The sequence below is a fragment of the Curtobacterium sp. NPDC089689 genome (genome assembly GCF_044749145.1).
Classification (GTDB): domain Bacteria; phylum Actinomycetota; class Actinomycetes; order Actinomycetales; family Microbacteriaceae; genus Curtobacterium.
Window position 1 is genome coordinate 292624 of the sequence record NZ_JBIVHJ010000001.1, and the last position, 55119, is coordinate 347742.

61 protein-coding genes and 1 riboswitch (1 of these 62 only partly in view) are annotated in these 55119 nt (G+C 70.7%); of the genes, 27 read left to right on the plus strand and 34 right to left on the minus strand.

The genetic code is table 11. From position 1 onward, the window contains the following. Positions 1-117: 117 nt before the first annotated feature. Positions 118-486, minus strand: coding sequence for a Sec-independent protein translocase TatB (locus ACIPYW_RS01345; protein ID WP_290132499.1), 369 nt, complete (start codon positions 484-486; stop codon positions 118-120). Between the two features lie 64 nt (positions 487-550). Here ACIPYW_RS01345 and ACIPYW_RS01350 point away from each other — a divergent pair, with 64 nt between their 5' ends. Then, positions 551-1183, plus strand: a complete 633-nt coding sequence (locus ACIPYW_RS01350; RefSeq protein ID WP_290132500.1) for an O-methyltransferase — start codon at positions 551-553, stop codon at positions 1181-1183. 50 nt (positions 1184-1233) lie between these two features. On the opposite strand, the gene ACIPYW_RS01355 is transcribed toward ACIPYW_RS01350, so the two are convergent. Beyond that, positions 1234-1971, minus strand: coding sequence for an AAA family ATPase (locus ACIPYW_RS01355; RefSeq protein ID WP_400410107.1), 738 nt, complete (start codon positions 1969-1971; stop codon positions 1234-1236). 170 nt (positions 1972-2141) lie between these two features. Then, on the minus strand, positions 2142-2312 hold the full coding sequence (locus tag ACIPYW_RS01360) for a DUF3117 domain-containing protein (protein ID WP_017887054.1): 171 nt from the start codon (positions 2310-2312) through the stop codon (positions 2142-2144). A 127-nt stretch (positions 2313-2439) separates the two neighbouring features. Between ACIPYW_RS01360 and ACIPYW_RS01365 the strand changes: the two genes are divergently transcribed. Beyond that, positions 2440-3594: an AI-2E family transporter gene (locus tag ACIPYW_RS01365; protein WP_400410109.1), complete on the plus strand. Its 1155-nt coding sequence runs from the start codon at positions 2440-2442 to the stop codon at positions 3592-3594. Positions 3595-3634: 40 nt separating this feature from the next. On the opposite strand, the gene ACIPYW_RS01370 is transcribed toward ACIPYW_RS01365, so the two are convergent. Continuing rightward, positions 3635-4891 carry a hypothetical protein gene (locus ACIPYW_RS01370; protein ID WP_400410111.1) on the minus strand — a complete coding sequence of 419 codons (1257 nt, stop codon included), beginning with the start codon at positions 4889-4891 and terminating at the stop codon, positions 3635-3637. Next, entirely contained in the window at positions 4876-5958 is a 1083-nt protein-coding gene (gene dapE / locus ACIPYW_RS01375; protein ID WP_400410113.1) for a succinyl-diaminopimelate desuccinylase, read from the minus strand. The genes ACIPYW_RS01370 and dapE overlap by 16 nt, the downstream gene beginning before the upstream one ends. A 210-nt stretch (positions 5959-6168) precedes the next feature. Here dapE and dapD point away from each other — a divergent pair, with 210 nt between their 5' ends. Both dapD and ACIPYW_RS01385 read left to right on the plus strand, forming a co-directional pair. Continuing rightward, on the plus strand, positions 6169-7134 hold the full coding sequence (gene dapD / locus ACIPYW_RS01380) for a 2,3,4,5-tetrahydropyridine-2,6-dicarboxylate N-succinyltransferase (RefSeq protein ID WP_400410115.1): 966 nt from the start codon (positions 6169-6171) through the stop codon (positions 7132-7134). A 9-nt stretch (positions 7135-7143) separates the two neighbouring features. Further along, positions 7144-7938 carry an alpha/beta hydrolase gene (locus ACIPYW_RS01385; protein ID WP_400410117.1) on the plus strand — a complete coding sequence of 265 codons (795 nt, stop codon included), beginning with the start codon at positions 7144-7146 and terminating at the stop codon, positions 7936-7938. Between the two features lie 300 nt (positions 7939-8238). On the opposite strand, the gene ACIPYW_RS01390 is transcribed toward ACIPYW_RS01385, so the two are convergent. From ACIPYW_RS01390 to typA, 7 genes are all read right to left on the minus strand, one after another. Further along, entirely contained in the window at positions 8239-9537 is a 1299-nt protein-coding gene (locus ACIPYW_RS01390; RefSeq protein ID WP_290134278.1) for a citrate synthase, read from the minus strand. A gap of 198 nt (positions 9538-9735) precedes the next feature. After that, positions 9736-10863, minus strand: a complete 1128-nt coding sequence (dapC, locus tag ACIPYW_RS01395; protein ID WP_400410119.1) for a succinyldiaminopimelate transaminase — start codon at positions 10861-10863, stop codon at positions 9736-9738. Positions 10864-10876: 13 nt separating this feature from the next. Next, positions 10877-11194 carry a ferredoxin gene (gene fdxA, locus ACIPYW_RS01400; protein WP_071292706.1) on the minus strand — a complete coding sequence of 106 codons (318 nt, stop codon included), beginning with the start codon at positions 11192-11194 and terminating at the stop codon, positions 10877-10879. 9 nt (positions 11195-11203) lie between these two features. Next, positions 11204-12436, minus strand: coding sequence for a PIG-L family deacetylase (locus tag ACIPYW_RS01405; protein WP_400410121.1), 1233 nt, complete (start codon positions 12434-12436; stop codon positions 11204-11206). A 24-nt stretch (positions 12437-12460) separates the two neighbouring features. Next, complete coding sequence (locus ACIPYW_RS01410; RefSeq protein WP_400410122.1) at positions 12461-13003, minus strand: hypothetical protein; 543 nt, start codon at positions 13001-13003, stop codon at positions 12461-12463. A gap of 70 nt (positions 13004-13073) precedes the next feature. After that, the gene (locus ACIPYW_RS01415; RefSeq protein WP_400410124.1) at positions 13074-14267 is read right to left on the minus strand and encodes an amidohydrolase; all 1194 of its coding nucleotides are present in this window, start codon (positions 14265-14267) and stop codon (positions 13074-13076) included. 128 nt (positions 14268-14395) lie between these two features. Then, the gene (gene typA / locus ACIPYW_RS01420) at positions 14396-16318 is read right to left on the minus strand and encodes a translational GTPase TypA (protein ID WP_290132515.1); all 1923 of its coding nucleotides are present in this window, start codon (positions 16316-16318) and stop codon (positions 14396-14398) included. Positions 16319-16443: 125 nt separating this feature from the next. Between typA and ACIPYW_RS01425 the strand changes: the two genes are divergently transcribed. From ACIPYW_RS01425 to ACIPYW_RS01435, 3 genes are all read left to right on the plus strand, one after another. After that, positions 16444-17193 carry a CPBP family intramembrane glutamic endopeptidase gene (locus ACIPYW_RS01425; RefSeq protein WP_400410127.1) on the plus strand — a complete coding sequence of 250 codons (750 nt, stop codon included), beginning with the start codon at positions 16444-16446 and terminating at the stop codon, positions 17191-17193. Between the two features lie 152 nt (positions 17194-17345). Continuing rightward, positions 17346-17825 (plus strand): peroxiredoxin, encoded by a 480-nt coding sequence (locus ACIPYW_RS01430; RefSeq protein WP_400410130.1) that lies wholly within the window; start codon positions 17346-17348, stop codon positions 17823-17825. Positions 17826-18082: 257 nt separating this feature from the next. Then, the gene (locus tag ACIPYW_RS01435; protein WP_400410132.1) at positions 18083-18622 is read left to right on the plus strand and encodes a PH domain-containing protein; all 540 of its coding nucleotides are present in this window, start codon (positions 18083-18085) and stop codon (positions 18620-18622) included. A gap of 81 nt (positions 18623-18703) precedes the next feature. Here the strand turns inward: ACIPYW_RS01435 and ACIPYW_RS01440 are convergent, their stop codons facing one another. Beyond that, a complete protein-coding gene (locus tag ACIPYW_RS01440; RefSeq protein WP_400410135.1) occupies positions 18704-20416 on the minus strand; it encodes an ABC transporter family substrate-binding protein in 1713 nt (570 codons plus the stop codon). A 261-nt stretch (positions 20417-20677) separates the two neighbouring features. On the opposite strand from ACIPYW_RS01440, the gene ACIPYW_RS01445 reads away from it, so the two are divergent. Genes ACIPYW_RS01445 through ACIPYW_RS01455 form a run of 3 tightly spaced genes read left to right on the plus strand, consistent with a single transcriptional unit; the run spans position 20678 to position 24737 of the window. Beyond that, entirely contained in the window at positions 20678-21658 is a 981-nt protein-coding gene (locus tag ACIPYW_RS01445) for an ABC transporter permease (protein ID WP_400410136.1), read from the plus strand. A gap of 3 nt (positions 21659-21661) precedes the next feature. Continuing rightward, entirely contained in the window at positions 21662-22600 is a 939-nt protein-coding gene (locus ACIPYW_RS01450; protein WP_400410138.1) for an ABC transporter permease, read from the plus strand. Further along, on the plus strand, positions 22593-24737 hold the full coding sequence (locus tag ACIPYW_RS01455; protein WP_400410141.1) for a dipeptide ABC transporter ATP-binding protein: 2145 nt from the start codon (positions 22593-22595) through the stop codon (positions 24735-24737). Before ACIPYW_RS01450 ends, ACIPYW_RS01455 begins: the two co-directional genes overlap by 8 nt. A 188-nt stretch (positions 24738-24925) precedes the next feature. On the opposite strand, the gene ACIPYW_RS01460 is transcribed toward ACIPYW_RS01455, so the two are convergent. The 8 genes from ACIPYW_RS01460 to gcvT form a co-directional block, all read right to left on the minus strand. Next, a complete protein-coding gene (locus ACIPYW_RS01460) occupies positions 24926-25417 on the minus strand; it encodes a PH domain-containing protein (RefSeq protein WP_400410144.1) in 492 nt (163 codons plus the stop codon). A gap of 62 nt (positions 25418-25479) precedes the next feature. Next, entirely contained in the window at positions 25480-27222 is a 1743-nt protein-coding gene (locus ACIPYW_RS01465; RefSeq protein WP_400410146.1) for a dipeptide ABC transporter ATP-binding protein, read from the minus strand. Continuing rightward, on the minus strand, positions 27219-28157 hold the full coding sequence (locus tag ACIPYW_RS01470; RefSeq protein WP_400410148.1) for an ABC transporter permease: 939 nt from the start codon (positions 28155-28157) through the stop codon (positions 27219-27221). The genes ACIPYW_RS01465 and ACIPYW_RS01470 overlap by 4 nt, the downstream gene beginning before the upstream one ends. After that, positions 28147-29076: an ABC transporter permease gene (locus ACIPYW_RS01475; RefSeq protein WP_400410150.1), complete on the minus strand. Its 930-nt coding sequence runs from the start codon at positions 29074-29076 to the stop codon at positions 28147-28149. The genes ACIPYW_RS01470 and ACIPYW_RS01475 overlap by 11 nt, the downstream gene beginning before the upstream one ends. 225 nt (positions 29077-29301) lie before the next feature. After that, entirely contained in the window at positions 29302-30912 is a 1611-nt protein-coding gene (locus ACIPYW_RS01480) for an ABC transporter substrate-binding protein (RefSeq protein WP_400410151.1), read from the minus strand. A gap of 385 nt (positions 30913-31297) precedes the next feature. Then, positions 31298-34240, minus strand: a complete 2943-nt coding sequence (gcvP, locus tag ACIPYW_RS01485) for an aminomethyl-transferring glycine dehydrogenase (protein WP_400410153.1) — start codon at positions 34238-34240, stop codon at positions 31298-31300. Next, positions 34237-34614 (minus strand): glycine cleavage system protein GcvH, encoded by a 378-nt coding sequence (gene gcvH, locus ACIPYW_RS01490; RefSeq protein WP_400410154.1) that lies wholly within the window; start codon positions 34612-34614, stop codon positions 34237-34239. Before gcvH ends, gcvP begins: the two co-directional genes overlap by 4 nt. 4 nt (positions 34615-34618) lie before the next feature. Continuing rightward, positions 34619-35734 carry a glycine cleavage system aminomethyltransferase GcvT gene (gcvT, locus tag ACIPYW_RS01495; RefSeq protein ID WP_400410156.1) on the minus strand — a complete coding sequence of 372 codons (1116 nt, stop codon included), beginning with the start codon at positions 35732-35734 and terminating at the stop codon, positions 34619-34621. Between the two features lie 170 nt (positions 35735-35904). Next, positions 35905-36004: riboswitch (glycine riboswitch) on the minus strand. Between the two features lie 105 nt (positions 36005-36109). Here gcvT and ACIPYW_RS01500 point away from each other — a divergent pair. Genes ACIPYW_RS01500 through ACIPYW_RS01510 form a run of 3 tightly spaced genes read left to right on the plus strand, consistent with a single transcriptional unit; the run spans position 36110 to position 37732 of the window. After that, complete coding sequence (locus ACIPYW_RS01500; protein WP_400410157.1) at positions 36110-36484, plus strand: BlaI/MecI/CopY family transcriptional regulator; 375 nt, start codon at positions 36110-36112, stop codon at positions 36482-36484. 12 nt (positions 36485-36496) lie between these two features. Then, on the plus strand, positions 36497-37237 hold the full coding sequence (locus ACIPYW_RS01505; protein ID WP_400410159.1) for a M56 family metallopeptidase: 741 nt from the start codon (positions 36497-36499) through the stop codon (positions 37235-37237). A gap of 12 nt (positions 37238-37249) precedes the next feature. After that, entirely contained in the window at positions 37250-37732 is a 483-nt protein-coding gene (locus ACIPYW_RS01510; RefSeq protein ID WP_400410161.1) for an FBP domain-containing protein, read from the plus strand. Positions 37733-37774: 42 nt separating this feature from the next. Here ACIPYW_RS01510 and ACIPYW_RS01515 read toward each other — a convergent pair whose 3' ends face one another. Genes ACIPYW_RS01515 through ACIPYW_RS01525 form a run of 3 tightly spaced genes read right to left on the minus strand, consistent with a single transcriptional unit; the run spans position 37775 to position 40450 of the window. Next, positions 37775-38611 carry an alpha/beta fold hydrolase gene (locus tag ACIPYW_RS01515; RefSeq protein ID WP_400410163.1) on the minus strand — a complete coding sequence of 279 codons (837 nt, stop codon included), beginning with the start codon at positions 38609-38611 and terminating at the stop codon, positions 37775-37777. A 40-nt stretch (positions 38612-38651) separates the two neighbouring features. Beyond that, complete coding sequence (locus tag ACIPYW_RS01520; RefSeq protein WP_400410165.1) at positions 38652-39365, minus strand: alpha/beta fold hydrolase; 714 nt, start codon at positions 39363-39365, stop codon at positions 38652-38654. Positions 39366-39403: 38 nt separating this feature from the next. After that, positions 39404-40450 carry a helix-turn-helix transcriptional regulator gene (locus ACIPYW_RS01525; RefSeq protein WP_400410167.1) on the minus strand — a complete coding sequence of 349 codons (1047 nt, stop codon included), beginning with the start codon at positions 40448-40450 and terminating at the stop codon, positions 39404-39406. Positions 40451-40573: 123 nt separating this feature from the next. Here ACIPYW_RS01525 and ACIPYW_RS01530 point away from each other — a divergent pair, with 123 nt between their 5' ends. Next, entirely contained in the window at positions 40574-40831 is a 258-nt protein-coding gene (locus ACIPYW_RS01530) for a hypothetical protein (RefSeq protein WP_400410169.1), read from the plus strand. Positions 40832-40894: 63 nt separating this feature from the next. Here the strand turns inward: ACIPYW_RS01530 and ACIPYW_RS01535 are convergent, their stop codons facing one another. Then, a complete protein-coding gene (locus ACIPYW_RS01535) occupies positions 40895-41770 on the minus strand; it encodes a LysR substrate-binding domain-containing protein (RefSeq protein ID WP_400410170.1) in 876 nt (291 codons plus the stop codon). 68 nt (positions 41771-41838) lie between these two features. Here ACIPYW_RS01535 and ACIPYW_RS01540 point away from each other — a divergent pair, with 68 nt between their 5' ends. The 3 genes from ACIPYW_RS01540 (at position 41839) to ACIPYW_RS01550 (ending at position 43123) form a co-directional block, all read left to right on the plus strand. Next, positions 41839-42345 carry a GNAT family N-acetyltransferase gene (locus ACIPYW_RS01540; RefSeq protein WP_400410171.1) on the plus strand — a complete coding sequence of 169 codons (507 nt, stop codon included), beginning with the start codon at positions 41839-41841 and terminating at the stop codon, positions 42343-42345. Between the two features lie 77 nt (positions 42346-42422). Further along, the gene (locus ACIPYW_RS01545; protein ID WP_400410172.1) at positions 42423-42878 is read left to right on the plus strand and encodes a GNAT family N-acetyltransferase; all 456 of its coding nucleotides are present in this window, start codon (positions 42423-42425) and stop codon (positions 42876-42878) included. A gap of 41 nt (positions 42879-42919) precedes the next feature. Then, positions 42920-43123, plus strand: coding sequence for a hypothetical protein (locus tag ACIPYW_RS01550; RefSeq protein WP_400410174.1), 204 nt, complete (start codon positions 42920-42922; stop codon positions 43121-43123). A gap of 176 nt (positions 43124-43299) precedes the next feature. Here ACIPYW_RS01550 and ACIPYW_RS01555 read toward each other — a convergent pair whose 3' ends face one another. Beyond that, positions 43300-44487, minus strand: coding sequence for a MalY/PatB family protein (locus ACIPYW_RS01555; RefSeq protein ID WP_400410176.1), 1188 nt, complete (start codon positions 44485-44487; stop codon positions 43300-43302). A gap of 111 nt (positions 44488-44598) precedes the next feature. On the opposite strand from ACIPYW_RS01555, the gene ACIPYW_RS01560 reads away from it, so the two are divergent. The 3 genes from ACIPYW_RS01560 to ACIPYW_RS01570 all read left to right on the plus strand — a co-directional run bounded on the left by ACIPYW_RS01560 (position 44599) and on the right by ACIPYW_RS01570 (position 46630). After that, positions 44599-45375, plus strand: a complete 777-nt coding sequence (locus ACIPYW_RS01560; RefSeq protein ID WP_290132544.1) for an isocitrate lyase/phosphoenolpyruvate mutase family protein — start codon at positions 44599-44601, stop codon at positions 45373-45375. Between the two features lie 80 nt (positions 45376-45455). Next, positions 45456-46064: an HD domain-containing protein gene (locus tag ACIPYW_RS01565; protein ID WP_400410178.1), complete on the plus strand. Its 609-nt coding sequence runs from the start codon at positions 45456-45458 to the stop codon at positions 46062-46064. A 263-nt stretch (positions 46065-46327) separates the two neighbouring features. Then, a complete protein-coding gene (locus ACIPYW_RS01570) occupies positions 46328-46630 on the plus strand; it encodes a hypothetical protein (RefSeq protein WP_400410180.1) in 303 nt (100 codons plus the stop codon). A gap of 60 nt (positions 46631-46690) precedes the next feature. Here the strand turns inward: ACIPYW_RS01570 and ACIPYW_RS01575 are convergent, their stop codons facing one another. Beyond that, entirely contained in the window at positions 46691-47029 is a 339-nt protein-coding gene (locus ACIPYW_RS01575) for a hypothetical protein (protein WP_400410182.1), read from the minus strand. A 156-nt stretch (positions 47030-47185) separates the two neighbouring features. Here ACIPYW_RS01575 and ACIPYW_RS01580 point away from each other — a divergent pair, with 156 nt between their 5' ends. From ACIPYW_RS01580 to ACIPYW_RS01590, 3 genes are all read left to right on the plus strand, one after another. After that, on the plus strand, positions 47186-47383 hold the full coding sequence (locus ACIPYW_RS01580) for a hypothetical protein (protein WP_058724911.1): 198 nt from the start codon (positions 47186-47188) through the stop codon (positions 47381-47383). A 62-nt stretch (positions 47384-47445) separates the two neighbouring features. Then, positions 47446-47910: a helix-turn-helix domain-containing protein gene (locus ACIPYW_RS01585; protein WP_400410184.1), complete on the plus strand. Its 465-nt coding sequence runs from the start codon at positions 47446-47448 to the stop codon at positions 47908-47910. Next, a complete protein-coding gene (locus ACIPYW_RS01590) occupies positions 47907-48278 on the plus strand; it encodes a HepT-like ribonuclease domain-containing protein (protein ID WP_400410186.1) in 372 nt (123 codons plus the stop codon). Before ACIPYW_RS01585 ends, ACIPYW_RS01590 begins: the two co-directional genes overlap by 4 nt. A gap of 16 nt (positions 48279-48294) precedes the next feature. Here the strand turns inward: ACIPYW_RS01590 and ACIPYW_RS01595 are convergent, their stop codons facing one another. The 3 genes from ACIPYW_RS01595 to ACIPYW_RS01605 are packed head-to-tail and all read right to left on the minus strand — an operon-like array spanning position 48295 to position 49603. Further along, positions 48295-48756 carry a phage tail protein gene (locus ACIPYW_RS01595; RefSeq protein WP_400410187.1) on the minus strand — a complete coding sequence of 154 codons (462 nt, stop codon included), beginning with the start codon at positions 48754-48756 and terminating at the stop codon, positions 48295-48297. A gap of 34 nt (positions 48757-48790) precedes the next feature. Further along, positions 48791-49210 (minus strand): NUDIX domain-containing protein, encoded by a 420-nt coding sequence (locus tag ACIPYW_RS01600; protein WP_400410189.1) that lies wholly within the window; start codon positions 49208-49210, stop codon positions 48791-48793. A 3-nt stretch (positions 49211-49213) separates the two neighbouring features. Beyond that, the gene (locus ACIPYW_RS01605) at positions 49214-49603 is read right to left on the minus strand and encodes a DUF2510 domain-containing protein (RefSeq protein ID WP_400410191.1); all 390 of its coding nucleotides are present in this window, start codon (positions 49601-49603) and stop codon (positions 49214-49216) included. A 74-nt stretch (positions 49604-49677) separates the two neighbouring features. Here ACIPYW_RS01605 and ACIPYW_RS01610 point away from each other — a divergent pair, with 74 nt between their 5' ends. Next, positions 49678-49983 carry a hypothetical protein gene (locus ACIPYW_RS01610; RefSeq protein ID WP_400410193.1) on the plus strand — a complete coding sequence of 102 codons (306 nt, stop codon included), beginning with the start codon at positions 49678-49680 and terminating at the stop codon, positions 49981-49983. A gap of 13 nt (positions 49984-49996) precedes the next feature. On the opposite strand, the gene ychF is transcribed toward ACIPYW_RS01610, so the two are convergent. Together ychF and ACIPYW_RS01620 are read right to left on the minus strand one after the other, a co-directional pair. Then, positions 49997-51070 carry a redox-regulated ATPase YchF gene (gene ychF, locus ACIPYW_RS01615; protein WP_290132556.1) on the minus strand — a complete coding sequence of 358 codons (1074 nt, stop codon included), beginning with the start codon at positions 51068-51070 and terminating at the stop codon, positions 49997-49999. Positions 51071-51238: 168 nt separating this feature from the next. Further along, entirely contained in the window at positions 51239-52474 is a 1236-nt protein-coding gene (locus ACIPYW_RS01620) for a multidrug effflux MFS transporter (RefSeq protein WP_400410195.1), read from the minus strand. A 45-nt stretch (positions 52475-52519) separates the two neighbouring features. On the opposite strand from ACIPYW_RS01620, the gene ACIPYW_RS01625 reads away from it, so the two are divergent. The 3 genes from ACIPYW_RS01625 (at position 52520) to ACIPYW_RS01635 (ending at position 54556) form a co-directional block, all read left to right on the plus strand. Beyond that, the gene (locus ACIPYW_RS01625; RefSeq protein WP_400410197.1) at positions 52520-52960 is read left to right on the plus strand and encodes a MarR family winged helix-turn-helix transcriptional regulator; all 441 of its coding nucleotides are present in this window, start codon (positions 52520-52522) and stop codon (positions 52958-52960) included. Between the two features lie 99 nt (positions 52961-53059). Next, positions 53060-53698, plus strand: coding sequence for an exonuclease domain-containing protein (locus tag ACIPYW_RS01630; protein ID WP_400410199.1), 639 nt, complete (start codon positions 53060-53062; stop codon positions 53696-53698). Positions 53699-53797: 99 nt separating this feature from the next. Beyond that, complete coding sequence (locus tag ACIPYW_RS01635; protein ID WP_400410201.1) at positions 53798-54556, plus strand: GntR family transcriptional regulator; 759 nt, start codon at positions 53798-53800, stop codon at positions 54554-54556. 19 nt (positions 54557-54575) lie between these two features. On the opposite strand, the gene ACIPYW_RS01640 is transcribed toward ACIPYW_RS01635, so the two are convergent. Next, complete coding sequence (locus tag ACIPYW_RS01640) at positions 54576-54983, minus strand: tautomerase family protein (RefSeq protein WP_400410203.1); 408 nt, start codon at positions 54981-54983, stop codon at positions 54576-54578. Positions 54984-55108: 125 nt separating this feature from the next. Next, on the minus strand, positions 55109-55119 hold the 3' end of the coding sequence (locus tag ACIPYW_RS01645) for a Gfo/Idh/MocA family protein (RefSeq protein WP_400410205.1). Its footprint extends 1195 nt past the window's final position; 11 of the gene's 1206 nt are visible here — the last part of the coding sequence; the start codon falls outside the window, past its right edge — the gene reads right to left on this strand; it ends in the stop codon at positions 55109-55111.

Consider the following 55119-nt stretch of genomic DNA (forward strand, 5'->3'; position numbering starts at 1 on the left):
CAGTCGGGAGCCCCCCGGTTTGCCGGGCGCCTTTGGGGCCCCCCCCCCCCCGCGGGGGGGGGGGGGGGGGGCCCGGGGGCCCCCGCGCCTCCAGTCCGTCATGGGGCGTCACGGGCGCTACGTCGCTTCGTCGTCGAACGGCGCGGCCTCGCCCGCGGCGAGCGGCACCACGGGTGCCGTCGCCCGCACCTTCGACGCGGTGACCTGCGCGGTCTCGACCGCGGCCACACTGCCCCCGCTGTCGAGGAGGGCGTCGCGGATGATGCGCCGCGGGTCGTACTGCCGCGGGTCGAGCTTCTGCCACTCGATGTCGTCGAACTCCGGGCCCATCTCGTCGCGCATCCGCTCCTTCGCGGTGTCGGCGAACCGGCGGACGGCCTTGACGAACTCGGCGAGCTTCGCGGCGTACGTGGGCAAGCGTTGCGGCCCGACGATCAGGACACCGATGATCCCGATGACCAGGAACTTCTCGAAGCCGTCGAACACGGTACGAGCGTAACCCGTCCTCCCCGCGCATCACCCGTAGAGTTGTCAACCGAACGGAGTGTGCGTGTCAGAGAAAGAGTCGAACTGGAAGTTCGCCGAGGACATCGTCGCCGAGCCCGAGACGATCGCCCGTGCGCGTGAACACTCGTTGGAGCTCGGGGTCGAAGCGATCTCCCCTGCCATCGGCGCGCAGGTCAGCGTGATCGCCGCGGCCTCGCGGGCGACGAGCATGATCGAGATCGGCACCGGACTCGGCGTCTCCGGGCTGTACCTGCTCGCCGGCGCGCCCGAGGCCACACTCACCACGATCGACGTCGAGGTGGACCACCAGCAGGCCGCGCGTGACGCGTTCATCGCGGCCGGCACCGCCCCCGCGCGCATCCGGCTCATCCCCGGCCGGGCGAACCAGGTGCTCCCGCGGATGAACGAGGCGTCCTACGACGTCGTGCTCGTCGACGCCGACCCGGAGCACGTGATCGAGTACGTCGAGCACGGGCTGCGGCTCGCGCGGCTCGGCGGGACCGTGCTCGTGCCGCACGCGCTGTGGCGGGGACGTGTCGCGGACCCCGTGAAGCGGGACCGTGCGACGACCGACTTCCGGCTGCTGCTGACCGAGGTGTCGACCTCGGGTGCGGTGCGGAGTGCCCTGTCGCCCGCGGGCGACGGGTTGCTGCAGCTGACGAAGCTGACGGCGTAGCGGCGCGTCTGCGTCGCTGGGCGGCTCTGCAATCGGGCGCCCGGGTCCGGTCAGTCGTCGTCGCTGAGGTGGCGCAGGTAGCGCTCCGGCGACTCGAGGAACGACCGCTGGTGCCGCACCAGGTCGAGGTCCTCCCACGCCGTCCGGCGGAGGCCCCACTCCCCCACCTCGTGGATGGTCGCTCCCGGGAACGCCGCCAGCACCGGTGAGTGCGTCGAGAGGATCACCTGGCCGACGCCGCTCTCGACGATCGACTGCAACAGCCCGATGAGCGCGAGGCACCCGGAGAACGACAGCGCCGACTCGGGCTCGTCGAGGATCCACAGCCCGGGCCACCGCGCACGGTCGATCACGAAGTCCAGGAAGGACTCGCCGTGGCTGCGCTCGTGGAACACCGGCTCGGGGCGGCTGAGGTTCGGGTGTTCCTCGAGGTAGGTGAAGAAGCCGTGCATGGTCTCGGCACGCAGGAAGAACCCGCCCCGCGGTGCACCGAAGTCGCGACGGAGGCGGATGTGCTCGCACAGCGTCGACTCGGACGGGCGGGTCGAGTGCTGCGACCCGGTCCCACCGCCCTCCGGCCCCATGCCGAACTGGAGCGCGATCGCTTCGACGATCGTGGACTTGCCGACGCCGTTGTCGCCGACGAACACGGTCACGGGGTCGAGGTCGAGCCCCTCGTCGAGCAGCTGCCGGACGGGCGGGAGCGTCGCGGGCCAGACGTCACGGGGCATCGGGTCCGGGTCGTTGAACTCCTCGACCCGGGTGATCGGCATGTGGGACCTGCGCACGGGACCATCCTGCCCGGTACCACCGACGGGACGCGGAGCCGTCGGCTGCCGTCGGTCTCGTGCGCGCGGGGATGCGGAGCCGTCGGTCGGCGCCGCCCGCGTCCGCGCCGGGACGCGACGAAGCCCGGAGCGTACGCGCTCCGGGCTTCGTCGTTCAGTGCTTCGACGGACTAGGCCGAGACGACCTCGGCGAGTGCGTCGTGGAGTTCCTTGGCCTCGGCATCGTTGACCGAGACGACCAGGCGGCCTCCACCCTCGAGCGGAACCCGCACGATGATGAGTCGACCCTCCTTAACAGCCTCCATCGGCCCGTCACCGGTCCTCGGCTTCATGGCTGCCATCAGATGTCCCCTTTCGTGCAGTACATGCCTGCCCATTATCCCGTATCGGAGGGGCAACTGCGAAACCGCCCAGGTTGGGGGTCGTGAAACGCGACGTTCTCGCGGTTCTGCTCTCTAACCTATGCGGATGCCGAACATCCGCTCCATGCTCCGCGGAAGCGACCCCGCGCCCACCGACGACGCGGTGCCCGCGGGCATGCGGATCGCGGCGGCGTTCTCGTGGCGTCTGCTCGTCGTCGGCGCGGCCCTGGCCGTGCTGGTCCTGCTCGTGATCCTCCTGCAGGACATCATCGTGCCGTTCCTCATCGCGCTGCTGCTGTGCGCCCTGCTCGTGCCGATGTCGTCGTTGCTCCGCCGTCACCGCTGGCCGAAGTGGGTCGCGATCCTCACCAGCCTGGTGTCCGTCGTCGTGGCGATCGGCGGCCTCGGCCTCATCGTGACGGCGCAGATCCGCTACGACCTTCCCTCGCTCGAGAAGCGCTTGCACGCGAGCATCTCCTCGCTGCAGTCACTGCTCGCCTCGGAGCCGTTCGGCATCACGGCGACGCAGGTCAACAAGTGGATCTCGGACGGCGCGGACTACCTGCAGTCGCACGCATCGTCGATCTTCTCCGGGTTCCTCGCGGCGGGCTCGGGCGCGATCCACGTCTTCGAGGGTCTGTTCATCATCATCTTCACGACCCTGTTCGTGCTCATCGACGGGCCCCGCATCTGGCAGTGGGTCGTCCGCATCTTCCCCCGTCGTGCGCGAGCTCGGCTCGACGTCGCGGGGCACGCCGGATGGAAGACCCTCACGAGCTTCATCCGCGTGCAGCTCGTCGTGGCGGTCACGGACGCGCTCGGCGTCGTCATCGGCGCGCTCATCCTCCAGATCCCGCTGGCGATCCCGATCGGCGTCATCGTGTTCTTCGGCGCGTTCGTCCCCGTCGTCGGAGCGATCGTCGCGGGCATCGTCGCGGTGGTGATCGCCCTCGTGTTCAACGGATGGGTGCCGGCGCTCATCATGCTCGGCATCATCGTCCTCGTGCAGCAGCTCGAGAGCCACGTCCTGCACCCGTTCCTCACCGGCAGCGCCGTCAAGGTGCATCCGCTCGGTGTGGTCCTCGGTGTCACGGCCGGCACGACGATCGCGGGCGTCGTCGGGGCGTTCTTCGCGGTGCCGTTCATCGCCACCGTCAACGCGATGGTGAACGCCGCCGCGGCGTGGCGCCCGGAGGACGGTGTGCCGCTCTCCGACATCGAGCGCGAAGAGCGGCACGAGACGGCTCCGGAAGCGGACTAGGTCCGGCCGCTCCGCGTCGAGCACCGCCGGACGGCACCGATCACGGCGGCGTCCAGTCGTAGCCGTCCACCCACCAGTTCGCGTACAGCCACACCCACTGCAGCACGAGGGCGACGACGACCAGCACGGTCCGGTACACCCGGGACCGCGGCAGCGCCACGACCGCGAGCAGCGGCGCGATCGGCATGAGGATGCGCCAGGTGCTCGACTGCGGGAAGAACACCGCGAGGAGGTAGACGACGTACGCCACGACCCACAGACGCAGCTCGAGCCCCACCCGACGTGCCGCGGGCGCCCACACGAGGAACGCGATCCCGGCGAGACCGAGCGGGATCGCGAGCGCTGCCGGCCAGCCGCCGGGGTACCGCAGCCACCACGAGAACCCCTCGACCCAGGGCGAGAACGGCAGGAGTTCCCCCCAGCCGACGTACGACGACCGCCAGGCGAGCTCGGTGTCGGTGTAGGCCTTCGGCATCCCGGTGACGGCCCAGGCGATCGCCGGCCACGCCAGCCCGACGAGCCCGGACACGACGGCGACCACGAGCGGGGGCAGACCGGTGCGGAGCGTGGGTCGAGCGCCCTCGCGGACCCAGACGGGACGGAACCACCACACGGCCAGGAACAGCGCGAGGAAGAACGCGAACGCCAGCCCCGTCGGCCGCGTCATGCCGAGCAGGAGCACCACCGGCAGCATCGTCCACCAGCGACGGTCCACCGCGAGCAGCAGTGCGACGAAGAGGAGGAACAGCCCCATCGACTCGGCGTAGGCGACCTGGAACATCACCGAGGTCGGCGCGACGCAGAGCAGCACCGTGGCGAACGTCGCCCGCGGCGCATCGAGGAAGCGTCCGACGAGCCGCCGGAAGACCAGCGCGGCGCCGAGGCCCGCCACGAGGGACACCGAGACCGCCACGGCCTCGAACGACGCCCCCGTGAGCAGCATGAGACCGCGCACCAGGAACGGGTAGGCGGGCATGAACGCCCACGCGTTCTCGGTGACGTGTCCGGCGGCGTCCACCGGCAGCGCCGACGGGTACCCACCGGTGGCGATGACGCGGTACCAGGCACCGTCCCAGATCGCGGCGAACGACAGGTACGACGGGTGGTCGGACGTGAAGGAGTTCGCCGACTGCACGGCCGCGAAGCCCTGCATCACCACGCCCGTCACGATGCGTGCGAGGACGTAGACGACGGTGATCCGGGCCCACCACGGCACCGCTCGGTAGCGGGCTCGCCACCGGACGGCTGCGTCGGACCGGGAGCGGAGGGTCCCGCCGGTGGTCAGGCGGTCAGCCACCGACGGAGGCCGTCCTCGACCGACGTGATCTGCGCGAGCGGCACCTGCTCGTCGTCGTGGTGCGCGAAGACGGGCTCGCCCGGGCCGTAGTTGACCGCGGGCACGCCGAGCGCCGAGAAGCGCGCGACGTCCGTCCAGCCGTACTTCGGCCGGGGCGCCGGGCCGCCGACCGCTGCGACGAACTCCTGCGCGAGCGGCGCGTCGAGTCCAGGGCGTGCTCCGGCGGCGAGGTCGACGATCTGCACGTCGTACCCGTCGAAGAGTTCGCGGATGTGCGCGACGGCCTCGTCCGCACTGCGTGAGGGCGCGAACCGGTAGTTCACGTGGACCATGGCCTCGTCCGGGATGACGTTGCCGGCGATCCCGCCGGAGATGCCCACCGCGTTCAGCCCCTCGCGGTAGTCGAGTCCGTCGACCGTCACCGTACGCGGCTCGTACGCCGCAAGCGTCGCGAGGATCGGCGCCGTCTTGTGGATCGCGTTGTCGCCGATCCAGCTCCGGGCACTGTGCGACCGCTTGCCGAACGTACGGATCTCGGCACGGAGGTTGCCGTTGCACCCGCCCTCGATCTGCGCACCGGACGGTTCGCCGAGGATCGCGAAGTCACCGGCCAGGAGCTCCGGTCGGGTCCGCGCGAGTCGGCCGAGACCGTTCAGCGAGTCGCTGACCTCTTCGTGGTCGTAGAAGACCCAGGTCACGTCGTTGGTCGGCTCGGCGAGGTCGTACGCGAGCTTGAGCTGCACGGCGACGCCGGCCTTCATGTCCACCGTGCCGCGACCCCAGAGGATCTCGGTGCCGTCCTCCGTCGTGCGGAACTCGGTCGGCAGGTTGTCGTTCAGCGGCACGGTGTCGATGTGCCCGGCGATGACGACGCGGCGGTCGCGGCCGAGGTTCGTCCGCGCCACGATCGCGTCGCCGTCCCGGACGACGTCGAGGTGCGGCAGCGGCGCGAGCGCCGCCTCGACGGCGTCGGCGAGCGCGCCCTCGTTGCCCGACACCGACTCGATGTCGCAGATGGCGCGCGTGATGTCGATGGACGAGGCGGTGAGGTCGAGCTGCTCCGGCATGCGGGCAGCCTACCGGCCGACCCTTGCCGGTCGCCGCCGAGCCGACCGTCTGTGGACTGGAGCGGGCTGCCCACAGGGGGCGTGCCTCCAGGCCGGTGCGACGGCGCGGATCCCGTTCCGCGCGTGCCGGACGGGAGGCCCGTGGCGCGTTCTCCACAGGCCGTCCGGCCGGACGGTGGTCGCCGCTCGCACCTCGCTACCCTTGTCCACGTGACCGACACGACCGCCTCCGCCCGCCCGACCACCGCCTGGGGCCACGGCCTCGCGACGATCGCCGCCGACGGGACGACGCTCGACACCTGGTACCCGCAGACGCACCTCGGCGCGCGGCCGTCCGACGCCGCCTTCCCCGAAGAACTGCTGGCGCACGTCGGCGACGACCCGCGTCGCGCCGTCCGGATCGAGGCGGTCACCACCGAGGTCACGATCGACGCGGCCCCGACGAGCACCCCGGACGCCTACCTCCGGCTGCACCTGCTCAGTCACCTGCACGTCCGCCCGAACGAGGTCAACCTCGACGGTGTCTTCGTGCACCTGCCGATCGTCGCGTGGACGAACGCCGGCCCCGTCTCCCCCGCCGACCTCACGCGCCTGCGTCCGTCCCTCCAGCGGGCGGGCATCGCGGTGCACGCGATCGACAAGTTCCCGCGCCTGGTCGACTACGTCGTGCCCGACCGTGTGCGCATCGGCGACGCGAACCGGGTCCGTCTCGGCGCGCACCTCGCCCCCGGCACCACGGTCATGCACGAGGGCTTCGTGAACTTCAACGCCGGCACCCTCGGCGACGCGATGATCGAGGGGCGCGTGTCCCAGGGCGTCGTCGTCGGCGACGGCACCGACATCGGTGGCGGAGCCTCCATCATGGGCACGCTCTCCGGCGGCGGGACACACCGGGTGTCGCTCGGCGCACGGGCGCTCCTCGGCGCCAACGCGGGCCTCGGGATATCCCTCGGCGACGACTCCGTGGTCGAGGCCGGACTCTACGTGACCGCGGGCACCAAGGTCGTCCTCGTCGGTGCCGCCCCGAACCCGGACGGCACCCCGAAGACCGTCAAGGCCGCGGAACTCTCGGGCACCCCGAACGTGCTGTTCCGCCGCAACTCGGTCACCGGTGCGGTCGAGGCCCTCCAGCGGCAGGGCCAGGGCATCCAGCTGAACACCGCCCTGCACGCGTAGCCGGACCACGTGGGGGCGACGATCGAGGGCCCGCACGGTCCGGTCCCGGTCCGGCGCTACGGGAAAGGGTCTGCGGTCACCCTCGTGTGGCTGCACGGCGGCGGGTTCTTCCGCGGCGACCTCGACCTCCCCGAGTCACACGCGGTGGCGACGACCCTGGCGGACCGCGGGATCGACGTGGTCACGGTCGACTACCGTCTCGCACCGTTGCCGGGCCTGCCGTTCGTCGGGCGCCGTGGGCCCCGCGGCCGGCAGCGTCACCCGGTCGCCGCTGACGACGTCCGCGCGGTGCTGACGGCCTTCCGGAGCCCGGACGAACGACCGCTGCTCCTCGGCGGAGCGAGCGCCGGAGCGTGCCTCGCCGCGGCGGTCACGCGATCCCTCCCGAAGGCGATCCGCCCCGACGGGGTGTTCCTGGCCTACGGCTTCTTCCACGCAGTGACCCCGCGCGACCCCGCCGTCACCCGCTCCGTCCGGGGCCGTCGTCGCGTGACCCACCACCCCGCGCTGCTGGACCGGGCGAACCGCAACCTCGTCGGACGCCGGGCGCCGACGGACACCGCGTTCCCGGGCGGCCACGACCTGTCGGACTTCCCACGTGCCCTGATGGTGGATGCCGAGCACGACGCGATGCGTCCGTCCGGGGATCGGTTCGCGACGGAACTGCGGACCGCCGGTGTCGACGTCGAACGACACGTGCTGCCGGGTGCACGACACGCATTCCTCAACCGTCCGGGCACGCCGGAGTCGGACACCGCCCTCGACCTCGTGACCGCCTGGGCGCTGGCGCAGCCCACCCGCTAGCCGCGGGTCACGGCGCCGCGCATCCGGCGTGTCCGCCGCGTCCGCACAACCAAAGACGGAACGAACCGCGCGCGTCCGCGGTTCGACTCGTCTTGAGTTGTGCGCCGAGACCCGGCACCACACGAGGTACACGGCGCCCGCGCCGCCGGCCTGGAGGCGCGTGGCGGGCCCACACCGCGCCTCCCGTCCGACGCGTCCGCACAACCAAAGACACGCCGCACCACGTGCTTCCGTGGTTCGACCTGTCTTTGGTTGTGCGCGGCCTATCTGCGCCGCGCAGCCGCGCCGACGCCCCGCGGCTCAGCGCGCCGGCAGGTCCCGCTCGGGGTACCCCACGTACAGCTGCTGTGGACGCCCGATCTTGTTCAGCGGGTCGTTGTTGAGCTCCCGCCACTGGGCGATCCAGCCCGGAAGCCGCCCGATCGCGAACAGGACCGTGAACATCCGCGGCGGGAAGCCCATCGCCTTGTAGATGATGCCCGTGTAGAAGTCGACGTTCGGGTAGAGCTTGCGGCTGACGAAGTACTCGTCCTCGAGGGCGATGCCCTCGAGCTCCATCGCGATGTCGAGCAGGTCGTCCTGCACGCCGAGCGCCTCGAGCACCTCGTGCGCGGACTCCTTCACGAGCTTGGCGCGCGGGTCGTAGTTCTTGTAGACGCGGTGCCCGAAGCCCATGAGCTTCACCCCGCGCTCCTTGTTCTTCACCCGCTCGACGAAGCGCGACACCGGCTCGCCGGAGTCCTTGATCTGCTGGAGCATCTCGAGCACGGCCTCGTTCGCTCCGCCGTGCAGCGGACCGTAGAGCGCGTTGATGCCCGCGGAGATCGACGCGAACATGTTCGCCTTCGTGGAGCCGACGAGCCGCACGGTCGCGGTGGAGGCGTTCTGCTCGTGGTCCTCGTGCAGGATGAGCAGCCGCTCGAGCGCCTTGGAGAGCACCGGGTTCGGCTCGTACGTCTCGGCCATGGTGCCGAAGTTCAGCCGGAGGAAGTTGTCGACGAACGACAGCGAGTTGTCCGGGTACAGGAACGCCTGCCCGATCGACTTCTTGTGCGCGTAGGCGGCGATCACCGGGAGCTTCGCGAGCAGCCGCACGGTCTGCAGCTCGACCTTCTCCGGGTCGTCGACGCTCATGTCGTCCTCGTAGTAGGTCGACAGGGCGCTGACGGCGCTCGACAGGACCGACATCGGGTGCGCCGAGTGCGGGAGGGCGTCGAAGAGGCGACGGAGGTCCTCGTGCAGCAGCGTGTGGCGGCGGATGCGGGCGTCGAACGACTCGAGCTCGGCGGCCGTCGGCAGCTCGCCGTAGATGAGGAGCCAGGCGACCTCGAGGAAGGTGCAGTTCGACGCGACCTGGTCGATCGGGTAGCCGCGGTAGCGCAGGATCCCCTGGTCGCCGTCGATGTACGTGATCGCGCTCTTCGTCGAGCCGGTGTTCACGAAGCCGTAGTCGAGGGTGTTCATCCCCGTCTGCTTCTTGAAGGTCGAGATGTCCACCGTGGACGCGCCGTCGACGCTCGGCAGGATCGGGAACTCCGCCGAGCCGCCCGGGAACGTCAGCGTCGCGGTCTCGGTCTGCTGCTCCGCAGCCGGGCTCACGGGGACGGGCGTGGTGGGCGGTGTGGCCGTCTTCTGAGCGTCGTTGGCAGTGTCAGTCACGGTGACAGCCTAATCGCGCCCACTGTCGGTCGTGCACACCCAGGTGCTCCGGGATTGGTGGGAACCACGGATTGCGCTGGTAGCGCACTGCGTGGTGGCGACTGCCGGGAGGCGCGACACCCGCCCGACGGGCACCGCTCAGTCCGCGTCCACCCGGCTGGTGCGCCGCGCACTCGCGAGCCGCTGCGCGGCCGCGGCGATGCGCTCGTCGGTCGCGGTGAGGGCCACGCGGACGTGCTCGGCCCCGGCGGGACCGTAGAACGTCCCGGGGGCGACGAGGATCCCGCGGTCGGCGAGCCACGCGACGGTGTCGAGCGCGGGCTCACCGCGGGTCGCCCAGAGGTAGAGTCCGGCCTCGCTGTGGTCGATGCGGAAGCCGGCGCCGTCGAGTGCCCGTCGGAGCATGTTCCGGCGCGCCCGGTACCGCGTCTTCTGCTGCTGCACGTGCGTCTCGTCCTCGAGCGCGACGATCATCGCCTGCTGCACCGGCAGCGGCGGCATCATCCCGGTGTGCTTGCGGACCGCGAGGACCTCGGCGAGCAACTCGGCGTCGCCGGCCACGAACGCGGCGCGGTACCCGGCGAGGTTCGACTGCTTCGAGAGCGAGTACACGCTGAGGACGCCCGAGACCGAGTCGCCCACGACGCGCGGGTCGAGGATGGTCGGTGTCGGCGCGGTGTCGTACGGCGGTTCCCACCCGAGCTCGGCGTAGCACTCGTCGCCGACGACCACGGCGCCGAGTTCGCGGGCACGCTCGACCGCGGTGCGCAGCTGCTCGATCGACAGCACGCGACCGTCGGGGTTCCCCGGGGAGTTCAGCCACACGAGCCTCGTCGTCGCCGGCCACGCAGCGGGGTCGTCCGAGGCGAGTGCGGTCGCGCCGACGAGGGCAGCACCGAGCTCGTACGTGGGGTAGGCGGCCTCCGGGAAGACGACCGTGTCACCGCGGCCGATGCCGAGCCAGAGCGCGAGTCCGGCGATGAACTCCTTCGAGCCGATCGTCGGGAGGACCTGCTCGGCCGTGAGCGTCACGCCCTGCCGGCGGCCGTACCAGTCGGCGATCGCCTCGCGCAGGGCCGGGGTGCCGGCGACCTGCGGGTAGGCGTGCGCGTCGGTGGCCTCGGCGAGGGCGCGGCGGACGAGCTCGGGCGTGGGGTCGACGGGCGAGCCGACGCTGAGGTCGACGATGCCGCCCTCGACGGCTGCTGCGCGCTGCTTGAACGGGACGAGCTGGTCCCAGGGGAAGTCGGGGAGGTCGAGCGCCACGGGCGGGTCCGGGTCAGCCGCGCGGGGGCTCGGCGAGGACGACCGGGTGGTCCTTGTGGATCACTCCGACCTTCGCGGCGCCGCCGGGCGAGCCCACCTCTTCGAAGAACTCGACGTTGGCCTTGTAGTAGTCGGCCCACTCCTCGGGGAGGTCGTCCTCGTAGTAGATCGCCTCCACCGGGCAGACCGGCTCGCAGGCTCCGCAGTCGACGCACTCGTCGGGGTGGATGTACAGCGAGCGGTCGCCCTCGTAGATGCAGTCGACCGGGCACTCGTCGATGCAGGCGCGGTCCTTGACGTCCACACAGGGCTGAGCGATCACGTACGTCACGGGTCGATCCTACTCGCGGCCCCGGGCGGATCCGGACAGGCCGCCAGCCGACCCCGACGCGCCGGGGGCGGACTCCGCGGGCACGGCGGCCGCGCGCCCCGGACGACGGGTGTCGCCGAAGTCCGGCCAGACGAGCACGACGAACGCGACGGCCGTCGGCGCGATCATCCACGTGTAGCCCGCGGCGTTCGCGAGCACGAGCTGGAGCAGGAAGGTCGTCGCGAGCGCGATGCCGAGCCAGACGGCCACGACGAGCACCCGCGAGCGGTACAGCAGCCGGATGCCCGCGAGCAGCCCGACCACGACGAGCGTCGGCAGGAAGATGCCGATCGGGAACGTGCCGATCGTCTGCTGGTGGGTGACGGAGCCGAGGCCACCCGCGACGAGTCCGAGCACGAACGACACGACGACCGCAGTGGCCTTGCCCTGCGGCGAGAACTCGGCGAAGGTCTGCGGTGCCGGCGGGACCGGGTCGGCGTCGTGGCGGAAGGCCTCGACGGCGAGGGCGTGCTGCCGTTCGCCGTGCGGCATCATCCACGAGAGCGCGATCGGGTCACTCGGGTCGACCGGGTCCACCGTCAGCTGCGACCGGTACTGCTCGAGCGCCGCGCGGACCTTCGCCCGCACCGGCAGGACGTCGACGGTCAGGTCGACCTGTCCGGACTCGGCCGGGACGATCATCGAGAAGGGGACCTCCTCGGCGCGCGCCGCGTACCGGGCCGCGTGGTGCACCCGCACGTGGTCGGGGTGCCCGTAGCCGCCGTCGTCCGCGTAGCTCACGACGGCGTCCGCCATCGTCGACCGGATCGCGGCACGGACGTCGTCCACGACCTCGCCGAGGTCGGCCATCGTGAGCGAGTCCGCCGGGGCGTCGTCGGCGGCCGTCGCGCGTCCGTCCGGCCCCCACTGCATCCCCGAGTCGGCGTACCGACGCTCGGGCAGGTCGGTCGGGCGCGCTCCTGCTCCCCCGAGCCAGAGGTGCGCCGGGCCACCGAGTGCGGCCAGCGCCGCGTCGATCTCTCCCTCGCGGTGGGCGGCGACACGGGGGCCGTCGCCCTCGAGCGGCGCGAGCTCGGCGGTCAGCATCGCGCCCCGCTCGCCGCGGGTCGCCGTGAGGACGGTGACCTCGGCGCCGAGCTCGAGCAGGGTGGCGATCGTCCCGCCCGACACGAGGGTCTCGTCGTCGGGGTGGGCGTGCACGAACAGGACGCGCTCTGGGCGGGTGACGGGAGCCTCGGACATCGGTGCCCAGCGTACGGGACGGCCCTACCGCGGGGTCACGATGTACGTCGCGGTGACCCCGGCGTCGGTCTTCGCGAACGTCAGGACGACGCGGTACCCGTCGCTCCGGAACAGGCCGAACGCGCTCGTCGAGTCCGCCCGCTTCACCGACTCGGTGTACCCGGCACCGGTCAGGGCGTCGGCCGCGGCCTGGAACTCGTCGACCGACCCGACCCGGACCTGTGCGACCCAGCCGGAACCGTCCGGGCCCGATCCACCGCCGAGCACCGTGCCGTCGACGAGCGGCACGTCCTTCGTCGGGAAGCCGTCAGGCAGCTGCCCGTCCGAGGTGACCTTCGCACCCTTGAGCGCCGTGTCGAGCGCACCGTCGATGCCGCCCGCGACCGACGCCATGCCGTCCTGGATCGCCTTGCCGTCGATCCCCTGGACCGCGTTCGACACGTCCGAGGCGACCGACGAGCCGAGGTCGGTGGCCTGTCGGACGGTGTCGGAGGAGCAGCCGCTCAGCCCTGCCAGGGCGATGCCGGCGGCGACGGCGGCGATCAGGGTGCGGGTCGGGGTGCGCATGCGCAGCACCCTAGAGCGTCTGCCGGGAGGCGCGGCGCACGTTCGCTGTGAAGCTCCCGTCCGACGACGCTCAGGCCAGGTACGCGCGCGCCGCGGCCACGGCCGCGTCCACGCCGACGGGGATCGACGTCTCGGCCTGCGGCGCGTAGAACGGCGAGTGGTTGCTCGGGATCTCCCGCCCGGTGCGGAAGAGCTCCGGGTCCGTGATGCCGGTGAACCAGTACACGATCGGCACGCCCGCGGCGGTGGCGAGCTGTCCGACGTCCTCCGACGCCATCGCCAGACCCGACTCGAGGTCGATGGCGTTCGGCACGGCCTCGCGGACGGCGGCGAGGACCTTCGCGGCCTGCTCCGGGTCGTTCACGAGGACATCGGCACCCGGTGCACGGTCGATCGTCGGCTCGGGCAGCCCACCCGCCTCGCTCTCGGCGCGGACGATCCGCTCGATCGACGCGATGATCCGGCCGCGGGTCTCCTCGTTGCGGGCGCGGGTGGAGATCTCGATCACCGCATGGTCGGGGATGATGTTCGCGCGCGTCCCCGCGTGGAACGAGCCGACCGTGACCACGCCGGCGTCGCTCGGGGCGACCTCCCGCGACACGACGGTCTGCAGCCGGACCACGGCCGAGGCCGCGGTGACGACCGGGTCGAGGGAGGCCTGCGGCGCGGAGCCGTGGGCACCGCGGCCGTTGAAGGTCACCGTCAGCCGGTCGCTCGACGCCATGACCGGGCCGGAGCCCACGGCGACGGTGCCGACCGGGGCGGGCGCGGAGTGCTGCCCGAGGACGACGTCGGGCGCCGGGAAGCGCTCGACGAGGCCGTCGTCGATCATCGCGCGGGCGCCGGAGATGACCTCCTCCGCCGGCTGGAACACGCCGACGACGGTGCCGTGCCACTCGTCCGTGGTCGACACGAGCCGCTCGAGCGTACCGAGGAGCCAGGTCACGTGGATGTCGTGCCCGCAGGCGTGCATGGTCGCGACCGTGGCGCCGGACTCGTCCTGCCCGGTGTGCTCGCTCGCGTACGACAGGCCGGTGCGCTCCTGCACGGGCAGTCCGTCCATGTCGGCGCGGAGCCAGATCGTCGGACCCTCGCCGTTGTGCAGCACGGCGACGACGCCCGTGCCGCCGACGCCCGTCGTGACCTCGACGCCGGACAGCTCCGCGAGCCGCTCGGCGATCACCCCCGCGGTCCGGTGCTCCTGGAAGCCGAGCTCCGGGTGTGCGTGGAGGTCCTGGTAGATGGCAAGCAGATCGAACGTCACGCAGACCACCGTACAACCGCGCCGTGACACGACCGCGGCCCGGCCACCTCGACGAGGTGACCGGGCCGTCGGACGGAGGGCGTGCCTCCCGGCTGCTGCCGTGTCCTGCTGCTCAGGCGTCCTGCTGCTCAGGCGTCCTGGCGCTTGAGGCGGGCGTACGCACGCTGGCGCGCCTGCGCGTCCAGCTCCACCTTGCGGATGCGGACCGCGTCGGGGGTGACCTCGACGCACTCGTCCTCGCGCGCGAACTCGAGGCACTCCTCGAGCGACAGCTGCCGCGACGGGGTCATCGACTCGAAGGTGTCGGCCGTCGACGAACGCATGTTCGTCAGCTTCTTCTCCTTCGTGATGTTCACGTCCATGTCGTCGGCGCGCGAGTTCTCGCCGATGACCATGCCCTCGTAGACCTCCTCCGTCGGGTTGACGAAGAACGTCATCCGCTCCTGGAGGTTCGTGATGGCGAACGGCGTGACGACACCGGAGCGGTCGGACACGATCGAGCCGTTGATGCGGGTCTGGATCGAACCGGCCCACTCGCCGTAGCCGTGCGAGATCGCGTTGGCGATGCCGGTGCCGCGGGTCTCGGTGAGGAACGACGTGCGGAAGCCGATCAGGCCGCGCGACGGCACGATGAACTCCATGCGGATCCACCCGGTGCCGTGGTTCACCATGTTCTCCATGCGGCCCTTGCGGGCGGCCATGAGCTGGGTGATGGCGCCGAGGTGCTCCTCCGGCGTGTCGATCGTCATGTGCTCGTACGGCTCGAGGAGCTTGCCGTTCTCGTCACGCTTGGTGACGACCTGCGGCTTGCCGACCGTGAGCTCGTAGCCCTCGCGCCGCATCTGCTCGACGAGGATCGCCAGCGCGAGCTCGCCGCGGCCCTGGACCTCCCACGCGTCGGGGCGGCCGATGTCCTGGACCTTGAGCGAGACGTTGCCGACGAGCTCGCGGTCGAGGCGGTCCTTGACCATGCGGGCGGTGAGCTTGTGGCCCTTGACCTTGCCGACGAGCGGGCTGGTGTTCGTGCCGATCGTCATCGAGATCGCCGGGTCGTCGACCGTGATGGTCGGCAGCGGACGGACGTCCTCGGGGTCGGTCAGGGTCTCACCGATGGTGATGTCCTCGAAACCGGCGACGGCGACGATGTCCCCGGGGCCCGCCGACTCGGCCGGGTAGCGGTCGAGCGCCTTCGTGATGAGGAGCTCGGTGATGCGGGCGTTGACGACGCTGCCGTCGTGCTTCACCCAGGCCACGGTCTGGCCCTTCTTCATCGTGCCGTGGAAGATGCGGAGCAGCGCGAGGCGACCGAGGAACGGCGACGCGTCGAGGTTCGTGACGTGCGCCTGCAGCGGGTGCTCGTCGTCGTACGTCGGGGCCGGCACGTGCTGGAGGATCGCTTCGAACAGCGGCTCGAGGTCCTCGTTGTCCGGCAGGCTGCCGTCCTCCGGCTTGTTGCGCGACGCGGCACCGGCGCGACCCGAGGCGTACACCACGGGGACGTCGAGGATGGCGTCGAGGTCGAGGTCGTCGACCTCGTCCGAGAGGTCGGAGGCCAGGCCGAGCAGCAGGTCCTGCGACTCGGAGACGACCTCGTCGATGCGGGAGTCCGGGCGGTCCGTCTTGTTGACGAGCAGGATCACCGGGAGCTTCGCGGCGAGGGCCTTGCGGAGCACGAAGCGGGTCTGGGGCAGCGGACCCTCGGACGCGTCGACGAGCAGCACGACACCGTCGACCATGGAGAGGCCGCGCTCGACCTCACCGCCGAAGTCGGCGTGGCCGGGGGTGTCGATCACGTTGATCGTGATGCGACCGCCCGGGTTGAACTCCTCGGCGTGCTTCCCGTTGTAGAGCACCGAGGTGTTCTTCGCGAGGATGGTGATGCCCTTCTCGCGCTCGAGGTCGTTCGAGTCCATCATCCGGTCCTCGCCCTCGAAGTGGGCGTCGAACGAGTTGGTCTGCGTGAGCATCGCGTCGACGAGGGTGGTCTTGCCGTGGTCGACGTGTGCCACGATGGCGACGTTGCGCAGGTCGGACCGGGTGGCGAGCGCCATACAGGACATCCTTCAAGTGTTCGGAGAAGATCGGGCAGCCGGTCGTCGTGGACACATGGCACCCGTGGGCAGAACGCCCGACACGCCAGTCTACCGGTAGTTCGCAACCAGCAGGAGTACAGACCATGAGCCGACGGCGAACGTGGACCGAGATCACGATCGTCCTGCTGCTGTCGCTCGGCGGCAGCGCGCTGTACTCGATCCTCCAGATCATCGACGACCTGTCCCAGACGACGCCGCTCGGGCAGCAGTCCACCGCGCTCAACCAGTCGACGACGACCGTGCAGTACGTGGACCTCGCGCGCCAGCTCGTCGGCATCGCCGTGGACCTCGCCCCGGTCGCGCTCGTCTGCTACCTCCTCTGGAGCACCACGCGCCCGCACCTGTCCCGGCTCGGCATCGACCGGTTCCGGATGCGCCCGGACCTCGGCGGCGCCGCCCTCATCGCGCTGTGCATCGGTGTCCCCGGGCTCGCGCTGTACTTCACGGGCCGGGCGCTCGGGTTCACGGTGAACGTCGACCCCGCGGCACTCGACTCCTACTGGTGGACGATCCCGGTCCTGCTGCTCTCGGCGGTCCGGTCGGGACTGCAGGAGGAGGTCATCGTCATCGGCTACCTCTACGAGCGGCTCGGCGGCCTCGGGTGGGGCCGGTGGCAGGTCATCCTCTCCACCGCGGTCCTCCGCGGGAGCTACCACCTCTACCAGGGCTTCGGCGCCTTCGTCGGGAACGCCGTGATGGGCATCGTGTTCGGGTGGATCTACACGAAGTGGGGCCGGCTCCTCCCGCTCGTGATCACGCACTGCCTGCTCGACGCCGTCGTGTTCGTCGGCTACCCGTGGGTGGCGGCCGCGTTCCCCCAGCTGTTCCGGTGACCGGGCGCCGGGCGGGCCGTCGCACCGGGTGACTACCCCCGTTCGAGCGTCAGCGTTCCTACCGACACCGCCCACCCCGTCCATGAGGATCCCACAGGGAACCCACAGCCCCACGGTCACCGGTCGGGGCGTCGCGGCCCTACCGTGAGCACATGAGCATCCCCGAGGTCGGCGAACCCGCACCGGCGTTCAGCCTGGCCGGCACCGTCGTCCGCGACGGCACGCGCACGGACGGCGTCTACGACCTGTCCGCGCAGATCGGCCGCACCGTGGTGCTCGCGTTCTACCCGGGCGACGCCACCCCGGTGTGCAGTGCGCAGTTGTGCAGCTACCAGGAGGAGCTCGACGACTTCGACGACCTCGGCGCGGTCGTGTGGGGCATCAGCCCGCAGGCGCTCGACTCGCACGAGGCCTTCGCCCGCGGCTCCTCGCTGACCTTCCCGCTCCTCAGCGACCCGTCCGGCTCGGTCGTCCGGTCCTACGGCATCCGCGCGCCCGGGATCGGCCTCCGACGATCGGTGTTCGTCATCGGACCGGACGGCATCGTGCGCTGGCGGCACATCGGCCTCGTCGGCCTGCGGTTCCCGAAGGCCGAGGTCATCCGCGAGCAGATCGAGCAACTCGTCTCGTGACGGCGTGTCGATCCCCGGAATCTCCCAGCCTGGGGTATTGACACCCGAACGGGGGTCCGGGGACCATTGGTGGAACGAGAGGTCCACGTAGGACTTGCCTCCCCGGAGAATCGGGTCATCCGGAGATACGCGCCGGTGTGTCACACCCGCTCCCCGGATGTCTCCGGGGAGGCACTCTCGGAACACCGTCGCTCCCCGGATGCCACAGATGGTCACCGCGGGTCGGCACCCTCGGAAGACTCTCCTACGCTGTGTGCGTGACCGTCATCGTCGCGCCCGGGATGCGCGTGCTCGCCCTCGTGCTCTGGGCCGCCTCCGTCGCGCTCGTCCCCCTCGCCCTCGTCGGGGACGGATCGCCCTGGCTCGCCCCGATCCCGAGCGTCTTCATCGCGTTCCTCGCCTGGGCCGTGCTCTGGCGCCCCCGCATCGAACTCACGCCCGACGCACTCCGCGTCGTCGACGTCCGCCGCACCAGCACCTACGCCTGGAAGCGCGTCACCGAGGTCCGGACGAAGTACGGCCTCGAGGTCGTCACCAGCGAGGGCGTCCGCCGCACCTGGATCGCGACACGGCCGACGGCCCGCCTCGCGTCGCACCGACCGGGAGGCACGGTGCGGCTCACCGTCGACGCCGCGGCCGACGAGGTGCGCGCGATGGTCCCCGTGGTCCACGAACAGGACGGCCCGCCCCCGGCGAGCGTCACCGCCGCACCGATCGTGCACCGGGCCCACGGCTGGTCGGTCCTCGCGCTGATCGTGCTCGGGCTCGTCGGGGCGATGGCGGCCGCGCAGCTCTGAGCGCGTTCGACGCTCCGCACACGACGACACCCCCGACGCCGAGGCGCCGGGGGTGTCGTCGTTCGCGGTGCGTGCTGTGGACTACTTCTTGTAGCCCACGTCCTGCCACTTCACCGAGTACTGCTGGAACTGCGCCGGACCGTAGTTCACGAGGTCCTTGCGGACACCCCACGCGTAGGGCTCCGGGAACAGCGGCAGCGTGCCGGCGAGCGACGTGATCACCTTGTCGATCTCGTTCGCGTCCTTGATGCGGGCGCTCGGGTCGAGCTCACCGTTCGCCGTGTCCCAGAGCTTGCCGAGGGAGTCGTCGGTGACACCGGTGTAGTTCTGCCCAGCGTCGGCCGGGTAGTAGATCGACTTCGTCGACGACACCGGGAAGGGCGTGCCCTGCCAGGCGAAGTACGTCGCGTCGAAGTCACGCGTCGTCGTGGTGATGTACTTCGTGAAGAAGTCGTCGGACGGCACGGTGTCGATCGTCACCTTGAAGCCGGCGAGCTTCGTCTGCTGCTGCACGAGCTGCGCGACGTTCGCCGAGTTCTGGTTGTCCGAGGGGATCACGAAGCGGACCGAGAGCGTCTTGCCGCCCTTGGCTGCGTAGCCGTCCGAGCCGATCTTCCAGCCGGCGTCCTCGAGCTTCTGCTTGGCCTTGTCGACGCTGTAGCCGTACACGCTGGAGGCGTGGTCGGTGTAGCCCTTCTGACCCGGCAGGTAGATGAGGTTGTTGAGCACCGTGACCGGGCTCTTGACCGGCGACAGGATCGCCTGGGCGACGGTCTGGCGGTTGATCGCCTGCGCGAAGGCCTGGCGGACCTCCTTGTCCTTGAAGACGTCGGAGGTGCCGTTGAGCGTGATCTGACGCTGCGTCGTGCCGAGCGAGCGCTCGATCTTCGAGTCGCTGCGGCTGTTCGCGGTCTTGAAGTTGTCGGCGGAACCGTTCAGGTTGAACGCGTCGAACTCCTTGTTCGCGTACGCCTGGGCGACACCGTCACGCGACACCGTCTTGAAGACGATCGTGTCGAGCTTCGGTGCGTCACCCCACCACTTGGGGTTCTTCTCGAACGTGAGGACGCCGCCGTTGGCGTCGAACGACTTGACGATGTACGGACCACCGGAGACGTAGGTCTTGCCGTCGGCCGCGTACGGGCCCTTCGCCCACGACTTGTTGAAGGCGTCCGGGGTCTCCATCGCCCAGGAGGGGTAGATCGTCCCGAGGACGCTCGGCCAGTCCGCGTTCGTCTTCGAGAACGTCATGACGACGTCACGCTCGTCGGAGCCCTGCTTGACCGAGTCGACGTCCTCCCACACGTTGGTGGCGAGGGGCGCGAAGGCCTTGTTGGTGCCGTTGAGGGCCTTCCAGTTGGCCTCGACGTCCTTCTCGGTGATCGGGGTGCCGTCGGACCAGGTGGCCTTCGGGTTGATCTTGATCTCCACCGTCTGCGGGGAGTCCTTCGTCAGCTCGACCGACTCGGCGAAGTCCTTGTTGACCTCCCACTCGCCGTTCTCCTTGAACTGGATGAACGACGGCAGGTAGACGCCAGCGATGGTCTGGTCGTCGACGGTGCCGGAGTCGAGGTTGTTGATCTGGAAGTTCGCCGGTGCCGTGTCGATCGGCAGCGTCAGGGAGCCGCCGTCCTTGATGTCGCTGCGGTCAGCGGTGGTCCAGCCCGTCGACTTCAGCGTCGACTGAGCGACTGCCGAGCTGCTTCCTCCGGCGTTCCCGCCGCCCGAGCAGCCCGCGAGCACGAGTGCCGCGGCGGCTGCTGTGGCGAGCACGGCCGTCGTCTTGATCCTCATTCGCATGGCGAGGATTCCCTTTCGTTGTGGTTCGCGCCGGAGCGCAGACGCGCGGCAGCCCCCGGCTGACACGCCTGTTGGAGAAGAACCCTAGTCACATCCGAAGTCCGCACAAGAGAGGTCGGGACAGATCGAAACATGCTCGTAACGTCTTCAGCCTAGCGTCGGGGGTGATCACCCACCACGGTTCGGGACCGGCTAACCTGTCGACACCGAACAACGCCGTCCGGACGGACGGCCGCACCCCTGAGGTCCCAGTACATGCTTGCTTTCCTCGCGAAGCGGATCGTCAACTACGTGATCCTGACGATCGTCGCGACGACCCTCGGCTACCTCCTCGCCAGCTCCACGCTCAACCCCGCAGCACGCTTCCTGGGTCGGAACCCCGCGGTTCCCCAGGGCACGATCGACGCCTCGCTCCAGAAGCTCGGCGCCGACCCGAACGTGCCGCTCCTGGTGCGCACGTGGAACTGGTGGGTGAACCTCGTCACGCACGGCTCGCTGGGCATCAGCTCACGCGGCACCGAGGTCACGGCCGACATCATCGCCCGCTCGGGAACCAGCCTCCGGCTGCTCGTGATCGGCACCCTGCTCGGCGCGATCCTCGGCGTCCTGCTCGGCGTCTGGAACGCGGTCCGGCAGTACAAGGCCTCCGACCAGGTCTCGACGTACCTGTCGTTCGCGGTGCTGGCGACCCCGCCGTTCGTCATCGCGGTCGTCCTGATGATCCTCGCGACGACGCTCAACAACTCCGTCGGGTCGCAGGTCATCAGCTTCACGGGTGAGTACACCCCGGGGGTGACCGGGTTCTTCCCGGTCCTCGGCGACCGGCTCGTCCACCTGTTGTTGCCGACGATCTCACTGACGGTGGGCGCGGTGGCGTCGTACTCCCGGTACCAGCGCTCGGCCATGCTCGACGTGCTCTCGAACGACTTCATCCGGACGGCCCGGTCGAAGGGCCGGACGCGCGGCTCGGCGATCATGCGGCACGGCGTGCGCGTGGCGCTCATCCCGATGTCGACCTTCTTCGCCTACTCGTTCGGCCTCATCCTGACCGGCGCGAGCATCACCGAGCTGGTCTTCAGCTGGCACGGCATGGGTGAGTACTTCGTCCAGAGCATCAGCAACAACGACATCAACGCGGCATCGGGCACGATCCTTTTCACGGCGATCCTCGTGCTCATCGCAGGCACCCTCGCGGACCTGCTCTACGCCGCGCTCGACCCGCGAGTGAGGGTGTGACCCGTGTCCGTACTCGACCCCACGACCACGACCACCGCCGGTGACCCCGGTGACGGCAAGGCCGGAGAACCGCCACACGTCGTCGAGGTGAAGGGTGGCCGCACGCCGCTGTGGCGCAAGGTGTTCGGCACCTGGCGCGCCCGCATCGGTGGTGGCGCCCTCCTGCTCATCATCCTCTGGGCCTTCGTCGGTCCGTACCTCTACCACTGGAACTCGGTGGACTCGGACGGTCTGGCCTTCGGCATGCCGCCGAGCGCTTCCCACTGGTTCGGCACGAACGACATCGGCCAGGACATCTACGCCCAGACGCTCGTCGGTCTGCAGAAGTCGCTCCTCATCGGCCTCATCGCGGGTCCGGCAGCGACCCTCATCGCGGGGATCGTCGGCGCCGTCGCGGGCTACTTCGGCGGCTTCGTCGACCGCGCCCTGGTGTGGGGCATCGACCTGCTGCTCGTCATCCCGTCGTTCTACGCGCTCGTGCTCCTGAGCCCGCTGTTCAAGAACCTCAGCTGGTTGGCGCTCATCATCGGTCTGGCGATCTTCGGCTGGATGATCATGGCGCGCGTGATCCGCGGTCAGACGATGTCGCTGCGCGAGCGCGACTACGTCAAGGCCGCACGGTTCATGGGCGTGCCCTCGTTCACGATCATCCGTCGGCACATCCTGCCGAACGTCGCGTCGCTGCTGATCATCGACGCCACGCTCGGCGTCGGCGCGATGATCCTGTCGGAGAGCGCCCTGAGCTTCTTCGGCTTCGGCATCCAGGTCCCGGACGTGTCCCTCGGCACGCTGCTCGCCGCCGGCAGCCAGTCCGCGGTCACCCGTCCGTGGCTGTTCGTCCTGCCGGCCGCGACGCTCGTCGCCACCGTCCTCTCCACCAGCCTGCTCGGCGACGCCCTGCGCGACGCCATCGACCCCACCTCTGGAGCCAACCGTGACTGAGCCGCTGCTCACCGTCTCCGACCTCTCCGTCACGTTCAACCCGTCGACCAAGCCCGTCTACGCCGTCCGCGGCGTCGACTACACGGTGAACCAGGGCGAGTTCCTCGGGATCGTCGGCGAGTCCGGTTCGGGCAAGTCGGTGTCCTCGATGGCCGTGATGGGTCTGCTCCCGTCGTCGGCGAAGGTCGAGGGGAGCATCAGGTTCGACGGCCGTGAGCTCCTCGGACTGAACGACCGCGAGCTGTCCAAGCTCCGCGGCGGCGACATCGCGATGGTGTTCCAGGACCCCTTGTCCGCCCTGACGCCGGTGTACACGATCGGCCAGCAGATCATCGAGGGGCTCCGGCTCCACGACCGAGCGCTGACCCCGCACGCCGCCCGGACCCGCGCCGAGGAGCTCCTCCGCGCCGTCGGCATCCCGAACCCGGCACGACGGCTCGACGCCTTCCCGCACGAGTTCTCCGGCGGCATGCGCCAGCGCGCGATGATCGCGATCGCGATCGCCAACGACCCGAAGCTGATCATCGCGGACGAGCCGACCACTGCCCTCGACGTGACGATCCAGGCACAGATCCTCGACGTCCTGCAGACCGCGAAGGACATGACCGGCGCCGCCGTCGTCCTCATCACCCACGACCTCGGGGTCGTCGCGGGCAACGCGGACCGGGTCGCCGTGATGTACGCCGGTCGGATCGTGGAGACCGCCCCGGTCGAGCCGCTGTTCCGCGAGCCGGTCATGCCGTACACGATCGGACTGCTCCGCTCGATGCCGAACATGACCTCGTCGCGGTCGGAACGGCTCGTGCCGCTCGAGGGCCGCCCGCCGCTGCTCACGCAGAAGCCGACCGGCTGCCCGTTCGCCGACCGCTGCCCGGCCGTGCTCGACGCCTGCCGCGAGGGCGAGCCGGCACTGCTCGCGCCCACGGTGGCGCCGAGCGCCGACAACCCCGTCCTGACCGGGACGACGCCGACCATCACGAACGGCGCGTTCGACGACGAGCACACCGCCGCCTGCATCCGGCGCGACGAGATCGCCGCCGGCACGCTCGCGCGCTCCGAGATCTTCCCCCGCCCCGAGGACATCCCCGAGGCATCGATCGACCACGGCGACGACGTGGTGCTCCAGCTCGACGACGTCGTGAAGACCTTCCCCCTGACCAAGGGCGCGCTCTTCCGCCGCCGCATCGGCGAGGTGCACGCGGTCGACGGGATCTCCCTGACCCTGAAGCGCGGGCAGGTCCTGGGCCTGGTCGGCGAGTCCGGCTGCGGCAAGACGACGACGATCATGGAGATCCTCGAGCTCGCCGGCGCGCAGCAGGGAACGATCAAGGTGAACGGCGTCGACACGAGCGCGCTGACGAAGCAGGACCGCAGGGCACTGCGGAGCGACATCCAGGTCGTCTTCCAGGACCCGATGGCCTCGATCGACCCGCGCCTCGACATCGGCTCCGTCATCGGCGAGCCCCTGACGGTGCACGGCGTCCCGAAGGACGAGATCCGTCGCCGGGTCCGCGAGTCACTCGAACTCGTCGGGCTCGAGCCGAGCTACATCGACCGGTACCCGCACGAGTTCTCCGGTGGCCAGCGGCAGCGGATCGGCATCGCCCGCGCGCTCATCGTCGAACCGAAGATCCTGGTGCTCGACGAGCCGGTATCCGCGCTCGACGTGTCCGTGCAGGCCGGCGTGATCAACCTGCTCGAGGACCTCAAGCACCGCCTCGGCCTCTCGTACCTCTTCGTGGCGCACGACCTCTCGGTGGTGCGGCACATCGCGGACGACGTCGCGGTGATGTACCTCGGTCGGATCGTCGAGTACGGCGAGGGCGACCTCGTGTTCGACGACCCGCAGCACCCGTACACGCGCGCCCTGCTGTCGGCCGTGCCGGTGCCGGACCCCTCGGCCGAGGCGGCACGCGGCCGGATCCTGCTCGACGGCGACCTCCCTTCCCCCACGGAGAAGATCGAGGGCTGCCGCTTCCGGACCCGCTGCCCGCTGTACCAGCTCCTCGACGAGGGCCGACAGCAGCAGTGCCGCTCCGTGGACCCGCGGCTGCAGGACGTGCACGGCCGCGGGGTCGCGTGCGTCCAGACCGACCAGAACCACCTGCTCACGGAGCGCGCGGAGGCGGCCGCGTAGACGACCTGGTCGCCACCACAAGACGGACGGGAGCGCGCCCCGCTCAGCGGCGACGCGAAGCGTTGCGCGGGGCGCGCCGACCGAGCCTGCGAGGGAGGAGTGCCGGCTGGCACCGCGCCTCCAGTCCGTCTCGTGGATGCGACGCGGACGCGACGTCGGACTGCTTGCCGGGTGCGTCGGAAGCGACGTCAGACGATGACGGCGACCACGCAGAGGACGACCACCACGACTCCCGAGGCGAGTGCCGGGACGTCCCAGCCACGCGTCACCGGGCCGTCCGGGGAGCCCTCGCGTCGCTCGGACCAGCGGTCGCGCAGCACCACGAACTCGTCCGGCTGCCGCAGGACCCGCGGTTCGCCGCGGCGGGCGGGTTTCGGGCGCGGCAGCGAGGGCCCGCCCCAGCACGTGAGCCGCCGGCCACCGACGAGGTCGAGCACGATCTGGAAGCGCATCCGCACGTCCTCGACCGCACCCCACGGCACCTCGGTGCGTCGGAGCGGGTTGACGACGGTGACCGTGTCGGCGTCGATGCGGATGTGCGGGCGGAACGTGAGGACCCAGAGCACCCAGACGAGCGCGCCCAGCGGTCCCACCGAGCGGAGCACGACGTCCCAGCTGCCCCGGACCGCGGCGTCGCCGAGCAGGAAGAGCGCCAGGACGGCGACGAGGCCGGACGCCACCGCCCCGCCGCGCCCAGCGCGGAGGACGATCGGGCGTCCGGCCTCGTTCGTGCCCAGGGGGATCAGCGTCCGAACTCGAACCCGGCGCCGGGGATGGCGGCGAGCAGGTCCTGGGTGTACTGCTCCCGCGGGTCGGCGAAGACCTCGTCGGTCGTCGCCTTCTCGACGATCTGACCCTTCCGCATGACGCACACGTTGTCCGCGACGAGGCGGACGACCGCGAGGTCGTGCGTGATGAAGAGGTACGTCAGACCGAGCTCGGACTGCAGCTCGGTGAGCAGGTCGAGGATCTGGCCCTGCACGAGGACGTCGAGTGCCGAGACCGCCTCGTCGAGGACGATGACCTCGGGCTTGAGCGCCAGCGCACGCGCGACGGCGATGCGCTGCCGCTGGCCGCCGGACAGCTCGTTCGGGTACCGGTTCACCATCGACTTCGGCAGCGCGACCTGGTCGAGCAGCTCGAGCACACGGGCGCGGCGCGACGCCTTGTCGCCGACCTTGTGGGTCTGCAGCGGCTCCGCGATCGTGTTGCCGACGTTGTACATCGGGTCGAGCGACCCGTACGGGTCCTGGAACACCGGCTGCACGCGACGACGGAAGTCGAAGAGCTCCTTGCCCTTCAACGCACCCACGTCGATGCCGTCGAACTGCACCGAACCGCTCGTGATCGACTCGAGCTGGAGCACGAGCTTCGCAACGGTCGACTTGCCCGAGCCGGACTCGCCCACGAGCGCCGTGGTGGTGCCCTTCGGGATCGAGAACGACACGTCGTCCACGGCCTTCAGCTCGCGCGACGCGAGACCCTTGCCGCGGAGCTTGTAGACCTTCTCGAGGTTCTGCACCACGATGAGGTCCTTCGTGGGCGTCTGCTCGCGCTCCTGGGCGCGGGCGAGCAGCTCGGCGTCGTCGCTGCCGGTGTCCGCGATGTCGACCCGCTCGTGCTGCACCTTCGACTGGATGCGACGACTCGCGAGCGAGGGCGCCGCGGCGACGAGGCGCTGCGTGTACGGGTGCTGCGGGTTCGCCAGGATCTCCTTCGACGGCCCGGCCTCGACGACCTGGCCCTTGTACATCACGACGAGCTTCTCGGCGCGCTCGGCGGCGAGGCCGAGGTCGTGCGTGATGAACAGGACGGAGGTGCCGAAGTCGCGGGTCAGGGTCTCGAGGTGGTCGAGGATGACCCGCTGCACGGTCACATCGAGCGCGCTCGTCGGCTCGTCGGCGATGAGCAGCTTGGGGCGGCTCGACAGGCCGATGCCGATGAGCACGCGCTGCCGCATGCCGCCGGAGAACTCGTGCGGGTACTGCTTGAGGCGGTTCGCGGCGTCGCCGAGGCCGGCCTCCTTGAGTACCTCGATCGCCCGCTCGCGCACGGCCTTGCGTCCGGTCGCCATGCCGTTCGCACGGATGGCCTCCTCCACCTGGAACCCGATGGTCCAGAGCGGGTTGAGGTTCGACATCGGGTCCTGCGGGACGTAGCCGATGTCCCGGCCGCGGATCTCCGCCATCTCCTTGTCGCTCAACCCGACGAGCTCGCGCCCGTTGAACTTGATCGACCCGCCGGTCACCTGGCCGGTGCCGGGCAGGAGCTTGATGATGGCCTGGGCGCTCGTCGACTTGCCCGAGCCGGACTCGCCGACGATCGCCAGCCGCTCGCCCTGCTCGAGGGTGAACGTGGTGTTGCGGACGGCCTCGACGAAGCCGTTCTGCGTCCGGAAGCCGACCTGGAGGTCACGGATCTCGAGCAGCGGTGCGCCCGTGGAGTCCGCGCTGCGGGCGCCGGGCTGGGTCAGGGTCTCGCTCATCGGCGCGCCCTCGCCTTCGGGTCGAGCGCGTCGCGGACCACGTCACCGAGGAGGAGGAACGCGAGCACGGTGATGGACAGGGCGGCGGACGGCCAGAAGATGATCGACGGGTTGGTCCGCAGCCCGGGACGGGCGGCGTTGATGTCGTAGCCCCAGCTGAGCGCCGACGGCGGGAGACCGATGCCGAGGAACGTCAGTGTCGACTCCGCCACGATGAACGTGCCGAGCGAGACGGTCGCGACGACGATCACCGGGGTGATGGCGTTCGGGACGATGTGCCGGACGAGCGTGCGGAACCGGCTGACGCCGAGCGCTGCCGACGCGGTCACGTAGTCCGCGTTCCGAGCGCTCAGCACCGCGCCGCGCATGATGCGGGCGATCTGTGGCCAGGCGAAGATCGCGAGGATGAACGCGACCGAGATGGCGTTGCGTGCCGGGAGCACCGACATGATCACGATCGCGCCGAGGACGGTCGGGATCGAGAAGAAGATGTCGCCGATGCGGGAGACGACCGCGTCGAGCCATCCGCCGTAGAACCCGGCGAGGGCGCCGATGATGACACCGATGAGGACGACGAGCACGGTCGCGACGATGCCGACGATGAGCGAGTTCTGCGTGCCGTAGATGACGCGCGAGTAGACGTCGCAGCCCTGGCGGGTGAAGCCGAGGATGTGTCCCGCCCGCGGACCGGCGGCGGCGTTGTCGAGCGTGCAGGACCGCGGGTCGACGTGCGCGAACAGGCCGGGCGCGATCGCGACGAGCGCGATGATGACGATGAGGACGCCGGACACCCAGAACGTCGGGCGACGCCGCATGGCCTGCCAGGCGTCGGTCCAGACGGAACGGGTCTTCTCGTCCTCGTTGACCTGGTCGACGGCCTGGAGCGGCGTCTCCTCGAGCGGTGCGACGTAGTGCGTCGTGGCGTTACTTGGCATAGCGGATCCTCGGGTCCAGGACGGCGTAGAGCAGGTCGACCAGGAGGTTGGCGAGCATGAAGATGATGACCATCACGGCGACGAACGAGACGACCGTCGGCCCCTGGCTCAACGACACGGCCCGGAAGACCGTCCCGCCGACGCCGTTGATGTTGAAGATGCCCTCGGTGACGATCGCACCCACCATCAGGTTGCCGATGTCGACGCCGAGGTAGGTCACGACCGGGATGAGCGAGTTCCGGAAGATGTGCACCGTCACGACGCGGCGCCGCGGGAGGCCCTTGGCCGTCGCGGTGCGCACGAAGTCCGCGGTCGAGTTCTCCGCGACGCTCGCACGGGTCAGACGCACGATGTACGCGAACGACACGGACGCCAGCACGATCGCGGGCAGGATGAGCTCCGACCACGGTGCCTCGCTGCTCACCGTGGCCCGGAACAGCGCGAGCTTGATGCCGAACACGTACTGCAGGACGAAGCCGATGACGAACGTCGGGACCGAGATGAGCAGCAGGCTCACCACGAGTGCGGTCGCGTCGAAGAGCTTGCCCTTGCGGAGACCGGCGACGACACCGACGACGACACCGGCGACGGCCTCGAAGACGAGCGACAGGATCGCGAGGCGGGCGGTGATCGGGAACGCCTGGGCGAGCTGGCTGCTCACGGAGACACCGCTGTACGTCTGACCGAGGTCGCCCCGGAAGAGACCGCCGATCCAGAGCAGGTACTGGATGATGAACGGCTTGTCCAGGTTGTACTGGGCGCGGATCTGGTCGATGACCGCGGCGGACGGCTGGTGGTCTCCGTAGAGCGCGCGGATCGGGTCTCCGGGCAGGGAGAACACCATGAAGTAGATGAGGAACGTCGCCCCGAAGAACACGGGGATCAGTTGCAGGAGGCGTTTGCCGAGGTACCAGAGCATCAGATCATCGCCCGGTTCGGTGCTGGCATGTCGATCATTGTCTTTTCGTGGGGGTTGTCGGACCGGTGGGTCCTGCTTTTCACGAGCCTCGTCGCAGTCCCCGACCGCGAGGAGCACTCGTCGCGCTGGTGCGCTGGTGCGGGCGCCGTGCTGCTGCGCCCGCGGAGACGGGGGCTCGAGAGCGTGTGAACGCCTCGAGCCCCCGCTCGTGAAGAGTCCGGTGGACTACTTCTTGGTCACCGCGTAGATGGCCGGCACGGTGTTCCAGCCGAACTGGACGTTCGAGACGGTGTCGGACCAGACGCCGACCTCGTTCGCGTACCAGAGCGGGATGGTCGGGAGGTCCTGGAGCAGGATCTCCTGCGACTTGGCGAAGCCCTCGTCAGCGGACTTCTCGTCGGTCTGCGCCTGCGCGGCGGACAGGGACTTGTCGAACTCCGAGGACGTGTAGCGGGCGTAGTTGTTGCCGGCGCCGGTCTCGTAGTTGGGCTGCAGGAAGTTGTACAGCGACGGGTAGTCGGCCTGCCAACCGGTGCGCGAGCCGCCGGTGAGCTTGTTGTCCGTCTGCGCCGCCAGGGACTCCTGGAAGGTCGCGTACGCCTTGCCCTCGGCCTTGATGCCGAGCGAGTTCGAGATGCTGTTGGCGACCGCGGTCACCCAGTCCTCGTGCCCACCGTCGGCGTTGTAGCTGAGCGTGAAGGTGTCGCTCGACTTCCACGGCGAGATCTTGTCGGCCTCGGCCCACTTCTTCTTCGCGTCCGACGGGTTGTACTTCGTGACGTCGTCGCCCGTGAGCGAGTCGTCGTAACCCGGGATCGTCGGCGAGGTGAAGTCCGTCGCGGGCTTGCGGGTGCCGTCGAAGATCTTCTTGGTGATCTCGTCGCGGTTGATCGCCTCGGACAGCGCCGCACGACGGAGCTTGCCTTCCTCGCCCTTCCAGTGGTCGAGGTAGTAGGGCACGTAGAAGCCCTGGAAGATCGCCGCGGCCTGGTTGACGTTCCGGTCGGGGAAGTCCGACTTGTACGTCTTGAAGTTCGCCGCCGGGACGGTGTCGAGGATGTCGAGGTTGCCGGCCTGCGCGTCGGAGTACGCGGTGTCGAGGCTCGTGTAGAACACGAACTCGACGCCGTCGTTCTTCGCCTTGCGGTAGCCGTCGTAGTCCTTGTTCACCGCCAGGTCGATCTTCTGGTTGTGCTTCCAGGCGTCCTTGCTGGCGAACTTGTACGGACCGTTGCCGATCGGGTTCTCACCGAAGGCCTTGGTGTCCTTGTAGAACTCCGAGGGCAGCGGCACGAAGGCCGAGTAGCCGAGGCGCGCGGGCCAGTCGGCGTCCGGGCCGGTCAGCGTGACGGAGAACTCCGTGTCGCTCTTGACCTTGAGGCCGGTGAGCTCGGAGTCCTTCTTCTCGTCGAAGCCCTCGATGTTGTTGAAGAAGTCACGCGCGCCCTGGGCGTTGCTGAGCTGCGACGCCCAGTTCCACGCCTTGGTGAACGACTCGGAGGTGATCTTCTCGCCGTTGGAGAACTCCTGGCCCGACTTGAGCACGATGTCGTACGTCTTGGAGTCGGTCGACTCGACGCTCTTGGCGAGGTCGTTGACGACGGTGCCGTCCGGCTTGTAGGTCTTCAGGCCGGCGAACATCGCGTCGATGATCTTGCCGCCACCGGTCTCGGTGGTGTTCGACGGGATGAGGGGGTTCTGCGGTTCGGACCCGTTGGCGGTGACGTACTTGGTGGCGTCGTTGCCGGAGCTCCCGGAGCCAGAGCAGCCGGTCAGGGCGATTGCTGTGGCCCCGAGCACGGCGAGAGCTGCAAGCCCAGCGCGCTTCTTGATCAAGATTCCTCCTGGTGCATGGGACGCGCCGGGCACACGAGTGCTCCCGGAACGTTTGACCTCTGCACTGTATGCAGTGTCAGGAGCCGTCTCCAAGTCCAGGGGACATCGGTTACAAATCGGAAACCAACTTGCAGGATCGTTGCGAGAGGATGCAAGTTTCGGGCGCTGCTGCGCAACGTTCGCCGATTTGTTGCACGTGCAACGATCCTCTTGCACCGGCGTGCAGGTTGTGCAAGCCGATCGTCGTTGGAGCGCGCCCACAGCATCGGGACTGCGGCGGCCCGGAACGGCAGCGGGGCGGTCCGTGGCCATCGTGCCACGGACCGCCCCGCGTGTCCGTCCGGTCGCCACCGTCAGCGGGTCGACCGGGTCCGCCCTGTCGCGGCTACGCGAACGCCTCCACCGGCGGGCAGGCGCACACCAGGTTGCGGTCGCCGTACGCCTGGTCGATGCGGCGCACCGGCGGCCAGTACTTCCGGGTGCTGATGCCCGTCAGCGGGTACACGGCCTGCTCGCGGGTGTAGGCGTGCGTCCACTCCCCCGAGATCACCGACGAGGCGGTGTGCGGCGCGTGCACGAGCGGGTTGTCGTCCGCGCTCCACTCGCCCCGCTCGACGGCGGCGGCCTCGGCACGGATCGCGAGCATGGCGTCGACGAAGCGGTCGAGTTCCGCGAGGTCCTCGCTCTCGGTCGGCTCGACCATCAGGGTGCCGGCCACCGGGAACGACATCGTCGGCGCGTGGAACCCGTAGTCGACGAGACGCTTGGCCACGTCGTCCACGGTGATGCCCGTGCTGTCGCGGAGCGGCCGGAGGTCGAGGATGCACTCGTGCGCGACGAGCCCGTCCTGCCCCGTGTAGAGGACCGGGTAGGCGTCGCGGAGCCGTGCGGCGATGTAGTTCGCCCCGAGCACCGCGACCTCGGTCGCACGGGTGAGCCCCTCGAGCCCCATCATCCGGACGTACGTCCACGTGATCGGCAGGATGCTCGGGCTGCCGTACGGCGCGCTCGACACCGGGCCACCGGCGTGCGCGAGGCGTCCGTCGGCGTCCGCCGCGGTGGCGCCGGAGCGGCGGTCGGCCTGCTGCGCCATCGGGTGGCCGGGCAGGTACGGCGCGAGGTGCGCCTTCGCCGCGACGGGCCCGACGCCGGGGCCGCCGCCGCCGTGCGGGATGCAGAACGTCTTGTGGAGGTTCAGGTGCGAGACGTCGCCGCCGAAGTCGCCGAACCGGGCGTGCCCGAGCAGCGCGTTGAGGTTCGCGCCGTCGACGTACACCTGACCGCCCGCGTCGTGGACGGCGGCGGTGATGTCGGTGATGTCGTGCTCGTAGACGCCGTGCGTGGACGGGTACGTGATCATCAGCGCGGCGAGCTGGTCGCCGTGCTGTGCGGTCTTCGCCCGGAGGTCGTCGAGGTCGACGTTGCCGTCCTCGTCGCACGCCACGACGACGACCCGCATGCCCGCGAGGACCGCCGAGGCGGCGTTCGTGCCGTGTGCGCTGGACGGGATGAGGCAGACCGTGCGCTCGGTGTCGCCGTTCGCGAGGTGGTAGCCGCGGATCGCGAGGAGGCCCGCGAGCTCGCCCTGGCTGCCGGCGTTCGGCTGCAGTGACACGGTGTCGTACCCGGTGACCTCGGCGAGCCACGACTCGAGGTCGCCGATCATGTCGAGGTAGCCGGCGACGTCCTCGGCCGGCGCGAACGGGTGCACGTTCGCGAACTCCGGCCACGTCACCGCGGCCATCTCGGTCGCCGCGTTGAGCTTCATCGTGCAGCTGCCGAGCGGGATCATGCCACGGTCGAGCGCGTAGTCCTTGTCGGACAGGTGCTTGAGGTACCGCATCATCCGGGTCTCGCTGCGGTGCGCGCTGAAGACCGGGTGCGTGAGGTACTCGCTGCTGCGCAGCAGACCGGCCGGGAGGCCCGTGGCCGCGTCCCGCACGGCGGTCTCGGTCGCCGGGACGGTCTGGTCCACCGCGCCGAACACGCCGGCGAGCGCCGTCACGGCGTCGGGCGTCGTCGTCTCGTCCACCGACACCTGGAGGGTGTCGGCGTCGACGAGGTGCAGCAGGTAGTCCCGCTCACGCGCGGCGTCGACGAGGGCGGCGGCACGACCGGGTGCGCGGAGCGTCAGGGTGTCGAACCACGCGTCGTGCACGACGTCGAGCCCTGCCGCGCGTGCGGCTTCGGCGAGCGCAGACGTCGTGCGGGCGACCCGGTCGGCGATGAAGCGCAGGCCCTCGGGTCCGTGGTACACGGCGTACATCGACGCCATGACCGCGAGGAGCACCTGGGCGGTGCAGATGTTGCTCGTCGCCTTCTCGCGGCGGATGTGCTGCTCGCGGGTCTGCAGGCTGAGGCGGTAGGCCATCTGCCCGTCGGCGTCGAAGGAGACCCCGACGAGGCGGCCGGGCAGCTGACGCTCGAGACCGGCACGGACGGCGAGGTACCCGGCGTGCGGACCGCCGAAGCCGAGCGGGACGCCGAAGCGCTGGCTGGTCCCCACGGCGACGTCGGCGCCGAGGTCACCCGGGCTGGCGAGGAGCGTCATCGCGAGGAGGTCCGCGGCGACGACGGCGATGCCCCCGCCCGCGTGGACGCGCTCGATGGTGCGGCTCGGGTCGACGATGCGTCCGGAGGCGCCCGGGTACTGCAGGACGACGCCGAACGCACCGTCGAGCTGCTCGTCGGTCGGGCCGTCGGCGGCGTCGAACGCGCGGAGCGTGATGCCCACGGCGTCGGCGCGGTGGTCGAGGAGCGCGCGGGTCTGCGGCAGGAGGTCGGCGTCGACCAGGAACGCGTCGCCCTTGACCTTCGAGGCGCGGCGGGCGAGGAGCATGCCCTCGACGACGGCGGTGCCCTCGTCGAGCATGGACGCGCCGGCCGTGGCCATGCCGGTGAGGTCGGACACCATCGTCTGGAAGTTGATGAGTGCCTCGAGGCGACCCTGCGAGATCTCCGGCTGGTACGGCGTGTACGCCGTGTACCAGCTCGGGTTCTCCAGGACGTTCCGCTGGATCACCGCGGGGGTGTGGGTGCCGTGGTAGCCGAGGCCGATCATCGCGCGCCGGACGGTGTTGCGGCCCGCCTTCGCGCGGAGCTCAGCCAGCGCCTCGGTCTCGCCGACGGCCGCGGGGATGACGGACGCGGTGACCGGTGCGGCGTGGATCGACTCGGGGATGGCGGTGCGGACGAGGGCGTCCAGGGTCGGCTGGCCGACCACGTCGAGCATGACCTGCTGGTCGGCGTCCGTCGTGCCGATGTGGCGGTCGGCGAAGGACGTCTGGAGGTTCTGCGAGGCGGTGCGGTCCTGCTGTGCGCCGCTCATGCGAGGGAGGCCCGGTACGCGTCGTGGTCCATGAGGTCCTCGGGGAAGGAGGTCCCCTCCACCTTGATCTTGACGAGCCAGCCGGCACCGAAGGGGTCCTGGTTGACGGTGTCGGGGGCGTCGACGACGGCGTCGTTGACCTCGACGACCTCACCCTCGATCGGGGCGAAGAGCTCACCGACGCTCTTGGTCGACTCGATCTCCCCGATCTGCTCGCCCGCGGTGGTGGCGGTGCCGACGGCGGGGAGCTCGACGAAGACGACGTCACCGAGCTGGTCGGCGGCGTGGTCGGTGATGCCGACGGTGACGGTGTCACCCTCGACGAGCAGCCACTCGTGGTCGGCGGTGTACTGGAGTGCGGTCTGGTCGGTCACAGGTTCAGCCTCTCGGGGAACGGCGGTAGAAGGGGAACGGGGTCACGGTGCTGGGGATGGTCGTGCCACGGACGTCGATGTGCAGGACTCGGTCACCGGAGGACACCGCGTCGAGCGCAGCCGGGTCGACGAAGGCCATCGCGACCGGGTGGCCGAGGGTGGGCGAGAGTGCGCCGGAGGTGACGGTGCCGACGACCTCGCCGTCGAGCACCACGTCGTAGCCGGCACGCGGAGCACGGCGCCCCTCGGTGACGAGTCCGACGAGCACGCGGGCGCCCTCGGCCGGCGAGACGCCGGCGGCACCGACGAAGTCGCCCTCGGTCGCGACGACCCGGCCGAGTCCGGCCTGTGCGGGTCGGACGTCGGTGCCGAGCTCGTGCCCGTAGAGGGGCATGCCGGCCTCGAGTCGCAGGGTGTCACGGGCGGCGAGCCCGGCGGGGACGACGCCGCGGTCGGCGCCGGTCTCGAGCAGGGCGTCCCAGATCGTCGTCGCGACCGACGGGTCGGAGTAGATCTCGAACCCGTCCTCGCCCGTGTACCCGGTGCGGGCGACCAGCACCTCGGCGCCGTCGAACAGGGCGTGCAGCACGCGGTAGTAGCGGAGCTCGTCGAGGGGGGTCTCGGGCTGCAGTCGGTCGGCCACCACGAGGGCGTCGAGCGTGCCTGCGGCGGCGGGGCCCTGGATCGCGACGAGGGCGGTCGTGTCGGAGTCGTCGGAGACCCGGACGTCGAAGCCGTCGGCCCGGGAGGTCAGGGCGTCGACGGCGACGGACCGGTTCGCGGCGTTGGCGACCACGAGGAAGACGTGCTCCTCGGTGCGGTACACGACGAGGTCGTCGAGGATCCCGCCGTCCTCCCCGAGCAGCAGCGAGTACTTCGCCCGGCCCACGGTCATCGCGCCGAAGGACCCGGCGAGCGCGTGGTCGAGGAACGCGACGGCGTCGGGGCCGGTCACGCCGATCTCGGCCATGTGCGACAGGTCGAAGACCCCGGCGGCATTGCGGACCGCGTGGTGCTCGGCGAGGTCGGACGAGTAGCGGACGGGCATCCGGTACCCGGCGAAGTCGGTGAAGGTGGCGCCGGCGGCCTCGTGCGCGGCCTCGAGCGGTGATGAACGCATGGCGGAGTTCTCTCGTCCTCGACGACACCCGACGACCGTCGTCGGGTGGGAACTCCCCCTCTGTCATGGGCCTGAGAGTTTCACCGCGGCCCGTGAGGTCCGTCGGCTTTCACCGTGGGCGAGGAACCGGACCGACCGATGGGTCGGGAGCGCCTGCTTTTCAGAGTGGCCTGTCCGTCGCGGTGTTGGACCTGAGAGATTGGCGGGGACGTTGCTCCTTCGGTGCAGGACACCGGCGAACCGGGGTCCGGCGTCTCCCGCGACGGGTGATCGGCCGTGCTTCAGTTGTCGCCGTCGAGCATACCGCCGCCGTGTTTCCGGGAGGTGTCGCCGCCGGTTCGACATCTCGTAGAAGCTCCGTCGTAGGATCCTCGGGTGGCAGGACAGCGATCGCGCCCCCGCGGGCAGCTCGAACAGGCGGTGCTCGACGCCCTCTGGTCAGCACCCGCCGGCCTGAGCGCACGGCAGGTGCTCGACGTGTTCCCCGAGCCCCGGCCGGCGCTCACGACCGTCCTGACCGTGCTCGACCGCCTCGGACGCAAGGGCCAGGTCGAGCGCGAGCAGCACGACGACGCCCCGCTGACCTTCCGCGCGACGAACAGCCGGGAGGAACAGACGGCCTCCCTCATGTCGAACGCCCTCGCCGCCGCCACCGACCGCGAGGCCGCGCTCCTGCAGTTCACCGGCTCGCTCGCCTCGGACGACCTCGACGTCCTCCGCCGCGCCCTCGACGCCCGGTCCCGGGGCTGATCGGGAGCGTCCGTGGTCGTCGCCGGTGTCGTCCTGATCGTGCTCGCCCTCGCGGTCGTCGTCCTCGCGCCGCGCGTCCTGACCCGTTCGGCCTGGACGATCGACCACCCCCGCACCGCGCTCGTGTCGTGGTCCGTCGCGGTGCTGCTCGGCGTCGCGGGCTTCGTCGCGGGCATCGCGCTCGTCGTGCTCGCGAACCGTCCGCTCACCGATCCGTTCGGCCTGGCGGCGTCGCCGTCGCACGGCCTCAACGTCGGGGTCGCCCTCGTCGCGGTACTCGCGTTCGTCGTCGCGGTCCGCGTGCGGCCCGGTCCGGAGCACGACGCCGTGCGCGAGGCGATGCGCTCCGGCTCCGCCCCGCACCGCGAGATCGCGGGTGTCCCGGTCGCGCTGGTCGAGGCCGACCACGCACTCGCGTGCGCGGTCCCCGGCCGCGCCGGCGGGGTGCTCGTGAGCACCGGGCTCGCGGACCAGCTCCGCACGGACGAACTGGAGGCCGTGGTCGCCCACGAGCGTGCCCACCTGTCCCAGCACCACGCGGTCGCGGTCGCGGTCGCCGAGTCGATCGAGCGTGCGGTCCCGTGGGTGCCCGGTGCGCGCGCCATGGCGCGCTCGACGCGCGTCCTCGTCGAGTTCGCCGCGGACGACGCCGCCGCCCGGCGGCTCGGCCGCGACGCAGTGCGCCGGGCGGTGCTCGTGGCGGACGGGACGAGCGCGCTCGGGGTGATCCGCGCCTCCAGGCTGGAGGGTTAGGGTGGCGGCACCGTGAAGCCACTGACCGAAGCAGACATCCGCTCGTCGTTCGTCAACGCCACCCCGGAGGAGCTCGAACAGCTGCCCATCCCGGGGCTGCACGAGATGCTCTGGGACGAGCGCGAGTTCCTCGGGTGGCGCGACCCGCAGGCCGCGCGTCGCGGGTACATCGTGTCCTGGATCGACGACCGTCCCGTCGGCATCGTCGTCCGGTCCGCCGGCGGCTCGCTGCGTCCGGGCATCGCGGCGATGTGCTCGTTCTGCCACTCCCCGCAGCCGGCGACGCAGGTGCGTCTCTTCTCCGCGGCCCGCGGTGGGGAGTCCGGTCGGAACGGCAACACCATCGGGTCGTACATCTGCGAGGACCTCGGCTGCTCCATGCTCATCCGCACGGCGCCGCCGCACCTCAACCCGCCGGCGACGATCGCGATGCGCGGCGAGGCGCTGCTGCGTCGGGTCCGCAGCTTCACCGAGGACGTCGCGAAGACCGCGTAGTCGGCACAGCGCTGGGCTGCACCGACCACGCGGTCGGCACGTTCACTGCTGGATGAACGCGAGGATGTCCCGGTTGAGGACGTCGGCGTGCGTCGTGAGCAGGCCGTGCGGGTACCCCTCGTAGATCTTCAGCGTCGCGTCCTGCAGCAGCTCGGCCTGCTTGACGGAAGCCGCCCGGTACGGCACCACCTGGTCGTCGTCGCCCTGCAGGACGAGCACGGGCACGGTGATCGCCCGGAGGTCCTCGGTCTGGTCGGTCTCCGAGAACGCCTTGATCCCCTCGAGGTGGGCGAGCGCGCTGCCGGTCATGCCCTGCCGCCACCAGTTCGCGACGACCGGCTCGGACAGCTCGACCCCGGGGCGGTTGTACCCGTAGAACGGGCCGGACGCGACTGCCTGGAAGAACTCGGCGCGGTTGGCCGCGAGGGCCTCGCGGAAGCCGTCGAACACCGAGATGTCCGTGCCCTCGGGGTTGTCCTCGGTCTTGAGCATGAGGGGCGGCACCGCGGCGACGAGCACGGCCTTCGCCACCCGGCCCTGGGGCTGGCCGTACTGCGCGACGTAGCGGGCGACCTGGCCGCCGCCGGTGGAGTGGCCGACGTGGACCGCGTCGTGCAGGTCGAGGTGCTCGACCACGGCCGAGACGTCGCTCGCGTAGTGGTCCATGTCGTGGCCGGTGTCGATCTGCGAGGAGCGCCCGTGCCCGCGGCGGTCGCTCGCGACGACGCGGAAGCCCTGGGACAGGAAGAAGAGCATCTGCGCGTCCCAGTCGTCGGACGACAGCGGCCATCCGTGGTGGAACACGATCGGCTGGGCGTCGTGGCTGCCCCAGTCCTTGTAGTAGATCTCGGCGCCGTCGTCGGTGGTGATGAAGGCCATGCGTTCGTCTCCGGTCTCTCGTTCGGTGGTGGTCGGTGGGTCAGCCGAGCTCGGCGATCGCCGTCGTGATGACCTCGGTCACCTCGGCGGGGTGCGAGTGCATCACGAGGTGCGGGGCGTCGAGCTCGACGACGGAGCGCAGGCCGGCGCGTTCGTACCCGAAGCGCTCGACGTCCGGGTTGATGGTGTGGTCCGCGGCGGAGACGATGCCCCAAGCCGGCTTGGTCCGCCAGGCCGTCACGGACGCGGGCTCGCCGAACGCCACCGCCGAGAGCGGTCGCTGCGACACCGCGAGGACCTCCGCGGTCGCCCGGTCGATGCCGGCGGCGAACACGTCCGGGAACGCCTGGACGACGACCGACACGTCGGTGCCGGGCTCGCCGCCCTCGACCGGGTACGGCGCGTACACGAGGTTCTGCGCGAGGTCCGAGTCCGGGAAGCCGCCCTGCAGCTGCGCCAGGCTCTCCCCCTCCTCGAGCGCGTAGCCCGCGACGTAGACGAGGCCCACGACGTTCTCGGCGACCCCGGCGACGGTGATGACGGCGCCGCCGTAGCTGTGGCCGACGAGGAGCACGGGTCCGTCGATCTGCTCGACGACGGCTCGGATCGCGGCCGCGTCACCCGACAGGCTCCGGTTCGGCACGGCCGGGACGCGGACGGTGAAGCCCCGGTCGAGCAGGAGGCGGGTCACGGGCGCGAAGCTCGCGGAGTCGGCGAAGGCTCCGTGGACGAGCACGATGGTGGGCGACGTCATGGTGGTGCATCCTCTCGTCGGTGCGGATGCGAGTGACGCTAGGGGTGCTGTGCCGGGCTGTCGTGCCCCTGCGAGTACCCGGCTCGGTACCGCGCGAGTCGGCTGCCGTCGGTGGGCGTCGTCACGCCGTCGCGCGGCCGTTCGGCGAGGCCGTCGCTGCGGTCGGTGTCGCGGTCGGCGCCGCGGCCCTCGCCGCTGTCGGCGCGTCGGCCCTCGCCGCTGTCGGCGCGTCGGCCCTCGCCGCTGTCGGCGCGTCGGCTGGCTCCGCGACCGGCTCGCAGCTCGGCGAGCGCCCGTTCCCCGAGGCTCCCCGGCGCGCCGTAGCAGACGAGCGTGTACAGCCCGGGGTGCGCCTCGAGCACCTGCCACCGCAGGTCGACCCAGCCGTGGTCGGGGAAGAAGTTCGGAGCACGACCGGACGTCATCGGGTGCGCCTCGTGCCGACGCCACAGGTCGGCGAAGTCCTCGTCGTCGAGGAGCAGCGCGATGATCTCCTGCCAGCGCGGGTCGGAGGGGTTGCCGTAGTAGCGCAGGCGGGAGACGGTCGTCCGCGCCCCCTCGACCCACGAGGGCAGCGCCCGGACCTCGGGCGGCGCCTCGAACTGCATGAGACCGAGGTTGTTGCCGATCTCCATGTACCCGGGAGCGACGGCACGCATCAGGTCGTTGAGGACGAGGACGTCCTGGTTGCGGTCGATGATGTACGCCGCGGTGTGGTCCCAGAGCGTGATCATCTCGACGAGGTCCGGCGGAGGCGCCTCGCCCCGGTGGACGTCGTACACGGCCTCGGCGCCGGGGAGCGCCAGCCGCTGCAGGTAGGCCACGCCCGACCGGTCGAGGCGCAGCGCCCGGGCGAGCGACGCGCACACCTGCAGGGACATCTGGTGCCCGCTGCCCTGCTCCAGTCGGCGGTAGTACTCGACGCTGATGCCCGCGAGGCGGGCGACCTCCTCGCGCCGGAGCCCGGTGACGCGTCGCCGCGGATCGACGGGCAACCCGACGTCGTCCGGCGCGAGCGCCGCACGACGCGCACGGAGGAAGCTCGCGAGGGCGCTCTGCTCGTGCTGTCCGCGAGAGGTCTCCACGGTCCGATTCTCCCGGCTCCTGCCCGCCTCGCGCGACCGGTACCGACGTCGGGCGATACGCACCCGCGTCACGGGGACGAGCCGGGCCCCCGGACGGTCGGGGGTCGCCGGTACGGTGACGGCATGCCGTCCCGATTCACCGCCGCACGATGGGCCGTCGTGTCCGACGACGGCGACGGCCGCTGGCGGCTGACCGTCACCGACGAGGCCGACGACGAGCTCGGCACGATCGGGCTGGGCGTCGAGGGTTCCTGGGAACCCGACGTCGAACCGCACGTGCGGTTCGTGCTGGTGCAGCTCGGTCTCGAGCTCGCCGGGTCGCGGCCCTGGCACGACGACGAGCTCGGTCACCACCGGGCGCCGGTGCTGCCGCTCGCCTGACGGGAGCGACCGACGCCGAGCCGACGCGGACACCGCGCGCGGCTCCTCGGTCGCCGCGCGCGGCTACTCGGTCGCCGCGACGAAGTTCCGCAGGATCTCGCGATCGTCGTCCGCCCGCGTCGCCCAGGACAGCTCGCTGCGGTGCTCGCTGCCCGCGAGCGGCAGGAGGGACACGGTCGACGGTGCGGCGAGCGCGGCGCTCTCCGGGACGACCGTGACCCCGAGCCCCGCGCCGACCAGGTGCAGCACCGTCGCCCACGTCGTGGCCTCCTGCACGACGGTGGGGCGACGGCCGCCAGCCGTCACCGGCGCGAGGTTCCGTTCGGTCGCGAGCGCGCCGGCCTCGGCCGGGAAGAACACGAACGGGTCGTCGACGAGCTCGGGCCCCTCGACCTCCGACCGGCCCGCGAACCGGTGCGTGGTGGGGACGGCGGCCACGAACCGCTCGCTCCGGAACGGCAGCAGCCGGACGCCCGGATCCGGGTCGGGGTCGCGGACCACGGCGAGGTCGAGCTCCCCCCGGAGGATCCGTGCGACGAGGTGCGACGTGTAGCCCTCGGTCAGCTCGACCCGGACGAGCGGGAAACGCTCCCGGAACGCCTGCACCCGCTCGATCGGGCCGAGGGGCAGCGCGGACACGACGAAGCCGACGTCGAGTCGCCCGACTTCTCCACGGCCGACCCGCACCGCTTCGTCCAGGTCCCGCGCCGCCTGCTCGAGCAGCGACCGCGCGCGACCCTGCAGCACGCGGCCGGCAGGGGTGAGCGCGACGCTCCGCGAGGTCCGGACGAACAGGTCGATGCCGAGCTCCCGCTCCGTCCGCCGGATCTGCTGCGACAGCGCGGGCTGGGCCATGTGCAGGACGGCCGCCGCGCGTCCGAAGTGCAGTTCGTCCGCGACCGCGAGGAACGCGCGGAGTTGGCGGAGGTCGACATCCATGCACGCAGCGTATCGATCTGCGAGAACGAGTATTGGACCTGACCGGACCGGGTGCCGATCATGGATGCATGCCCGACACCACCGCTCCCGCCACGGTCACGATCGCCGACCTCGCCACGCAGGTCGACGCCGAGGCGTTCCGCACCCTCAACGAAGCGTGGATCACCCGGTTCTTCGCACTGGAGGACGAGGACCGCCGGTACCTCGGGGACCCGCTCGGCCACATCGTCGAACCTGGCGGCGCGGTGCTCGTGGCGCGGCTCCGCTCGGACGGCGCCGAGACCGTGATCGGCTGCGTCGGCCTCGCCCCCACCGCACCCGGCGAGTACGAGCTCGTGAAGATGGCCGTCTCCCCGGACCACCAGGGGCACGGCACGGGTCGTCGCCTCATCGCCGCGGCGTTGGACCGGGCGCGGGGGCTCGGCGCCCGCCGGGTCGTCCTCGAGAGCAACTCCGGGCTCGCGAGCGCCGTGCACCTGTACGAGTCGTTCGGCTTCCGGCACCTCGAACCGCACGAGGTCGCGCCGAGTCCGTACGCCCGCGCCGACGTCCACATGCGACTCGACCTCGCCTGACCCCGCGGTCCCCCTCGGGGGACGAACCCGCCGTCCACCTGACGACGCCTCACCACCGGCCGATAGCGTCGGCGGAGATGCGCATCCACGAACGGGCCGAGGCCGACCAGGACGCCCTGGTCGAGGTCCTCTGGCGCGCCCACGTCTTCGGCTACCCCGCCGTCTGGCCGGACGATCCTGCCCGCTGGCTGGCGCCGACGGGGCTCCGCGCCGCCTGGGTCGCCGTCGTCGACGACCGGGTGGTCGGGCACGTCGGCATCGCCGTCCCGGCACCGGGCCGCATGCCCGAGGTCACACGGCTCTTCGTCGACCCGGACCACCGCGCTCGGGGCATCGCCGACGCGCTGCTCGACGCCGCGGAGCAGTCGGTGCCCGGCTCGCACCTCCGGCTCGACGTGACCGAGGACGCCACCGGCGCCTGGCGGCTCTACGAACGGCGCGGCTGGTGCCTGACGGGCCGCGGACCGGCGGACTGGTGCACGCCGTCGGGCGAGGTCCCCACCCTCCGCTTCTACGCGAAGCGCATCGGCTGAGCGGGCCGTCCGGCGTGCCGGTCGTTCGGTACGCTCACGGCATGGCGACGTACGAGGTCCAGGCCGTCCGTGAGCGCGGCGTGTGGCAGGTGTTCATCGACGGGCTGCTCGTCACCGAGGTCACCCGCTGGCCGTCGGTCGGTCCCGTGGCGCGTGAGTTCCTCGCGATGGACCGCGACGACGACCTGAAGATCCGCGTGGTCGGTCGCAACCAGTACATCGACGACGACCCCGGCGAGGCCTGAGGCGCCGCGCCGCCCACGAGACTCGGGGCCCCGCCCACGAGACTCGGGGCACGGCCCACGAGACTCGGCGTGAGCGACGTCGCTCGCGCTCCGGAGCACGAGACGCGTCGCTCACCGCGAGTCTCGAACCCCCACCACGGCTCGGCCGGCCCGGCCCGCCGCCGGCCGGCCGCGACTCACGCCACGTGCCAGACGAGCCCCTCCTGCGTGCTCGACGGGTACGCCGCCGCGATCCGGAACACCGCCTCGCGCAGGGTCTCCGGTGAGCACGCGAGGTTGAGCCGTGCGAACCCCCGCCCCTGCGACCCGAACCCCAGCCCCGAGTTCAGGGCGACGTACGCGTGCTCCCGCAGCGGCACCGCCGGGTCGTCCCCGAGCCCGATGCCCCGGAAGTCGAGCCACGCCAGGTAGCCGGCACGCGGACGGGTGTACACCACCCCGGGCAGGTGCTCGGCGAGCAGCGACCCGAGCAGCCGTTCGTTCGCGACGATCCGCGCGACGACGTCGTCGAGCCACCCGGTCGCGAGGGTGAATGCCGCCGTGTTCGCGTGCAGCCCGAGGATGCTCGTCCGGCAGGCGACCTCCTCCCACAGGGTGTCGAGGAGCGCCGCGGTCCGATCGTCCCCGGCGACGATGACCGAGCACTTCACACCCGCGAGGTTCCACCCCTTGCTCGCACTCGTCACGCACACGCTCCGGGCACCGAGCGGCTCCGCGACCATCGCGAACGGGGTGAACCGCACGCCCGGGTGGGTGAGCGGCGCGTGGATCTCGTCGCTGATGACGAGCACGTCGTACCGCGCGGCCAGTTCGGCGAGCGCCACGAGGTCGGCGCGGTCGTGCACGAGGCCGACCGGGTTGTGCGGGTTGCAGAGCAGGAACACCTCGACGCCGTCGGCGAAGGCCCGCTCGAGACCGGCGAGGTCGAGCCGGTAGTCGCCCCACTGCTCGAGGAGCGGCACCTCCTCGACCTGACATCGAGCCTCCTCCACCAGCTCGAAGAACGGCGGGTAGACCGGCGGCGTGATCGCGACCCTGCCACCGTCTGGCAGCGCCAGCCGCAGCGACTCGACGATGCCCACGCTCACGTCCGTCGCGAGGTACACCCGCCCCGGGTCGACGTCCCAGCCCCAGCGGTCGCGCGCGAACCCGGCGAACGCCGGCGCGAGCGGCCCGGGCCCGTCGAGGTACCCGAGGTCGGACTGCTGCACCCGCTCGATGAGTGCCTGCCGGATCTCCGGCGCCACCTCGTGGTCCATCTCGGCGACGAACAGCGGCAGCACGTCGGGTGCGTACCGCGTCCACTTGATGCTCGTGCGGACCCCGCGGAGGTCCCCGACCGGGTCCTGCTCGTCGTGCGCCATGCGTCCCAGGATGCACCGGGCTGGAGGCGCGGCGCGACTCCCGACGTCATCCTGCGTCGCGTGGGCACGCACCCTGGGCCCCCGCAACGGTCGCCGCCTACTGTCGGCGGCATGAGCACGAGCACCGCCGACAAGGCGTCCACCCTCAAGCAGCTGCACGAAGCCCCCGAGATCCTCCGCGTCGTCAACGTGTGGGACGCGATCAGCGCGAAGGTGGTGAGCGATCTGCCGGAGACGCGGGCGATCGCCACCGCCGGACACTCGATCGCCGCGAGTCACGGCTACGACGACGGCGGCATGCCCCTCGACCTCGCCCTCGCCGGCGCCGCGACCGTCGCAGCCGCCACTGACCTGCCCGTCACCGCCGACCTCGACGACGGCTACGAGGACCCCGCCGAGACGATCCGCCGCGCGATCGGCGCCGGCATCGTCGGCGCGAACGTCGAGGACCGCCTGCGACCCTTCGACGAGGCCGTCGCGCGGGTCGCGGCGATCACCGCCGCAGCCGAGGCCGAGGGCATCGCCTTCCAGCTCAATGCCCGCACCGACGCCATCGCCCGCGGCGGTGACCGTCCGATCGACGAGAGCATCGAGGACGCCATCGCCCGCGGGAAGGCGTTCCTCGACAACGGTGCCGCCCTCGTGTTCGTCCCGGGAGCGATCCAGCGCGACGTCGTCGAGCGGCTCGTGGACGGCCTCGGTCGGGGCAAGCTCTCCGTGATCGGCCTGCCGGGTGCCCTCCCCGCAGCCGAGTACGAGGAGCTCGGCGTCGCCCGCATCTCCTACGGCCCGCTGACGCAGCGCGTCGCGCTCCGCGCGCTGCGCGACCTCGCGACCGACCTGTACGGCGGTGGCGTCGTGCCGGAGGACACCCCGGCCCTCAACTGAACCGGCTGACGGCCGGGAGGCGCGGTGCGGGCCCGCACCGCGCCTCCCGGCCGCCTCGCCGTCTGCGCTACCGTCGTGCCGTGACCACCGACGTCGACGCCCTGTTGGCCCCGCCGTCCGCCGTCGCCGCTCGCGCGCTCGACGTCGTGCGCGCATGGTCGGCGCCCGCACTCGCCAACCACTGCCTCCGCTCCTGGGCGTGGGCGACGGTCATCGCCGACGCCTCCGGGCTCGAGCCGGACCGCGAGCTGCTGTTCGTGTCGGCGATGCTGCACGATCTCGGCGTCACGCCGTCGTTCGACGCGCACGCGGTGCCGTTCGAGGACGCCGGCGGCGCTGTCGGCTCGGTGTTCGCCCTCGGCGCGGGGTGGGACGCGGCTCGGGCCCGCCGTGTCGGCGAGGTCATCGAGCGGCACATGTGGACCTCGGTGGACCCGGACGTCGACGTCGAGGGGCACCTGCTCGAGGTCGCGACGTCGCTCGACGTGTCCGGCGCGGGGTTCGACCTCGTGCCCGACGCCGTGCTCCGCGCAGTGACCGCCGCGGTCCCCCGTCTCGACTTCTCCAGCGCCTTCGACGGGCTCGTCCACGAGCAGGCGGAGCGCAAGCCGTCATCCGCGGCCGCACGACTCGACGGCTCGGGGAACGTCGCCGTCGGTGGAGCACGCTGGGACGCGTTCCTGGCCTGAACCTGGACTTCTCCCCGAGTCCGCCGTATAGTGTCTCGTTGGTGCACTGCAGCGAACCCATCTGACTCGCGCACACCGACCGTCTCGACACCGATCCAACCGGGATCGCATTCCTCCGAGACCACCCTCGTCCAGACGGACGAGTCGCACGTCGACACACGACGTGCGCGCCAGCGGGCAACCGCGGACGACCCGGACCACGATGTCCGGGCGCGGCCGGCGGACACCGCGACGGCGCCGAACGACTGAGAAAGACCAGCACCATGAACACGAACACCACCGTCGGCAACGACCGACTCAGCATCATCGGGACCGCACTCGCGGCGCCCGTCACCACGCCTGACAACATCGCCGAGTTCCCCGTCCGCGACGTCTGGACCGGCCGTGAGTACCTCGTCCGGATCGACGCCGACGACCTCGGGCTCTTCGTCACCGCCGGTGCCCGCATCGAGGTGCGCGGCGAGGCGGGCTGGACCATCCCCGGGCGGTCCTGGCGCGGCGAGGCCAGCCGGACCATCCTGCAGGCGCAGGACGTCGCGGCCGGTGAGCTCCTGCTCGCCGCCTGATCGCCCACTCCTCGAAGCGCGTCGCCGGTCCGCCGGCGGCGCGCTTCGTCGTGTGCGGCCTCAGCGGCCGGAAGGCCCGTCCGCGCCGACGAACCGAGGGCGGCCATCCGCGTCGAGGGGGCGCGCAACGCCAGCCCGGCCTGCGGCGTCACGCAGGCGACGGATGAAGTCCGGGTCTTCCGGCTCGAGCACGTCGTCCGGAGCCGGAGTCACGACGAACTCGGAGGCCGGTCCGATGAGGAGTGTCGTCCGGATCCGAGCACCGTCGAAGCCCACCGACGGCACCGCGACCGAGTCCGTCCGAGCGTTCGCGCCGAGCACTGCCGCGTAGTCCATCACCGCATCCGCGATGAGGTCACCCGTCATGATGTCGACGCCTTCGTAGCTGATGTACTTCACGCTGTCCCCCTCCGTTGCCCGTGACGGTACGGACGGGACCCAGAACTGCAAGGGAGATCCGCGCATGCGGGCCAGGGTGTACCCCGACCTCACGGGGTCCGGGTCTACTGTCCGTTTCACGACCGCGGCACCTACGCGGCGGAACAGGGAGCCGAGATGCCGAACCGTCTGGAGTGGGTCAGGGACGCCGAGGACCACTGGAAGGTGTCGTTCGGCGCTGACCCGTTGTGCGAGGTCACCCGTGCGCGGCAGTACGTCGTCTCATCGCCCGACCGCTCGATCCGCGGTGCACACTCGTCGCTCGAAGGTGCCCGCGCGCAAGTGCAGGCGTGGGTGCGTTGGAGCGGGCGCTAGGAACATCCCCCGGCTGACCTGGCGGACTGTCGCGGTATAGTCCCTCGCTATGGGAGGGACACATGCGCACTGAGCGAGCGGCCGAGCTGATCCGGTCCGCCCGCCGCGACGTTGGGATGTCGCAAACAGCGCTCGCTGCTGCAGCGGGCATGCAGCAGCCCACGATCTCCGCGTACGAGAGCGGGCGGCAACAGCCCCGCGCAGAATCGCTCGAACGCATCCTCCGCGCCGCTCAGACCAGGCCGAGCATCCCGCTCAGCGTGTACGCGGACGAGATCATCGCTGTGGCCGCCGAACACCACCTCGTCAACGTTCGAGTCTTCGGCTCGGCAGTCCGCGGTCACGACACTCCGGCCAGCGACATCGACCTCCTCGTCGGGCTCACGCCGGAGGCGTCACTGTTCGACCTCGGAGGCTTCGCCCACGCCGTCGAGGAGATGACCGGCTTCGACGTGGACCTGTTGACGGACGACATCGACGAGGACCCGCACTTCGCACACGTCCTGACCGAAGCCGTGCCGCTGTGACCGATCGGTTCCGCCCCGCTCCTCGATCCGAACCCGAGCAACGACACGAGCGCTGGTCAGCGCTGCAAGAAGCCTTCCTCGACCTCCTCGCCGAGTGCTCCGACATCGTCGAGCACGGCCGGCCCGCTTTTGACGCTCCGCGCAGCCTGACGTACCGAGCTGCAGAGGCCGTGGTGATCCACTTCGACGACCTCGTCGGCAGACTCCCCGACGATCGAGCTGCTCGGCTGCCCGAGGGGTTGTCGCTCGCAGCGGTCCGCCGGACCCGGAACATCCTGTCGCACGACTACCGGAAGGCGAAGAAGGACATCGTCTGGGACGTGATCGAGCACCGCATCCCCGGCGTCATCCTCGCGGTCCTCGACTGAGCTTCGGCCTCCGCGCTCAGTACTCGCCCTTGATCACGAAGTACGAGCCGCGGATCGTCCCCGCCAGCTTCGACCGCTGCCGCACGAACCTGAACTTCTCGGCGAGTTCCTCCGGCACCTCCATGCCGTCGGACAGCTTGAAGCCGACCGCACGTTTCCCGCCCGGTTCGAGCGTGTAGAGGACGTTGATCGACAGACCGGACGCGTAGAAGACGTAGGTCCACCGGACGCCCTCGACCTCGAACTCGGTGGCCTCGAGCGGCGTCGACGCGATCTCGATGTCCCGCTCCCGGAGCACCCGGGCGACGTACTCGACGAGGTCCGGGACATCGACCGCCCGCTCGGTCGTGAACTCGAGGTCGTACTTGTTCTTGAAGTACCTCGCCTCGTTCGCCCGGAGGCCGGCGAGCGCGTCCGCCACGGGGGACGACTCCAACCCGACGGTGGACACGTTGACGAAGTCGACGACGTACGACATGGCGCCTCCTGGCTGTTCGGTGATCAGCGTCAACCTAGCGCTGCTGCGCAAGCGAGCGCCACGCCGACGAGACCGTCGGCGTCACCGGACGGGGATCGCCAGGTGGCAAGAGCACGACCCGTGCGACGTCCTCGACACCCTCGACCGCCGCGACCGGCCCGCTGACCGACACGACGGCGATCCGCCCCCGGTGCCGGAAGTCGATCGGTGTGCCGTCGCTCGCGCGGTCGACGCGGACGTCGAAGTCTGACCATCCGAGTACTTCGGACACCGACACGCCGCACTCCTCGTCCAGCTCACGGCGAAGCGTGTCGACGTCCGTCTCCCCGGGCTCGGGCGACCCTCCGGGCAGGTCGAGCCAGCCCGTGTACGGACCTCGAGCCTTCTCGACCGTCACGAGCTGGCCGTGCTGCAGCCATGCGCCGTACACGCCGAAGTGCTCGTGGACCGCCACCCGTCAGACCAACTTCTCGAACACCATCGTCGCCTGGATGCGGTCACCCCCGCCGAACCCGGTGCTGCCCGAGGACGACGTCGTGATCGTGTGGAGGCGGTAACCGAGTGCGGCCTGTGCGTTGATCGACCGCTCGAGTTCCGTGAGGTTGCCCGACCCGGTCCCGAAGAACTTCTCCTTGAGCACGACCTGCAGCACGACGTAGCTCATCCCCGTCGGCGCCGGGCGTGCCTGCCCACCGGCGGACGCCTCGGCCTGGATGCGTCCGATCATCCCGCCGATCCCCGGTGCGGGTGCGGCCGGGGGCTGCACCTGCTCCGTCCACGCTGTGCCGTCCCACCACCGCATGGTGCCGGACCCGTCGTCGTACCAACCCGCCTGCGTGTTCGTCATGCGCTCATCCTGGCCGAGCCCGGCGACGCCCCGCACCGTCCAGAACGGGGGTCCGACCGATCCATACTGGAGGGGTGACGACACTGCGAGGCACCCTGCGTTCGACCGACACCCGCGAGGCCGAGGGCAGCGGCGACACCATCGGCGATGCACGAGAGGCTGCGATCGCGGCGCTCGACCTCGACGGGTTCCAGCTGCTCCAGGTCAACACCGTGACGAGCAAGGCGACGGGCGAGTCCACTGTGAAGGCGATCGCCCGCTCGACCGCGCTCCGGCCCCACGAGGCGACGGGGGCGAACTACGACGCCGCGCTGGCCGCGTACCGGAGCACCGTACCCGAGGGCTGGCAGGCACAGAACATGCACGAGGTCGCCGAGTAACGATCCCGCGCGATCAGTTGTTGAAGCGGAACTCCACCACGTCGCCGTCCTGCATGACGTAGTCCTTGCCCTCGATCCGGGCCTTGCCGTGCGCACGAGCTTCGGCGATCGAGCCGGCCTCCATGAGGTCCTCGAACGAGATGACCTCGGCCTTGATGAAGCCCTTCTCGAAGTCGGTGTGGATGACCCCGGCAGCCTGGGGCGCCTTCCAGCCCTTGCCGATCGTCCACGCCCGCGACTCCTTCGGACCGGCCGTGAGGTAGGTCTGCAGCCCGAGGGTGTCGAACCCGATGCGTGCAAGCTGGTCGAGCCCGGACTCGGTCTGCCCGGTCGACTCGAGGAGCTCGGCGGCGTCCTCGGGGTCGAGGTCGATGAGCTCCGACTCGATCTTCGCGTCGAGGAACACGGCCTGCGCGGGGGCGACGAGCGCGGACAGCTCGGCCTTGCGCGACTCGTCGGTGAGGATCGACTCGTCGACGTTGAACACGAAGATGAAGGGCTTCGCGGAGAGCAGCCCGAGTTCGGCGATCGGCGTCAGGTCGATCGAGGTCGCGGACAGCAGCGTCCCCTGCTCGAGCGCGGCCTTCGCCTCACGGGCGGTGTCGAGCACGATCGGCTCGGCCTGCTTGAGCTTCACGGTCTTCTCGTACCGGGGCAGTGCCTTCTCGATGGTCTCGAGGTCGGCGAGGATCAGCTCGGTGTTGATGACCTCGAGGTCGTCCTTCGGGGAGACCTTGTTCGCCACGTGCACGACGTCGTCGTCGGCGAAGCCGCGGACGACCTGCGCGATGGCGTCGGCCTCTCGGATGTTGGCGAGGAACTTGTTGCCGAGCCCCTCACCCTCGCTCGCACCCTTCACGATGCCGGCGATGTCGACGAAGGACACCGGCGCGGGCACGGTCTTCTCGGAGTTGAAGAGCGTCGCGAGCTGGTCGAGCCGCGGGTCGGGCAGGTTCACCACGCCGACGTTCGGCTCGATCGTCGCGAACGGGTAGTTCGCGGCGAGGACCTGGTTCTTGGTCAGGGCGTTGAACAGGGTCGACTTGCCGACGTTCGGGAGACCGACGATTCCGATGGTGAGAGCCACGGGAGGACAGCCTACCGGCGGCGGCCCGCCGGGGCCGACCCTGGGCCTCCAGTCCGGATGGTCATGTGGCCGTCACGACCACGCGACCCGGCCTGGAGGCGCGCCACGCGCCCGACCGTCGTGTCACCCACCAGGGTGGCCGGGTCTGCCGCGGCGCGGCCGGGCCGGTCAGGCCCGGCGACCCCGCGCGACCAGCAGCGCACCGAGGGCGACCACGGCCGACGCGAGCATGACGACGGCGAGCGGGGCGGCCGTGGCCGATCCGCCGATGCTCACGAGCGGGGACACGAGTGCCGCGAGGCCGAACTGGAGCGCGCCGAGCACGGCCGATGCACTGCCGGCAGCGGCGGGCACGGCACCGAGGGCGAGCGCGGTGGCGTTGCCGAGCACCAGGCCGAGCGAGCCGACGGCGGTGAACAGCGGCACGGCGAGCCAGATGGCCGGGGCGCCGGTCGCCACGAGGAGCGCGAAGGCGACGGTCGACGCCAGCACGAGCAGGATCCCGAGGCCGAGGACACCCGCGACCGATCGCGTCGCGGTGAGCTTCGCGGACAGGATGCTGACGCCCATGAGGGCGAGGGCGTTCAGCCCGAACGCGAGGCCGTAGCCGACGGTCCCGAAGCCGATCATGTCCTGGTACAGGAACGGTGACGCGGAGATGTACGCCATCATGGCGGCGAACGCGAACCCGAACACGGCGGTGTTGGCGAGGAAGGCACGGGAACGCAGCGCCCGCAGGCCCGAACCGGACCCCCGGCGTTCCGCTCGGAGCGCGTCGCGGCGCTCCTGCACGTGGGTCTCGCGCACGACGGCGAGCACGGCGACGAGCATCACGACCGACAGTCCGAGGACGATCGTGAGCAACCCGCGCCAGCCGATCGGTCCGGTGAGGAGGCCACCGAGCAGCGGTGCGACGACCGGCGCCACACCGCCGACGATCATCATGAGGGAGAACGCGCGCGCCGCGGCCTTCCCGGTCGCGAGGTCGGAGATCACGGCGCGGCTGATCACCATGCCGGCCGCTCCGCCGAGGCCCTGCAAGAGGCGGGCGGCGATGAGGACACCGATGTTCGGTGCGAACACCGCGGCGAGGCTCGCGACCACGCACAGCGCGGCGCCGGCGACGAGCGGGGGCACGCGGCCGAACCGGTCCGAGAGCGGGCCGAAGACGAGCTGCCCCGCGGTGACCCCGACGAGGAAGGCGGTCAGGGTGAGCTGCACGGCGGTCGCACTCGCACCGAGCTCGATGGTCATCCTCGGGAACGCCGGCAGGTACAGGTCGGTGGCGAAGGGCGCGACTGCGCTGAGCAGGCCGAGCACGAGGAGCAGAGCGGCGGTGATGCCCTGCTGAGCGGTCGTGGGTGTCGCGGCGTGCGCGCGGATGGTTCCGGTGTCCGTGATCATTGTTATGAAAGCATAACTGATTGAGACGCTCGGTACAGTACGGCCATGCCCTCCCAGGTGACCGACCGGCAGCTCGCCGAGCTCGCGGACGTCGTGCTGCGGATCTCCCGCGAGATCGACCCGCACGGCCCGCACCCGCTCGACATCGTGCCGCTCACCGGGACGGAGGCGATCGTCATGCGCTGGGTGGCGCGCAACCCGGGGACCTCTCCGAGTGCCACCGCGGACGCGACGGCCCTGCAGCGCAGCAACCTCAGTGCCGCCCTCCGCTCGCTCGTCGCCAAGGGCATGGTCGAGCGGCGGCAGCACCCGTCCGACGCCCGCACGGTGCAGCTGCTCCCGACGGAGGTCGCGGCGGAGAGCATCGAACGCCTGCACGAGCACTGGGCAACGACGATCCGGAACGCACTCGGCGGCGACGAGCACGGCACGACGGAGGCGCTCGCACTGCTGCAGCGGATCGACGAGGGGCTGCGGCGGGGCTGAGGCCACGCCGGGCCCTGGCTGCGGCCGGGTCGGAGCCGGCAGCCGCAACGCCGAGGTCCTGCGCAGCCGATGTCGGAGCCCCGTGCGACGATCGGACCCGTGCCGTTGAACTTCACCGCGATCGACTTCGAGACCGCGAACAGCTCCCCCGCGAGCGCGTGCTCCGTCGGGCTCGTGAAGATCCGCGCAGGCCGAGTGGTCGAGCGCGCCTCGTGGTTCATCCAGCCGCCGAACGGGCACGACACCTTCCTCGAGTGGAACACCCGCATCCACGGCATCGTCGCGTCGGACGTCGTCGGCGCCAAGGGCTGGGCGGAGCAGTACGCCGACATCGTCGCCTTCGCCGACGGCGACGTCCTGGTCGCGCACAACGCCCGCTTCGACATGGGGGTGATCGCCGGCGGCTGCGCCGCCACCGGGACCCCCCTCAGCGAGCACCACTCGCTGTGCTCTCTGCAGGTGGCGCGGAAGACCTACACCCTCGACTCGTACCGGCTGCCGATGGCCGCTCGGGCCGCGGGGCACGTCGGCTTCGCTCACCACGACGCCGCGGCCGACGCGGAAGCCTGCGCCGCCATCGTCGTGCACGCCGCCGAGCTGCACCGCGCCGACACGGTCGAGGCTCTCGGCGCCGCCACCCGCGTGCACCTCTCCCCGGTGCGGCCGCGTGAGGACAAGCCCCGGGCAGCCGCTCCGCAGCCGAGGCTCTCCCGTCGGCCGATGGTCTTCTCGGACTGACGGCGAGTCGGCTTCCCCGGTCCCGGGCAGCCCCGGTGGTATTGTCACGACAATCCCTGGCGGCAGCGGTGCCGCGCTCGATCTCCCCGAAGGACGCCGATGACCAACGAAGGCCAGCTGCCGTCCGACCTGTTCATGGACCTGGACCGGTCGGGTCCGATGCCCCTGTACTTCCAGGTCGCGTCGCGCATCGAGGAGGCCATCCGCTCCGGCGCGATGCCCCCCGGCGCTCGACTGGAGAACGAGATCGCACTCGGTGAACGGCTCGGGCTGTCCCGGCCGACGATCCGGCGCGCCATCCAGGACCTCGTCGACAAGGGTCTGCTCGTGCGCCGTCGCGGCATCGGCACGCAGGTCGTGCACGGTCCGGTCACCCGCAAGGTCGAGCTGACGAGCCTCTACGACGACCTCGCACAGGGGTCGCAGGCGCCGACGACGAAGCTCCTCGTCCGCGACGACGTACCCGCGACGGACGCGGTGGCCGAGGCGCTCGGGGTCGAGCCCGGCACGGTGATCCCGCACATCCGCCGGGTCCGGTTCGCCGAGGACGTGCCGATGGCCATCCTCGAGAACTTCCTCCCGCCGGAGTTCAGCGACATCACCGACGAGGACCTCGCGGCGCACGGCCTCTACCAACTGCTCCGCGGACGCGGGGTGACGATGCGGGTCGCGAAGCAGCGGATCGGCGCCCGGGCGGTCACCGACGACGAGGCCTCGCTGCTCGAGATCGAGGACGGCGACCCCGTGCTGACGATGAGCCGGACGGCGTACGACGCGTCGGGGCGCGCGGTGGAGTACGGGGTGCACTGCTACCGGCCGGACCGCTACTCGTTCGAGGTCACGCTCGTCGACAAGTAGACGACGCGGCACCACCCCGTCAGGCCAGGGACGGGACGCCGAGCTCGCCCGTGACGTACTGCGCGCGGCCGAACCCGAAGGACCAGTCCTGCGGCCCGTTCTCGACGTAGCCGATGAAGACGTCCTCGCTCGCGACGCCGACCTCGGCGAGACGGTCGTGGACCGCGGCGTACAGCGCCTGCTTCGCCTCGTCGGAGCGTCCGCGTTGGGTGAACACCTGGATCATGACGACACCCTCGGTGCGCTCGAACCCGAGCCCGGCGTCCTCGGCGATGATCTGCTGCGCCGGGTGCTCCGTGACGATCTGGAAGCGGTCGCGCTCCGGGATGCCGTACTCGTCGACGACGGCGGTGTGGATCGCGTCGGCGATCGCACGGACGGCTTCGGGGGTGCGACCGGCGGCGAGGTCGATTCGAACGAGCGGCATGGTTCCTCCAACGGTCGAACTTTGTAAGGACAATCTAACAAAGGTGCGTCACTGAAGCAACCACGGAACGGCCTGGAGGCACGGTGCCAGCGTGCACCGTGCCTCCAGGCCGTCGGTGGTGCGTTCTAGAGCACCG

Excerpts from the sequence above, each read along its gene's own strand:
- ACIPYW_RS01360 (WP_017887054.1), bottom strand. The coding sequence starts at position 2,312 with ATGGCAGCCATGAAGCCGAGGACCGGTGACGGGCCGATGGAGGCTGTT.
- ACIPYW_RS01365 (WP_400410109.1), top strand. The coding sequence starts at position 2,440 with ATGCCGAACATCCGCTCCATGCTCCGCGGAAGCGACCCCGCGCCCACC.
- dapE (WP_400410113.1), bottom strand. The coding sequence starts at position 5,958 with ATGCCGGAGCAGCTCGACCTCACCGCCTCGTCCATCGACATCACGCGC.
- ACIPYW_RS01405 (WP_400410121.1), bottom strand. The coding sequence starts at position 12,436 with ATGTCCGAGGCTCCCGTCACCCGCCCAGAGCGCGTCCTGTTCGTGCAC.
- ACIPYW_RS01410 (WP_400410122.1), bottom strand. The coding sequence starts at position 13,003 with ATGCGCACCCCGACCCGCACCCTGATCGCCGCCGTCGCCGCCGGCATC.
- typA (WP_290132515.1), bottom strand. The coding sequence starts at position 16,318 with ATGGCGCTCGCCACCCGGTCCGACCTGCGCAACGTCGCCATCGTGGCA.
- ACIPYW_RS01425 (WP_400410127.1), top strand. The coding sequence starts at position 16,444 with ATGAGCCGACGGCGAACGTGGACCGAGATCACGATCGTCCTGCTGCTG.
- ACIPYW_RS01430 (WP_400410130.1), top strand. The coding sequence starts at position 17,346 with ATGAGCATCCCCGAGGTCGGCGAACCCGCACCGGCGTTCAGCCTGGCC.
- ACIPYW_RS01440 (WP_400410135.1), bottom strand. The coding sequence starts at position 20,416 with ATGAGGATCAAGACGACGGCCGTGCTCGCCACAGCAGCCGCCGCGGCA.
- ACIPYW_RS01445 (WP_400410136.1), top strand. The coding sequence starts at position 20,678 with ATGCTTGCTTTCCTCGCGAAGCGGATCGTCAACTACGTGATCCTGACG.
- ACIPYW_RS01465 (WP_400410146.1), bottom strand. The coding sequence starts at position 27,222 with ATGAGCGAGACCCTGACCCAGCCCGGCGCCCGCAGCGCGGACTCCACG.
- ACIPYW_RS01470 (WP_400410148.1), bottom strand. The coding sequence starts at position 28,157 with ATGCCAAGTAACGCCACGACGCACTACGTCGCACCGCTCGAGGAGACG.
- ACIPYW_RS01475 (WP_400410150.1), bottom strand. The coding sequence starts at position 29,076 with ATGCTCTGGTACCTCGGCAAACGCCTCCTGCAACTGATCCCCGTGTTC.
- gcvP (WP_400410153.1), bottom strand. The coding sequence starts at position 34,240 with ATGAGCGGCGCACAGCAGGACCGCACCGCCTCGCAGAACCTCCAGACG.
- gcvT (WP_400410156.1), bottom strand. The coding sequence starts at position 35,734 with ATGCGTTCATCACCGCTCGAGGCCGCGCACGAGGCCGCCGGCGCCACC.
- ACIPYW_RS01515 (WP_400410163.1), bottom strand. The coding sequence starts at position 38,611 with ATGGCCTTCATCACCACCGACGACGGCGCCGAGATCTACTACAAGGAC.
- ACIPYW_RS01520 (WP_400410165.1), bottom strand. The coding sequence starts at position 39,365 with ATGACGTCGCCCACCATCGTGCTCGTCCACGGAGCCTTCGCCGACTCC.
- ACIPYW_RS01530 (WP_400410169.1), top strand. The coding sequence starts at position 40,574 with ATGCCGTCCCGATTCACCGCCGCACGATGGGCCGTCGTGTCCGACGAC.
- ACIPYW_RS01535 (WP_400410170.1), bottom strand. The coding sequence starts at position 41,770 with ATGGATGTCGACCTCCGCCAACTCCGCGCGTTCCTCGCGGTCGCGGAC.
- ACIPYW_RS01540 (WP_400410171.1), top strand. The coding sequence starts at position 41,839 with ATGCCCGACACCACCGCTCCCGCCACGGTCACGATCGCCGACCTCGCC.
- ACIPYW_RS01545 (WP_400410172.1), top strand. The coding sequence starts at position 42,423 with ATGCGCATCCACGAACGGGCCGAGGCCGACCAGGACGCCCTGGTCGAG.
- ACIPYW_RS01550 (WP_400410174.1), top strand. The coding sequence starts at position 42,920 with ATGGCGACGTACGAGGTCCAGGCCGTCCGTGAGCGCGGCGTGTGGCAG.
- ACIPYW_RS01555 (WP_400410176.1), bottom strand. The coding sequence starts at position 44,487 with ATGGCGCACGACGAGCAGGACCCGGTCGGGGACCTCCGCGGGGTCCGC.
- ACIPYW_RS01560 (WP_290132544.1), top strand. The coding sequence starts at position 44,599 with ATGAGCACGAGCACCGCCGACAAGGCGTCCACCCTCAAGCAGCTGCAC.
- ACIPYW_RS01570 (WP_400410180.1), top strand. The coding sequence starts at position 46,328 with ATGAACACGAACACCACCGTCGGCAACGACCGACTCAGCATCATCGGG.
- ACIPYW_RS01580 (WP_058724911.1), top strand. The coding sequence starts at position 47,186 with ATGCCGAACCGTCTGGAGTGGGTCAGGGACGCCGAGGACCACTGGAAG.
- ACIPYW_RS01585 (WP_400410184.1), top strand. The coding sequence starts at position 47,446 with ATGCGCACTGAGCGAGCGGCCGAGCTGATCCGGTCCGCCCGCCGCGAC.
- ACIPYW_RS01595 (WP_400410187.1), bottom strand. The coding sequence starts at position 48,756 with ATGTCGTACGTCGTCGACTTCGTCAACGTGTCCACCGTCGGGTTGGAG.
- ACIPYW_RS01605 (WP_400410191.1), bottom strand. The coding sequence starts at position 49,603 with ATGACGAACACGCAGGCGGGTTGGTACGACGACGGGTCCGGCACCATG.
- ACIPYW_RS01620 (WP_400410195.1), bottom strand. The coding sequence starts at position 52,474 with ATGATCACGGACACCGGAACCATCCGCGCGCACGCCGCGACACCCACG.
- ACIPYW_RS01625 (WP_400410197.1), top strand. The coding sequence starts at position 52,520 with ATGCCCTCCCAGGTGACCGACCGGCAGCTCGCCGAGCTCGCGGACGTC.
- ACIPYW_RS01635 (WP_400410201.1), top strand. The coding sequence starts at position 53,798 with ATGACCAACGAAGGCCAGCTGCCGTCCGACCTGTTCATGGACCTGGAC.
- ACIPYW_RS01640 (WP_400410203.1), bottom strand. The coding sequence starts at position 54,983 with ATGCCGCTCGTTCGAATCGACCTCGCCGCCGGTCGCACCCCCGAAGCC.